Genomic DNA, 50962 nt, shown 5'->3' on the forward strand with positions numbered 1-50962 from the left:
GCCGTGAGGCGCTCGAGGGAGTGGTCGAAGTAGACCGCCTCCCACGTGTTGAGGGTGATCGGCCGTGGGCGCCGAGGATGGGCGGGGCGGGCGCGCCACTCGTCGTGGAACCGGTGGGCGAGCTCGCTGAGCCCGTCCCCCCAGGACCCGACGACGTCCGGCGACGTGAGAGAGGCACCCGGCGCGAGGACGACCTCCCCGGGGGCGAACAGCTCACCGCCGGCGAGAAAGGCCTCGCCCGAGACGGACCGCTCCGCGACGAGCCGGTGGTTGCCGCTCCACGCGACGTGGACGGCGTGCACGCGACCGCGCTCGAAGCCGAACCCGGGGCGGCCGGCCGCGAGCACGAGCGTGGCGTCCGCGCCGGGCCGGCCGCGGCGGCTCTCGCGCAGGTACGTCCCGTACCCGAAGGGGTGCCGCTGCGGCGAGCGCTCCCGCAGGTGACGGCCGGTGGTGTCGAGGATCTCGGTGGCGTCCCACGGGACGGGGAACGCGAGGTGCAGGTGCTGGACGGTGTAGGGGGAGTCGCCGTCGTTGCGCAGCGTGATCCGCTGATGCAGGAGACCCGCGGTGCCGACGCTCAGCTCGAGCTGAGCGCTGAGCCGGGCCTCCCGGTCGACGAGCGACAGCAGCGCGCGGTGGCTGTCGGCCTCGACGTCGACGAGCTCCAGCCGGACGCTGAACGCGGCTCCGTCGCGGTGCCCTTCCAGGCCGGGGGTGCCGAGCCAGCCGCCCGCCGGCGTCGCCACCAGCGTGGCGCGCGCGGGCTCGTCCAGGCCGCCCGAGACCCGCTGCGGGCGAGCCGCGACCGCCAGGCTGCGCAGCGTCTGCTCGCTCGAGCCGGTGAGCTCCTCGCCCCAGTGCACGACCGCCGGGTGCGGGAGGGCGTCGAGGTCGACCACGACGCTGGTGCCCCCGCGGTGCAGGTGGAGCACTCGTCCCGTAGCGGCGTCCGGGGGCTGGGGCGCGGTGTGGTGAGCGGTCACCTCGTCGTGAAAGAGCATGGTTTAGTTCTAACACGGAAGAAACAAACCGCACAAGACGCGCCAAGCGCGAGAATCCGCCGATCTCCGGCAGCGTTCATGCCATGATGGAATCAATGAACCGGTTGAGAGCATGCTGAGCGACAGCGAGCGGGCCCTCGCCCGTGCCGTGCTGATCCATGGGCCGATCTCGCGCAGCGAGCTGACGAGCCGGCTCGGGCTGTCGCCGCCGAGCCTCACGCGCCTCGCCAAGCCGTTCCTGGACCGCGGGCTCCTGGTCGAGCTCGACGACCGGTCCGACGGGTCGGTCGGCCGGCCCGTCCGGCCGCTCGACGTCCGGCCGGGCCTGGCCCACTTCGCGGGCGTCAAGATCACGGGGGAGGCCCTCCACGTCGTCGCGACGGACGTGCGTGCCGGGCTCATCGGCTACGCGGAGCACCCGCTGGAGCGCCGCGACCCGGAGGGCGTCGCCGCCGAGATCGGACGCGCGGTCCGCGCGCTGGGCGTCGACCGCCTCGCGGGCGTCGGGGTGGCGCTCGGGGGCGCCGTGCGGGACGGCCGGGTGGAGTTCGCGCCGTTCCTCGACTGGACGGACGTGCCGTTCGCCCACCTCGTCGAGGCCGAGCTGGGAGTCCCCGCGTCGATCGAGAACGACCTCGTCGCCCTCGCGGAGGCCGAGCGCTGGTTCGGCCTCGGGGCGGGCATCCCCGGCTTCGTCGTCATCACCATCGGTGCGGGCATCGGGTACGCGCTCGTGGTGAACGGCCAGGTCGTGCACTCGCGCGAGGCGGGCGTCGGTCTCGGCGGGCACATCCCCCTCGGCACCACCGGGCCGGTCTGCCACGCGGGTCACCGCGGGTGCGCGGAGGCCATGCTGACCTCGGGCTCGATCGCGGCCCAGGTGTCTGCGGCGCTGCAGCGCCCGGTCGACTACGACGAGGTGCTGCGTCTCGCGGCGGCGGGCGACCCGGCCGCGACGACCGTCGTCGACGAGGCCGCGGCCGMGCTCGGACGGCTCGTCGCGATGGCGGTCAACCTGACGCTGCAGCCTGCGGCGGTGCTCGCGGGCGAGGGCATCGGGCTGTTCTCGCTCGCGGAGGAGCGGGTGCGGGCGGCCATCGCCGCGGACCGCGACCCCCGCGCGGAGCCCGTCCGGCTCTTCGTCGACGAGTCCGGCTTCTCCGCCTGGGCCCGCGGAGCCGCGACCGTCGCGATCCAGGATGCAGTCGACCGGATCGACCTCCATGGTGAGGAGCAGGAGCTGCTGCCCACGAGAGAGGCCCTCGCATGACCTGGACGCCGCAGGACGCCCCCTGGTGGACCCGGGCCGTCGTGTACCAGGTGTACCCGCGCTCGTTCGCGGACTCTGACGGCGACGGCATCGGTGACCTGCGGGGCATCCTCGGGCGGCTGGACCACCTGGCCGAGCTGGGGGTCGACGTGGTCTGGCTGTCGCCGATCTACGCCTCCCCGCAGGACGACAACGGGTACGACATCAGCGACTACCAGGCGGTCGACCCGGTGTTCGGCACGCTCGAGGACCTCGACGAGCTGGTCGCGGCCCTGCACGCGCGGGGCATGAAGCTGGTCATGGACCTCGTGGTCAACCACACGTCCGACGAGCACCCGTGGTTCGTCGAGTCGCGGGACCCGTCGAGCCCGAAGCGGGACTGGTACTGGTGGCGGCCACCGCGCGACGGGATGGCGGCGGGCGCCCCCGGGGCGGAGCCGACCAACTGGGGCTCGTTCTTCGGAGGCTCCGTCTGGGAGCACGACGAGCKCTCCGGTGAGTACTTCCTGCACCTGTTCAGCCGCAAGCAGCCGGACCTGAACTGGGAGAACCCGCAGGTCCGCGAGGCCGTCTACGCGATGATGCGCTGGTGGCTGGACCGTGGCGTCGACGGCTTCCGGATGGACGTCATCAACCTCGTCTCCAAGGACACGACGCTCCCCGACGGGGTGGTCACGGGCGGCCTGCTCGCCGACGGCTCCGCGTCCTACGTCTGCGGCCCGCGCATCCACGAGTTCCTCGCGGAGATGCACCGTTCCGTCTTCGCCGGCCGACCGGAGCGGATCCTGACGGTGGGGGAGATGCCGGGTGTCACGGTCGAGCAGGCGCGTGACTTCACCGACCCGGAGCGTGCCGAGGTGGACATGGTGTTCCAGTTCGAGCACGTCGGCCTCGACCACGGCCCGGGCGGCAAGTTCGACGTCCGCCCGCTACGGCTGCTCGACCTGAAGGCGTCGTTCGGCCGCTGGCAGGCGGGCCTGGCCGACGTGGGCTGGAACAGCCTCTACTGGGACAACCACGACCAGCCGCGGATCGTGTCGCGGTTCGGGGACGACGGTGTGTTCCGACGCGAGTCGGCGACGATGCTGGCCACGGTGCTGCACCTGCACCGCGGCACGCCGTACGTCTACCAGGGCGAGGAGCTCGGGATGACGAACGCGCACTTCACGCGGTTCGACCAGTACCGGGACATCGAGACGCTCAACCACGTGGCCGTCGCGAAGACGGTCGGGACCGGGTCCGACGAGGACCTGCTGGCCGGCATCGCCGCGATGGGCCGGGACAACGCCCGGACCCCGATGCAGTGGGACGACACCGCCCACGCCGGGTTCACCACGGGCACCCCGTGGCTCGARGTGAACGCGAACTATCCCTCGGTGAACGCCGCGGCGGAGCGGGCGGACCCCGGGTCGGTCTTCCACTACTACCGCGCGCTCATCGCCCTCCGGCACGAGGAGCCGGTGGTCGCCCTGGGCGACTTCACGATGCTCCTGCCCGACCACGAGCACGTGTACGCGTTCACGCGACGGCTCGACGGCGTCACGCTCACCGTCCTGGGCAACTTCTCGGGCGACGAGCAGGAGGTCCGGCTCGAACACGACCCCGGCGAGCTGGTTCTCGGCAACTACGCGCAGCCGGCCGGCCCGGTCCTGCGCCCGTGGGAGGCCCGCATCCACCGGTCCTGACGGTGGGGTCTGCCCCCGTGCGCATCCGGGGGTGGACAGGACAGACCGGGAGGAATCGGACTGGCTACCGTCGCGATCATGACGATCACGACGGCGCCGCCGACCGAAGCTCTCCCCGTCCCGGCGCGCCGCCGGCGGGTGGGCTGGACCGCGGTGGCGCTCACGTCGCTGGCCATCGTCGCGTACTCCGTGACGCCCTACCTGACCTCGTCCCTGGGTGAGCTCTCGGACGAGAGCTTCGGCCTGGCATCCGCCTACGCGGACCAGCCGGCGGCCGTGCGGGCGGCGTTCTACGTGCACATCGTCGGCGGCGGTCTCGCCCTGCTGCTGGGTCCCTGGCAGTTCTGGGCGGGACTGCGCCGTCGTCGCCCGCGCGTGCACCGCTGGATCGGCCGCGGGTACCTGACGGCCGTCGGCATCGGCGGGCTGGCGGGGCTGGTGATGGCGCCGTTCAACAGTGCGGGCTTCGTCGGGTTCTTCGGCTTCGGCACGCTCGGCGTGCTCTGGCTCTGGACGGGCTGGCGGGGCTACCGGGCGATCCGGTCCGGGGACGTGCGCACGCACCAGGCGTGGATGATCCGCAACTTCGCGTGCACGTTCGCGGCGGTGACGCTGCGGGCGTGGACCGGGCTGCTGGTCGCGGTCCAGATCCCGTCCATCACCAGCGAGGCGGCCTTCGACGCGGCGTTCGCCAACGCCTACGCGGTGGTGCCGTTCCTCTGCTGGATCCCGAACCTGGTGGTCGCCGAGTTCATGGTCCGCCGCCGCGGCCTGCCCGCGCTGCGCATGGTGGATCCCGCGCCCTGAGGCCACCACGTGGACCGTCCGGGAGGCAGCGGGCGGGCGTCACTAGGGTCGGCGGAGGCGTCTGCACGAGGAGAGACCACATGGGCAAGGTGCACGAGAAGATCGACGGCCGGCTGCGTGCGTTCGTCGAGGCGCAGCCGATGTTCTTCGTCGCGACGGCCCCGAGCGGCCCCGACGGGCACGTGAACGTGTCTCCCAAGGGCATCGCGGGGTCGTTCGTGGTGCTCGACGAGCACACGGTCGCCTACCTCGACCTGACCGCCAGCGGCGCCGAGACGATCGCTCACCTGCGCGACAACGGCCGGATCACGCTCATGTTCTGCGCGTTCGACGGGCCGCCCAACATCGTCCGCCTGTACGGCCGCGGCCGGTTCGTGACGCTGTACGACGAGGGTTTCGACGAGCTGGCCGCGCTGTTCCCCGAGACGCGGGGCGCGCGGGCGGTCATCGTCGTCGAGGTGGACCGCGTCTCCGACTCGTGCGGCTACGGCGTCCCGCTCATGTCGCTGGAGGGGGAGCGGGACCTGCTGCCGCCGTACATGGAGCGCAAGGGCGTCGAGGGGCAGGCGGACTACCGGCGGCTCAAGAACCGGACGAGCATCGACGGGCTGCCCGCGTTCGACATGGACCCGGCACCCTCTGCGGTGTCCACTGACTGATCCCGTGAACCACGATGTGAGACGACCGGGTGGTGGCGTGACACATCGGAAACCTGGGCGTAGTGTCCAACGGGTGCAGACGACCATGCTTCTCGTAGTACTTCCTGAGCGCGCCGGCTAGAGGCCTCCCGCACAGGCCCCGTCAGCGCGCTCGCCCCTCGTCCAGCCCGTACGTGGCTCGAGGGGTTTTTTCATGCTCAGGCACCCATGCAGGACACGTTGCACGACCCAGGGAGACATCGATGGTCCAGGGCCCTCACCCGGCACCGCCGCGAACGCCCACGCCCACGGCCGCCACGCCGCGCATCCCCGCCCCGGCGGCGGTCAGCACGGTCGCCCCCGAGAAGGTCACCGGCGCGCAGTCGATCGTCCGCTCGCTCGAGGAGGCCGGCGTCGAGGTCGTCTTCGGCATCCCCGGCGGTGCGATCCTGCCCCTCTACGACCCGCTGATGGACTCCACGCGCGTGCGCCACGTCCTGGTCCGGCACGAGCAGGGCGGCGGCCACGCGGCCGCGGGCTATGCCGCGGCGACCGGCCGCGTCGGTGTGTGCATGGCGACCTCGGGCCCGGGCGCGACGAACCTCGTGACCCCCATCGCCGACGCCCACATGGACTCCGTTCCCCTGGTCGCCATCACCGGGCAGGTCGTCGCGTCGCTGATCGGGACCGACGGGTTCCAGGAGGCGGACATCGTCGGCATCACCCTGCCGGTGACCAAGCACAACTACCTGGTCACCGACGCGGACGACATCCCGCGCGTGATCGCCGAGGCGTTCCACATCGCGTCCACCGGCCGTCCGGGCCCGGTGCTCGTCGACATCTCGAAGTCCGCCATGCAGGCCAGCACCACCTTCTCCTGGCCGCAGGACCTGAACCTGCCGGGCTACCACCCGGTCACCAAGCCGCACGCCAAGCAGATCCGTGAGGCCGCTCGCCTGATCGCGACGTCCCGCAAGCCGGTCTTCTACGTGGGCGGCGGCGTGATCCGGGCCCGGGCCGCGGCCGAGCTCAAGGCGCTGACCGAGGCGGCGGGCGCGCCCGTCGTGACGACCCTGATGGCCCGCGGTGCGCTGCCCGACTCGCACCCCCAGAACCTGGGCATGCCCGGCATGCACGGCACGGTCGCCGCCGTCGCGGCGCTGCAGAAGGCGGACCTGATCGTGGCGCTCGGCGCGCGGTTCGACGACCGCGTGACCGGTCAGCTGTCGAGCTTCGCGCCCAACGCGACGATCGTGCACGCCGACATCGACCCGGCCGAGATCGGCAAGAACCGCACCGTGGACGTGCCGATCGTCGGTGACCTCAAGGAGGTCATGGCCGACCTGCTGCCCGAGCTCGCCCGTGAGCACGTCCAGCACGGCAAGCCGGACCTCGAGGGCTGGTGGCGTCAGCTGGACGACTGGCGCGCGACGTTCCCGCTCGGCTACGACGAGCCGCTCGACGGTCACCTCTCGCCGCAGTACGTCATCTCGCGGATCGGTGAGCTGTCCGGGCCGGAGTCGATCTTCGCCGCGGGCGTCGGTCAGCACCAGATGTGGGCCGCGCAGTTCATCAAGTACCAGCGGCCCAACTCCTGGCTGAACTCCGGGGGGCTGGGCACGATGGGCTACGCGGTGCCGGCGGCGATGGGTGCCAAGGTCGGCGACCCGTCGCGCACCGTCTGGGCCATCGACGGTGACGGCTGCTTCCAGATGACCAACCAGGAGCTGGCCACCTGCACGATCAACGACATCCCGATCAAGGTCGCGATCATCAACAACTCGTCGCTGGGCATGGTCCGCCAGTGGCAGACGCTGTTCTACGAGTCCCGCTACTCGAACACCGACCTGAACACCGGGCACGGCACCGTGCGCATCCCGGACTTCGTGAAGATGGCCGACGCCTACGGGTGCGCCGGCCTGCGCTGCGAGACGGCGGCCGACGTCGACGCCACCATCAAGCGCGCACTCGAGATCAACGACCAGCCCGTGGTCGTCGACTTCACCGTGTCGCGTGACGCGATGGTGTGGCCGATGGTCGCCGCCGGGGTCAGCAACGACGACATCCAGTACGCGCGCGGGATCAGCCCCGCGTGGGACCGGGAGGACTGAGCCATGTCCCGTCACACCTTGTCGGTCCTCGTCGAGAACAAGCCCGGCGTGCTCACGCGCGTCGCCGGCCTGTTCGCGCGGCGGTCGTTCAACATCCACTCGCTCGCGGTCGGTCCCACCGAGCACGACGAGATCTCCCGCATCACGGTCGTCGTCGACGTCGACGCCCTGCCGCTGGAGCAGGTGACCAAGCAGCTGAACAAGCTGATCAACGTCATCAAGATCGTCGAGCTGGAGGACTCCGCGTCCGTCCAGCGCGAGCTGCTGCTGGTGAAGGTCAAGGCCGACGCCACGCAGCGCACCGGTGTCCTCGAGGTCGTCCAGCTGTTCCGGGCGCACGTCGTCGACGTCGTGCCGGACACCGTCGTCATCGAGGCGACCGGCGGACCGGGCAAGCTCGACGCCCTGCTCGCCGCCCTGGAGCCGTTCGGCATCCGGGAGATCGTGCAGTCCGGCACCGTGGCCATCGGCCGCGGGTCGCGCTCGATCACCGACCGCGCCCTGGAGCGCGTCAACCGCAGCGCCTGAACGTCCCCTTCCTGAACCAGAAGCAGAACCACACACCGAGGAGAACCCATCGTGGCCGAGCTGTTCTACGACGACGACGCCGACCTGTCGATCATCGCCAACAAGAAGGTCGCCGTCATCGGCTACGGCAGCCAGGGGCACGCGCACAGCCTCAACCTGCGCGACTCCGGCGTCGACGTGACCGTCGGCCTGCGTGAGGGCTCCGCGTCCCGCGCGAAGGCCGAGAACCAGGGCCTCAAGGTCGCCTCGGTGGCCGACGCGGTCCGCGAGGCCGACGTCGTCGTCATCCTGGCCCCCGACCAGGTGCAGCGCATCGTCTACCGCGACGAGATCGAGCCCAACCTGAAGGACGGCGCCGCGCTCGTCTTCGGCCACGGCTTCAACATCCGCTTCGGCTACATCAAGCCGGCCGCCGGTCACGACGTGCTCATGGTCGCCCCCAAGGGTCCGGGTCACCTGGTCCGTCGCGAGTACGTCGACGGGCGCGGCGTGCCCGTCATCGTCGCCGTCGAGCAGGACGCCTCGGGTGCCGCCTGGGACCTCGCGCTGTCCTACGCCAAGGCGATCGGCGGCCTGCGCGCCGCCGGCATCAAGACGACGTTCACCGAGGAGACCGAGACCGACCTGTTCGGTGAGCAGGCCGTCCTGTGCGGTGGCGTCTCGCAGCTCATCCAGTACGGCTTCGAGACCCTGACCGAGGCCGGCTACCAGCCCGAGGTCGCGTACTTCGAGGTCCTGCACGAGCTCAAGCTGATCGTCGACCTCATCTTCGAGGGCGGCATCACCAAGCAGCGCTGGTCCGTGTCCGACACGGCCGAGTACGGCGACTACGTGTCCGGCCCCCGCGTCATCACGCCCGACGTGAAGTCGAACATGCAGGCCGTCCTCGCGGACATCCAGAACGGTGCCTTCGCGGAGCGCTTCATCAACGACCAGGACGCCGGCGCACCGGAGTTCAAGGAGCTGCGCGAGAAGGGCCAGAACCACCCGATCGAGCCCGTCGGCCGCGAGCTGCGCAAGCTGTTCGCCTGGGTCAAGCCCTCGGAGACCGACTACGTCGAGGGCAGCGCGGCGCGCTGACCCACCCTCACCACGGAACGGCATCCCGGCCACCGGCCGGGATGCCGTTCGTGTCTCCGCAAGGCTCGAGCAGGCCCGGGGTGACGTGGGCGCTCGCCGTGGCGTCACCCAGGGCTCGTTCGCGGAACGCGCGATGTGCCGCCCACCTGGTCGTACGCAAGGATGGGGCGACGACGACGGAGGGACGACGATGACCGACCAGCAGGTGGAACCACCGGAGCACGGCGTCGAGGGCGCGGTCGAGGACGAGCGGATCGCGGCGTTCTGGCAGGCGGCCCGCGGGCACGTCGGGATGGGCAAGCTCGACAGCGTGGTCGGCGGGACGCCCGAGGACGTGGTTCCCCCGCCGTCGTGGTCCTACGGCGACGACGCCGAGGCGCAGGAGCTGCTGGCCCGGGTGCTCGACGGCCGCAAGACGGCCACGGCGCTCGCGGTCGCCGAGCTGGAGCAGGTGGGGCTCGAGATCCCACGCGTGGGGGACCTGTCGATCGTCGTGGACGGTGTGGGGGACCCGCGCGCGCTGCTGCGCACCACCGAGGTCGAGGTGGTCCCGTTCGACCAGGTGACGGCGGAGCACGCGACGGCGGAGGCTGAGGGCGACGGCACGCTGGAGTCGTGGCGGGCGCTGCACGAGGAGTCGTGGCGGCGGGTGCTGGGCGAGGCGTTCTCCCCGTCGCTCGACGTCATGCTGGAGCGGTTCGAGCTGATCTACCCGACGACCGGCCCGACGCCCGCGGTGGACTGAGCGCAATATTCCGCAGGATGAGACACCCGTCCCGAGCGGTGGGACAGGGTCTAGGCTCGCTCCATGGTCGACACCACCGCTGCCCGGGACATCCGCCTTGCCGTCGTCGCTGGTGACGGCATCGGCACGGAGGTCGTCGAGCAGGGCCTGTTGGCATTGAACACGGTGCTGGACGCCACTRTGGGCGGCGCGGTCACGGTGTCGACGACGGACTTCGACCTGGGCGCCCGCCGCTGGCACGCGACCGGCGAGACCCTCACGGACACCGACCTCGACGCGATCCGCGCGCACGACGCCATCCTGCTGGGCGCCATCGGCGACCCGAGCGTGCCGTCCGGCGTGCTGGAGCGCGGGCTGCTGCTCAAGCTGCGCTTCGCGCTGGACCACTACGTCAACCTGCGCCCCAGCCGCCTGTACCCGGGCGTCGCGTCCCCGCTGGGCAACCCCGGCGAGATCGACTTCGTGGTGGTCCGCGAGGGCACCGAGGGCCCGTACGTGGGCAACGGCGGCGCCATCCGCGTGGGCACCCCGCACGAGGTGGCCAACGAGGTCAGCGTGAACACCGCGTTCGGCGTGGAGCGCGTGGTCCGCGACGCCTTCGCGCGTGCCGCGGCCCGTCCGCGCAAGAAGCTCACGCTCGTGCACAAGCACAACGTCCTCGTGCACGCCGGCCACCTGTGGCGCCGCACGGTCGAGGCCGTGAACGCCGAGTTCCCCGACGTGACGGTCGACTACCTGCACGTGGACGCGGCGACCATCTTCCTGGTCACCAACCCCGCGCGGTTCGACGTCATCGTCACCGACAACCTGTTCGGCGACATCCTCACGGACCTCGCCGCGGCGATCACTGGTGGCATCGGGCTGGCGGCGTCCGCGAACATCAACCCGGACCGCACGGCACCGAGCATGTTCGAGCCGGTGCACGGCTCCGCGCCGGACATCGCCGGCCAGGGCAAGGCCGACCCGACCGCCACCGTGCTGTCCGTCGCCCTGCTGCTGGAGCACCTGGGCCTGACCGCCGAGGCTGCGCGCGTCGAGAAGGCCGTCGCCGACGACATCGCGGACCGCAAGGGCGCTGAGCGAGTACGGTCGACGGCCGAGGTGGGCAAGGACCTCGCCGCGCGCATCGCCGGCTGATCCCACTCCTCGGGGCCCTCGGCCCCGCCCGGATACCACCCGGCCGTCCTCACCGGTACCGTCAAACCTGACTCTGGTGAAAGGCCCCCGCACATGAGCACCACGACCCACCCCACGTCTGCAGACACGTTCGAGATCACGCGTACCGACACTCCGGTCCCCGACGCACAGCGCGAGGCAGCGCTGGCGTCGCCGAAGTTCGGCACCGTGTTCACCGAGCACATGGCCCGCATCACGTACTCGAACGAGGACGGCTGGACCGGCCGTCGCGTCGAGAAGTACGGCCCCCTGCTGCTGGACCCGGCGACCGCCGTCCTGCACTACGGGCAGGAGATCTTCGAGGGCATGAAGGCGTACCGTCACGCCGACGGCTCGGTGTGGACGTTCCGGCCGCGGGACAACGCCGCACGGTTCACGCGCTCGGCCCGTCGCCTGGCGCTGCCGGAGCTGTCCGAGGCGGACTTCCTGGGCGCCATCGAGGCACTCGTCGCGACCGACGTCAGCTGGGTGCCGTCCGGCGAGGAGACGAGCCTCTACCTGCGCCCGTTCATGTACGCCTCGGAGACGTTCCTCGGGGTGCGGCCCTCGCTGGAGGCGGAGTTCCTGGTCATCGCGTCGCCGGTCGGGCCGTACTTCGCCGGGGGCGTGCGACCGGTGTCCATCTGGGTGGACCAGGAGTACCACCGCGCGGGTGCCGGTGGTACGGGTGCCGCCAAGTGCGGCGGCAACTACGCCGCGAGCCTCCTGCCGCAGCAGCTGGCCTACGCCAAGGGCTTCGAGCAGGTGTGCTTCCTCGACGCGTCGACCAACACCCAGCTCGAGGAGCTGGGCGGGATGAACGTGTTCATCGTGCACGCCGACGGCAGCGTCGCCACGCCGCCGGTGTCCGGCTCGATCCTCGAGGGCGTCACGCGCTCGTCCATCCTGCGGCTCCTGACGGACGCGGGCCACGAGGTGTCCGAGCGCCAGATCCCGCTGACGGAGCTGCGCCAGGGACTTGCCGACGGGTCGGTGCGCGAGGTGTTCGCGTGCGGCACGGCCGCTGTCATGACGCCCATCGGCCGGCTGGCCAGCGACGACTTCGACCTCACGGTCGGCGACGGCGAGGCCGGTCCGGTGACCACCCGCATCCGCGCGGAGCTCACCGACATCCAGTACGGCCGCGCGACCGACCGGCACGGCTGGCTCCACCGGCTCGTCTGATGGACGGCGCCGCCGGGGCAGGTCACGAACGCCGCTGACCTGGTGGCACGACCCCGCGGACGGGCTCACGGTGACCGTCCGCGGGGGCGCCCTCCGAAGGCGCGTGGCCACGGGCGAGGCTGGTCGACCGACCCGGGTCAGTCGATCGGCGCCGTCCCTGGACGCAGCGTGCGGCTCAGCACGCCGATCAGGAGCGACCAGATCGCGATGCCGATGAGCGCGTTCACGAGACCCGCGGCGATCGACGACTCGAGCACGTCGGTCCAGGTGAGCGGCAGGAGCGCGGCCGTCAGGGTGCCCAGGAACATGATCCAGCCGAAGAAGGCCTTGGGCTTGGGGGTGGTCAGCACGAGCAGGTGCAGCAGCCCGCCGGCCAGCACCGCGATCGCGGCGGCACCGACCACGTAGGCCGCCCCGGTCGAGTCCGTGCCGAAGATGTCCTGCACGACCAGCTCGATGCCCAGGATCTGGTCGACGATCACGACCCCGACCAGGCCGACGAGCGCCGCCACCAGAGCGGTCGCCACGACCCCGGCCCAGAAGCGTCCGGCGTCCACCGAGGGGTCCGCGGGACGCGCGGGTGCCACGGGAACAGCCGCTGCCACGGGCACCGGGACGGGCTGGACGGGAGCGGGCTGCAGGGCAGCCGGGTAGACCATCGTGGGATCCGCCGGGGGCGGCGGGGCGGGCGACGGGGCCGGCGTCTGGTGCGGGTAGGCGGACTGGCGCTCCGGCGGGGGAGTGGGGATGGACATTGCTGCCTCCTGGAGGTCGACCGACCTGCGCGTCGCCGGTGACGACACGGGGCAACGCTAGCGAATCGGACATCGGGCCGCGCGGACGCGCGCGACCCGGCCGTCCAAGGGATGGAACGCGTGACCGCGGGACGTGACGTGTGCCACCATGCACGGGTGACCCGCTCCTCCCTCATTATCGAGTAGCGCGTCGGCCCACCAGCTGACGCGCAGACCTCCCGTACCCCGGGGGGTCTTTTTGTTGGTCGGAGCACCACCCCCGCCCCGACTACCGTCGACTGCACCGGCACACCCCGCCGGAACGACTGAGGTCGCAGTACGACGCAGTTCGAGAAAGTCGCCCCAGCACCGAAGAGAGCTCATCGTGTCCGTCCCCGTCAGCACGCCGTTCCAGGTCTACGACACGACCCTGCGCGACGGCGCCCAGCAGGAGGGGATGAACCTCTCCGTCGCCGACAAGCTGGCGATCGCGCCGCTGCTCGACGAGCTCGGCGTCGGCTTCATCGAGGGGGGCTGGCCGGGCGCGGTGCCCAAGGACACCGAGTTCTTCAAGCGGGCCGCCAAGGAGCTGGACTTCCGCAACGCCGAGCTGGCCGCCTTTGGCAGCACGCGCAAGGCCGGGACACGCGCGGTMGACGACCCGCAGGTCCGGGCCCTCGTCGACTCGGAGGCCCCCGTCGTCGCGCTCGTCGCCAAGCACGACCTGCGGCACGCGGAGCGCGCTCTGCGGACCACGGGCGAGGAGAACATCGCGATGATCGCGGACACCGTCGCGTTCCTGGTGCGCGAGGGTCGCCGGGTCGTGGTGGACGCCGAGCACTTCTTCGACGGCTACCGGTTCGACCCCGCGTACTCCCGCGCCGCGGTGCTCGCCGGGTTCGAGGCGGGTGCCGAGGTGGTCGCCCTGTGCGACACCAACGGGGGCATGGTCCCCACCTGGGTCGCGGACATCGTGCACGAGATCCGGGGAGCCGTCGGCCCCGACGCCGTGCTCGGCATCCACGCGCACAACGACTCCGGCTGCGCCGTGGCCAACACGCTCGCCGCGGTCGAGGCCGGGTGCACGCACGTCCAGGGCACGGTGAACGGGTACGGCGAGCGCACGGGGAACGCCGACCTGCTGTCCGTCGTCGCCAACCTGCAGCTCAAGTACGGCCTGCCGGTGCTCAAGGTGTCGGACGGCCTGCCCGGCGGGCTGCCGGAGCTGACCCGGATCGCCCACGCGATCAGCGAGATCACGAACATCTCGCCCTTCGCCAGGTCGCCGTACGTGGGTGCCAGCGCGTTCGCGCACAAGGCCGGCATCCACGCGTCCGCCATCAAGGTGGACCCCGACCTCTACCAGCACATCGACCCGGYCGGCGTCGGCAACGACATGCGGATGCTGATCTCCGACATGGCCGGCCGCGCGTCGATCGAGCTGAAGGGCCGCGAGCTGGGCTTCGACCTGGGTGGCCGCCCCGAGCTGCTGGGCCGGGTCACGGACCGCGTCAAGGACGCCGAGGCCAACGGGTACACCTACGAGGCGGCGGACGCGTCCTTCGAGCTCCTCCTGCTCGAGGAGATCGACGGGAGCCGCCCGCAGTACTTCCGGGTCGAGTCGTGGCGGACCATCGTCGAGCGCAGCGGCGGGCGGGGCACGCCCGCGACGGCCGAGGCGACGGTCAAGCTGCACGCCGGCGGCGAGCGCGTGGTCAGCACGGGGGAGGGCAACGGCCCGGTCAACGCGCTCGACCACGCCCTGCGGCAGGCGCTGGTCCGGGTCTACCCCGAGCTCGAGGAGTTCGAGCTCATCGACTTCAAGGTGCGCATCCTCGACTCGATGCACGGCACCGACGCGATCACGCGCGTGCTGATCGAGATGACCGACGGCCAGACCTCCTGGAGCACCGTCGGCGTGGGCCCCAACCTGCTGGAGGCGTCGTGGGAGGCGCTGACGGACTCCGCGATCTGGGGACTCCGCCACAGCGGTGTGACGCCTCGCTGAACTTCATCCCTGCGCGGGGGACCGTCGCGGCTTAGCCTCGGGGGACCGGCCGCTGCAGCGCGGCCGCCGACGTGCGGAAGGAGCGGTCGTGTCCGGCAGTGCACCGTCCCCCGGCCCGGGGCGATCGCGTGCCGGCTGGTGGTGGCTGCTCGTCGCATTCGTCGCGATCGCCCTGGTCACGGCCCTCGTCGCGCAGCCCTGGGCGCCGGTGGAGACCGAGCCGACGCCGACGGTCACCGTCACCGTGCCCGAGCCCGAGCCGACGGTCGCACCCACCACGCAGTCGCCGTCGGTCCCGCCGCCGGGGTCGGACGCGCTGTTCGACGCGACGACGGCCCCCGCGCTGTTCGTCACGTCGGCGGAGCTGCTCGACGACGTCCCGGCGGCCGAGCCCGAGGTGCCGCAGCTGATCACGTCGGGCCAGCTGCCGTGGGGCCTGCCGCTGGGCTCGACGGTCGACCCGCCGGAGTGCACGGTCGCCGTCACCGTCGTCGCCACCCCGCCGTCGTGGTTCGACGCCTTGATGTGGGGCAACGACGCGATGTCGTTCGAGCAGGAGATCGTCCTGCTGCCGGACCCGGCCGCGGCGCGCGAGGCGTTCCGTGCCCTGGTGACCGCCGTCGACGCCTGCCCCGAGTACAGCCAGGTCAACCCGGACATCGACGGCGCCACCTGGACGGTCGAGCCCGCGATCGAGGGGCAGGGCATCTACCCGTCGATCGTGCAGGAGATCACGCACTCCGCCGAGGGGAGCGAGATCCCGGGGTACCGGGGACACATGCTCGTGGGCAACACCATCGTCACGTGGACGGCCGAGGCGCTCACCGACGGCGGCCGGGAGGCCGCGCTGGCCACCCTGGGCGACGCGGCCAGCCTGTCCGCGATGGTCCAGGACCGYGCGCAGTCGGCCGTGCGGGCGCTCGGCTGACGCAGCCGCCTACGCTGGGCGGCGTGCACGGTGAGTACAAGGTCCCCGGCGGCAAGCTCGTCGCGGTCGACCTCGACGTGGTGGACGGGCTGCTGTCCGGGGTGAGCGTCAGCGGCGACTTCTTCCTCGAACCGGACGAGGCGCTGCCGGTGCTGTCGTCGGCCCTCGACGGGCTGCCCGCCGACACCCCGGTGTCCCGGCTCGCCGAGGCCGTGACCGCAGCGCTGGCCGGGCACGAGCACGACGTCACGATGGTCGGGTTCGACGCGCACGCGGTGGCGGTCGCGGTGCGCCGGGCGCTCGGGTACTCCACCGGCTGGGGCGACCACACGTTCGAGGTCCTGCACCCCGGGCCGCTGCCGCCGGCCCTGCACACCGCGCTCGACCAGGTGCTCACCGAGGAGCTGGCGGCCGGGCGCCGCGGACCCACCCTGCGGTTCTGGGAGTGGGTCGAGCCCGCGGTGATCATCGGCTCGTTCCAGTCGCTGCGCAACGAGGTGGACCTCGAGGCGGCGCAGCGGCACGGCATCACGGTGGTCCGGCGGATCTCCGGCGGCGGCGCGATGTTCATGGAGGCCGGCAACTGCATCACGTTCTCGCTGGTGGTGCCGGCCTCGCTGGTGGACGGGATGACGTTCGAGGACTCCTACGCGTTCCTCAACCAGTGGGTGCTCGGTGCGCTCGCGGACGTCGGGGTGCAGGCGTTCACCAGCGGGCTGAACGACATCGCGTCGCAGGCCGGGAAGCTGGCCGGCTCGGCGCAGAAGCGGATGGTGGGTGGTGCGGTCCTGCACCACGTGACCATGGCCTACGACATCGACGCGGACAAGATGCTCGACGTGCTCCGGATCGGGCGCGAGAAGCTCTCGGACAAGGGGACGCCGAGCGCGAACAAGCGCGTCGACCCGGTGCGCTCGCAGACCCACCTGCCCCGCGACGAGGTCATCGCCGCGTTCGCCGCGCACTTCCGCGGCCGGTACCCGACGGTCGACGGCGAGCTGCGACCCGAGGAGCTGGCCCGCGCGACCGAGCTGATGGGGTCCAAGTTCACCGACCCGGCCTGGACCGCGCGCGTGCCCTGACCTCAGGCGCCACGCAGCACCACGAAGGCGACGGCGGCCACGCCGATCGCCACGACCCCCGCGGTGCTGACCGCCACGAGCCGCCCGCCCGGGGGCAGCGCACCGTCGACCAGGTGCCGCCGGTGGGAGACGGTGGCCAGTGCGACCGAGACGACGAACGCGACGGCGGCGAGGCTCCAGGACGCGGCACCGACGAACTCTTCCAGCAGGTGCGCGGCCGCCAGGCCGCCCCCGGTGAGCCCGATCGCGGTGCGTCGCCACGCGAGGTGGGTGCGCTCGGCGGCGAGCGTCGGAGGCGGTCCTGACGTCGGTGCCGTCACGCCACGGCCATCCCCACGAGGACCAGGAGACCGGCGACGCCGACGCCGAAGACGAGCAGGCCGAACGCCGACGGCGCCGGGAGCGAGGTGCCCTGCCGGACGGCACGCTCGGCGCGGGCCCAGCTCATCCACGCCAGCACGGGTGCCAGGACGCCGAGCGCGACCAGGACGATCGCGGCGGCGAACCGCAGGTCCGGCTGCACCGGCAGTGCGAGGGCCTCGAGGGCCACGCCGCCGGCGAGCAGGGCGAGCGAGGTGCGGATCCACGCCAGGAACGTCCGCTCGTTGGCCAACGAGAACCGCGCGTCCGGGTCGGTGCCCGTGCCGTAGACCCACCGGGGGAACCGGCGCTCGTCGCTCATGGGGCCATCCTGCCGTGAGACGGCGTGCGACACCCGGAGAGGCCTCAGGTTCGCCGCGAGAGCAGGACGAACGCTCCGACGAGCACGGCGATGAGGAGGGCCTCGATGGCGCCGATGACGGTCGACCCGTCGGCACCGAGCGCCACGGCGGCGAGGCCGATCGCGTTGGCCAGGAACGCGGTGAGGCCGACCCAGGCCAGCGAGGCGGTCAGGATCGTCCGGTCGCGCTCGTCGGCGGTGCCCAGGAGCACGCGACTGAACCCGCCGTCGGCGGACGGCCCCCGGCGCTTGGCACGCCAGCGGACGACGACCGCGAGGCCGGTCACCGCGAGCCCACCGACCAGGGCCCCTGCGGCGGTGTCGGGCTGGCCCGCCAGGGTGAACGCGAGCCACAGGAGGCCGACGGCGACCAGACCGCAGCCGAGGGCGACCAGGAAGCGACCGTCGGACAGGGAACGCTGGCGCTCAGGCGTCGACATGGAAGATCTCCTCGATCGTCGTGCGGAAGTAGTGGGCCACCGCGAACGCGAGCGGCAGCGAGGGGTCGTAGCGACCGTTCTCCAGGGAGTTGACGGTCTGCCGGGAGACGCCGAGCGCCTCGGCCAGGGCGCCCTGGGAGAGCCCCGCCTCCTCGCGCAGGCGACGGATGTCGTTCCTCATCGGGCGTCGGCGGGTGCGAGCACGGCGGCCTTCGCCGGGCGGTGCAGCACGGGTCGCAGGTCGATGAGGACGTGCAGCACCATCGGGAGCAGCAGGCTTCCGGTGGACAGGTACAGCTGGGTGAGGAGCGCGCCGAGCACGCCGGTCGCGAGCATGCCGAGCCGCCCCTGGTACCAGTGCGCGACCCCGAACAGGAGCGCGGCGAGGGCGACGACCGCGCCGTGCGGCAGGTCGGGGACGGCGAGCAGCAGAGCGAGGACGAGCAGGCCGCGGTAGGAGATCTCCTCGGTCACACCCGCGGAGAGCGACAGCCCCGCCCAGCCACGCCGGGCGGCGGGGGTCGCGGGCCAGAGGGCGTCCGCCGCGGCGCTCCGGGGCGGCTGGGAGACCGCGGGCAGCCGGCGCCGGGCGAGCGCGAGCGCTCCCGCGGCGAGCGCGATCCCGACGACCGCGCCGACAGCCATCCCGGTCGCGTCGTCCCGGTCGGCGCCCGGCGCCAGGAGGCTCAGGTCGGGGAGGCGCAGACCGAGCTCCGCGAGCCCGATGCCCGGCAGCAGCAGCACGGCGGCGACGACGACCGCGGCGGTCAGCCAGCCCTGCCGGATCCAGGTCCGGTAGAAGCGCCGGCGGACCGCGTCCTGTGCCCGGTCGTCGTCGGCCGCGGCGAGGTCGTCGACCAGGCGCGCGTACTGGCGGCGGCCGAGGACCGGGTCGAGGGCGACGAGTGCCGCGGTGCCTGCGACGACGACGAGCGTGGTGACGGTGGGGACGTCGAGGTCCCGCAGAGCGTCGAGGGTGTCCACAGGAAACCTCCGGAGTGACAAGCGTGCTTGACAGGACAAGCGTGCTTGACAGGTGCGGAGGTGTCAAGCCCCCTTGTCATGGACGCGCGTATCAGATCGCGCGGACGGCGCTCATGATCGGCATGGACCTCGACCGAGAGCTTCGTCGGCTCACCGTGCTGCACGCCCGCGAGCTGGCCGTCGTGCGCCGCCGCGCACCCGGCGCCGCCACCCGCACCGCGCAGCTGGTGCTGCTGCGCGGCGGCTACGTGGGGCGGGCGCCGAAGACCGCGCTGCCGACGCGCACGAGCGTCGCGCCCTCCGCGACGGCCAGCTCCAGGTCCCCGCTCATCCCCATGGACAGCTCCGTCGCGGTCTGAGTGCCCGCCGCGACGATCTCGTCCCGCAGCGACCTCAGCAGCGCGTAGCCGGACCGCACCACGGCGGCGTCGTCGGAACGCGCGCCCACCGTCATGAGGCCGGCCACCCGCACCCCGGGCAGTGCGGCGACAGCCCGGGCGAGGGCGACCGCCCCGTCAGGGGCAACCCCGTGCTTGGACCCCTCGCCCGACACGTTGACCTGCACGTAGACGTCCACCGGATCGGTCGCGCGTGCCGAGAGCCGCTCCGCGAGGTCCAGCGACTCCACCGACTCGATGCACGACGCCCAGCGCAGGGCCGCGTTGACCTTGTTGGACTGCAACGGCCCGATCAGGTGGACGGTCGCCAGCCCGGCGAGCCCGGGTCCCTTCGCGACGAGCTCCTGCACGCGGTTCTCGCCGACGAGCACCGCGGTCAGGGTCGGGTCCTCGGCCCTGGCCCGTGCGTCGGCCCCGAGTGCCTCGCGGACCAGCTCCACCGGCTGCGTCTTGGTCGCCAGGAGCAGGCGCACGTCGGCGGGGTCGCGACCGGCCTCGGTCGCGGCCTGCGCGACGCGGCGCCGGACCTCCGCGAGACGGTCGGCGATCACGGGTCGGACCGGGCGATGTCCGCGACGGTCGCCGAGGTGAGCCGGACCAGGTCGTCGGGGGAGAGCTCCACGTCGAGCCCGCGTCGGCCGCCGGAGACCAGCACCGTGTCGAACAGCCACGCCGTCTCGTCGACCACGGTCGGGTGCGGCGACCGCTGCCCGAGCGGTGAGATGCCGCCGACGACGTAGCCGGTGGCGCGCTCGGCGTCGGGCTTGGCTGCCATCGACGCGCGCTTGCCCCCGGCGGCGTGCGCGAGCGCCTTGAGGTCGAGCTGCCCGGTCACCGGCACGACCGCCACCGTGAGCGTGCCGTCCACGACCGTCATCAGCGTCTTGAACACCTGCTCCGGTGGGACGCCGAGCGCCGCCGCGGCCTCCAGGCCGTAGCCGAGGGTGCTCGCCGGGTCGTGCGCGTACGCGTGCGCCGTGTGCGGGACGCCCGCGGCCGTCAGCGCGACGAGCGCGGGGGTGCCGGCAGGCGCGTGCTCCTTCTTCACCACGGAGCCACGATAGGGCGGGATCAGGGTCCTCCCGGATACCGTCCGCGGCCGGCGGGGGTGCAGGCTGGCCTGGTGAAGACCCTGCTCAACATCATCTGGCTCGTCCTGGCCGGCTTCTGGCTCGCGCTGGGCTACGTGCTCGCCGGGATCATCTGCTGCATCCTCATCGTCACGATCCCCTTCGGCATCGCGTCGTTCCGGATGGCCAGCTACGCGCTGTGGCCGTTCGGTCGCACGGTCGTCGACAAGCCGACGTCCGGGGCGTGGTCCGTGATCGGGAACGTCATCTGGGTGATCGTCGCCGGCTGGTGGCTGGCGCTGGCCCACATCATCACCGGCATCGCGGAGGCCATCACGATCATCGGGATCCCGCTGGCCCTGGCCAACTGGAAGATGGTGCCCATCTCGCTGTTCCCGCTGGGCAAGCAGATCGTCCCGGCCGACCGCATGATGGCGGCCTACGGGCAGTAGCTACTGGCCGGTGATCAGGACGATCAGCAGGTAGACCAGGGTGCCCGCCGCGGTGCCGGTGCTGGCTGCGAACCAGGTGGCCGGGTCCTTGCCCCGGGCCTGTCGCACCATCGCGACGACGACCAGGGCCACCGCCGCGACGATGACGAGGATGCCGAGCACCCAGATCGCGGACACGAGCGCGGCGACCAGGCAGATCAGGAAGATGAACCGCGGGGACCTGGTGCGGCGCACGGGGGCATCTGCGGGCGGGGTGCTCATGGGCGAACGGTAACGCGGCGAGCCCTTGTCAGGACGGCCCGTCCGGATGGCTCGCCAGCCAGGCCGTGGCGACGCGCTTCGGCGCCTGCGTCAGCCACGCCTCGACCACCAGGTCCCGCAGCTCGTCGGTGTCGATCGCGTCGAGCCGCACGAGGATCGCCGGGTAGCCGTCGAAGTGCGGTGTCACGAAGTAGACGTCCGGCAGACGCGCGAGGAGCTCCTCCTTGGCGTCGAGGTCCGGCACGCGCGCGCCGAGGATCGGTCCGTCGGGGGCCGACGAGCCCAGCGCCTGGTGGTCGACCGCACGCAGCGGCCGGTCCCAGACGAGCGGCTTCCTCGACCCGACCCGCCAGCTGCGCCCGGGCTCCTCGAACGTCTCGGGCAGCGCCGCCACGGCCTCCCGCACGTCGTCCCACGTGGCCATGGGGGCCAACCTACGTGAGGTCGCCCAGGGGGCCCACGGCGACGATCCGCAGCTGGACCTCGCCCGTCTCGTCGGAGCCCGCCAGGTCGACGGCCGCGTCGATCCGCCAGTCGTGGTCGCCCTCGGGGTCGTCGATCAGCTGCCGGACCTGCCACGTCCCGCGGCCGGGAGTCACCTGGAAGAGCGCCGGGCCGCGTGCGGGTGCGCCGGTGAGGATCTCGTCGTGGTCGTCGTAGAACGGGTCCAGGGCGGTCCGCCAGCGGTCGGCGTCCCAGGGCTCGCCGTCGGCGTCCAGGTCTCCCAGCTGCGCGAGCCCGCCGTAGAACTCGCGCGCGGCCAGCTCGACCCGGCGGAAGAGCGCGCCGCGGACCAGGGCCCGGAACACGCGCGGGTTGGCCGTGATCGGCTCGGGCACGTCCTCGTCGATTCCCCCGGGAGCGTCGGCACCGTGCTCGTCGAGCGGGTTGCTCAGGCGCTCCCACTCGTCCAGGAGGCTGGAGTCGGTGCGGCGGACGAGGTCGCCCAGCCACTCGATGATCTCCCACAGCTCCTCGGTGCGGGCCTCCTCGGGGACCGTCTGCCGCAGGGCGCGGTAGGCGTCGGCGAGGTAGCGCAGCAGGACGCCCTCGGTCCGGTCCAGCTGGTAGTAGGCGACGTACTCCGCGAAGCTCATCGCCCGCTCGTGCATGTCCCGGACCACGGACTTGGGGGACAGGGCGAGGTCGGCGACCCACGGGTTGGTCTGCCGGTAGGTGACGAACATGGCCTCCAGCAGCTCCGCGAGCGGCTTGGGGTAGCCGACGTCCTCGAGCAGGGCCATGCGCTGGTCGTACTCGAGCCCGTCGGACTTCATCTGGGCGACGGCCTCGCCGCGGGCCTTGTTCTCCTGCGCGGACAGCACCTGGCGCGGGTTGTCGAGCGTCGCCTCGATGACCGACACGACGTCGTGCGCGTAGCCCGGGTCGTCGCGGTCCAGCAGGTCGAGCGCCGCGTAGGCGAAGGGGGACAGGGCCTGGTTGAGCGCGAAGTTCGGAGCGAGCTCGACGTTGAGCTGCACCGCGCGACGGCGGCCGTGCGGTGCCGTCGGGTCCTCGACCCACGGGCGCTCGATCACGCCGGCGGCACGCAGCGACCGGTAGACCGCGATCGCGCGCCGGACGTGCTTGCCCTGCGCGCCGACCGGCTCGTGGTTGTCCGTGAGCAGCTTCGTCATCGCGGCGACGGGATCGCCGTCGCGGGCCAGCACGTGCAGCACCATCGCGTGCGACACCGCGAAGCTGCTGGTCAGCGGCTCGGGCGGGGCGTCGCGCAGGCGCTCGAACGTCTTGTCGGTCCAGTTGACGTGCCCCTCCGGAGCCTTCTTCCGGATGATCTTCTTGAGCTTGCGAGGGTCGTCGCCGGCCTTCTCCAGCAGCTTGCGGTTCTCGATCACGTGCTCCGGCGCCAGGATGATGACCTCGCCCACGGTGTCGAACCCCGCCCGCCCGGCGCGCCCCGAGATCTGGTGGAACTCGCGCGCGGACAGGTGCCGCATGCGGACGCCGTCGTACTTGACCAGGCTGGTCAGCAGCACGGTGCGGATGGGCACGTTGATGCCGACGCCGAGCGTGTCCGTGCCGCAGACCACCGGCAGCAGGCCGCGCTGCGTGAGGCGCTCGACCACCCGGCGGTACTTGGGCAGCATCCCCGCGTGGTGCACGCCGACCCCGTGCCGCAGCAGCCGGTTGAGGGTGCGCCCGAAGCCCGGACCGAAGCGGAACCCCGCGATCTCGTCGGCGATCCGGTCCCGCTGCTCGCGGCTGGCCAGGGGCGTCGACATGAGCGACTGCGCGCGCTCGACGGCCTCCTTCTGCGTGAAGTGCACGACGTAGACGGGGGCGCGACGGGTCTTCACCAGCTCGTCCAGCAGCTCGTGCAGCGGCTCGATCGCATAGGAGAACGTCAGCGGGACGGGCCGCTCGGCGTTGGCGATGACGGCGACGGGCTGGTGGGTCCGGCGCGTCAGGTCCTCGGCGAAGAACCCGACGTCGCCGAGGGTCGCGGACATGAGCACGAACTGGACCTTCGTGAGCTCCAGCAGCGGCACCTGCCACGCCCAGCCGCGCTGCGGGTCGGCGTAGAAGTGGAACTCGTCCATGACCACCTGGCCGACGTCGGCGTCGTCGCCGTCACGCAGGGCCACGTTGGCGAGGATCTCGGCCGTGCAGCAGATGATCGGGGCGCCCGGGTTCACCGCCGAGTCGCCCGTCATCATCCCGACGTTCGCGGACCCGAACGCCTCGACGAGCGCGAAGAACTTCTCGCTGACCAGCGCCTTGAGCGGGGCCGTGTAGTACGTCCGCCGGCCCTGGGCCAGCGCGACGAAGTGGGCGGCGACCGCGACGAGCGACTTCCCGGACCCCGTGGGCGTCGACAGGATCACGTGCGCACCCGTGACCAGCTCCAGCAGTGCCTCGTCCTGGTGCGGGTACAGCGCGAGCCCCTGGTCCGACGCCCAGTCGGTGAACGCCTCGTACAGCGCGTCGGGGTCGGTGGGGTCGGCGGGGATGCGATCGGCGAGGCTGGTCATGTTGCGTCGATGGTCCCATGCGCACCGCGTCTAGGGTGTGGGCCGTGAGCGAGCGACCGACCGTGGAGATGTGGACCGACGGGGCCTGCAAGGGCAACCCGGGCGTCGGGGGCTGGGGCGCGTGGATGCGGTACGGCGCGCACGAGCGCGAGCTGTTCGGCGGCGAGGTCCTCACCACGAACAACCGCATGGAGCTCACCGCCGTGATCGAGGGCCTGCGCGCCCTGACCAAGCCGTGCGACGTCACGCTGCACGTCGACTCGACGTAYGTGATGAACGGCGTCACCAAGTGGATCGCCGGCTGGAAGCGCAACGGCTGGCGCACGGGGGACAAGAAGCCCRTGAAGAACCAGGAGCTCTGGGAGGCCCTCGACGCGGAGGTCGCCCGGCACACCGTGACGTGGGTCTGGGTGAAGGGTCACGCGGGCGACCCGGGCAACGAGCGCGCCGACCAGCTGGCCAACCGCGGCGTCGAGCAGGTGCGGGCCCGGGCCTGACGGCCGCAGGATGGGCAGGTGAACCCTGTCTCGTCGGCCCGCGACCGCGCCGGCACCTCCCTGTTCCTGCGCGTCGCGGGACCCGACGGGCTGGCCAGCCGCGAACGGATCCACGGGACGCCGGGGCCGCGCTGGTACCCGCCGGGCTCGCCCATCCGGACCGTGCACGGCGACGCCTCGATGTTCGTCGGCGGCATGCGCGCCCTGCTGCTGCAGTCCCTGCACCCGGCGGCGATGGCGGCGGTCGCGGCGCACTCGGGCTACCGCGGTGACCCGTGGGGGCGCCTGGCGCGGACCAGCACGTTCATCGCGACGACGACGTTCGCCACGATCGACGACGCCAACGCCATGATCGGCCGCGTCCGCCGCGTGCACGACCGCATCCGCGGTGTCACGCCGGAGGGGATCGAGTACTTCGCGGGCGACCCGACGCTCCTGCGCTGGGTGCACGTCGCCGAGGTGGACAGCTTCCTGCGGGCGCACCGCGTGTACGGGCAGCGGCCCCTCGATGCCGCCGGCGCTGACGAGTACGTCGCGCAGGCAGCCCGCGTGGCCGTCGCGCTCGGGGCGGAGCGGGTGCCGGAGTCGACGGCCGAGCTGGCGAAGGCCCTGGAGGAGTTCCGGCCGGTGCTCGGCCCGTCGACGGCCGCACGTGACGCCGCCGACTTCCTCCTGCACGAGCCGCCGGTGCCGCGCTCGCTGCGGCCCGGCTACACCCTGCTCGCCCGCGCGGCCGTCGCGTCGATGCCGGCCTGGACGTTCGACATGCTCGGCCTCGAGCGACCCGGCCCCGTCGGTCTGAGCGCGGCCCGCACCGCGGGCGCGGTCGCCACCCGGTCCATCCGGTGGATGCTCGGGCCCGACGACGCCAGCCGGGTCGCGGGCGTCGGATGAGCCGCTTCCTGCTGCTCAGCTCGCGCGCGGAGGAGATCGCGGCCGACGGGGAGTACGCGGCCTTCCTGAGGTTCAGCGGACTGCGCGCCGACGAGCTGGTGCGGGTCCGCATGGAGCAGGCGTCGTTCCTGCCCGTCCCGCTCGACAGCTACGACGGCGTGCTCGTCGGCGGCAGCCCGTACGACGCGAGCACCCCCGAGGCCGACAAGTCCCCTGCCCAGCGCCGGGTCGAGGCCGAGATGTCGACCCTCCTCGACGAGATCGTCGACCGGGACCGGCCGTTCCTCGGCGCCTGCTACGGCGTCGGCACGCTGGGTGTGCACCAGGGTGGTGTCATCGACCGTCGGTACCCGGAGCCGATCAGCGCCGTCACCATCACCCTCACGGACGCCGGGCGGCTCGACCCGCTGCTCGCGGACCTGCCGGAGTCGTTCGACGCGTTCGTCGGGCACAAGGAGGCCTGCAGCGTGCTCCCGCCGGACGCAGTCCTGCTCGCGTCGTCGCCGACGTGCCCCGTGCAGATGTTCCGGGTGCGCGAGAACCTCTACGCCACGCAGTTCCACCCCGAGCTCGACCTGCCGGGCATCATCACGCGCATCGGCGTGTACCGGGACTACGGCTACTTCCAGCCGAAGGAGCACGACGAGGTGGTGGCAGGGGTCCGCAGCGCCGACGTGTGGGCGCCACCGCGCATCCTGAGGGCCTTCGTGCGCCGCTACGGCCGGGATGGCACGCCCGACTGAGCGCGGGCGCGCGTCATCGCGGGGCTGCGGCGTCCGCGCGCCGTACCGTGCTGCCGACGACACGAGGAGAGCTCATGACCGCCCGGTACCGACACCTCCCGACCCTGGTCGCCGTGGCCGGCGTCACGCTGCTGCTCGCGTCGTGCGCCGACGAGGCTCCCGCGACGCCGTCGCCCACCCCGTCCACGAGCACCACCGGCCCCACCCCGTCGGCGAGCCCCACTGCGACACCCATCGCCACGCCGACCGCTACGGACGAGCCGGTCCCGTTCCCGGCGGACGTCACCCAGGACGAGCAGGCCGCCTCGGCGGACGCCGCGCTGACGCTGACCGACGTGACGACCGGTCAGCACCCGGGCTACGACCGGGTCGTCCTGCGGTTCGACGGGACAGGAACGCCCGGCTGGATGGTCCGGTACGTCGACGCCGCGACCGACGACCCCGCCGACACCACCCTGGACCTCGCGGGCGACGGCACGCTCCAGCTCGTCGTGCTGGGGGTGCGGCTCCCGTTCGAGACCGGGATCGACGAGTGGGCCGGGCCGAACCCGGTCCGCACACCCGACTACGCGGTCCTGCGCGAGGTGAACGTGCGCGGCCAGTTCGAGGGGCAGGAGCTCGCGTTCCTGGGCGTCGCGACGCCCGACCACCCGTTCCGGGTCTTCGCACTGACGGACCCGACCCGGGTGGTCGTGGACGTCCGGCACGACGGCTGAGAACCGTCAGCGGAGCAGCGCCTCGCACACCAGGACGAGTCGCTCGCGCAGCACGTTCCCGCGGGTGGCGAACCCGCGCTGTCGCGCGACGTACTCGGCCTTGCCCTCGGGGGTCTCGATCGCGACCGGGTCGAGGCCGTACGTCGACACGTCGTACGGGGACGCCTGCATGTCGAGCGTCCGGATGTCGCGGGCGAGCTCGAAGCAGTCGAGCAGGAGGGTCCCCGGCACGGCCGGGCCCAGCTTGGTCGCCCACTTGTAGACGTCCATCCCGGCGTGCAGGCAGCCGGGCTGCTCCATCGCCGTCATCGACCCGCGGGTCGGTCGCAGCGTGTTGAGCTCGACCGCGTCGGAGGTGAAGAACCGGTAGGCGTCGAAGTGGGTGCAGCGGATCCGGTGCGTCTCGACGACGGCATCGGTGCCCGCCGGACCGAGGCGCAGGGGGAGCGGGTGCCGGTGCTCGTCGGTCTCGCGGTAGACCATCGCCCACTCGTGCAGACCGAAGCAGCCGGTCAGGGCCGGCCGGCCGAGGGTCGCGCTGAGCAGGCCATGGATGAACCGCACGGCGTCACCGCGGTCGGCCAGGAACGCCTCGGCGTCGAGCGTGACCACGTCCCCGTCGGTCCGGTACCACCGCCACCCGGCGTGCGGCGCAGGTTCCTGCAGCGCGACGCCGACGCCCGGGTGCCAGCGCCGCAGGACCGCGGGCGTGACCGGGTAGTACTCGAACAGGAAGTCCTCGATCGCGTGCTTCTGCTGGCGCGACCGTCGCTCGCGCCGGCCGGCGGTGAAGGCGTCGGCCCGCTCGGCGTGCGCGACCGCGAGCGACTGCCACGTCGTCGCGTCGAGCACGGGTGCAGCGGTCACGGGCATGTCACCAGGGTAAGCGGGCCTGACAGACTGGTCCCGTGGTCATCCTCGCGTCGGTCTTCGCCGTCCTCGCCGCCCTGCTGCACGTCCTCTTCTTCGTGTACGAGTCGGTGATCTTCGACCGCCCCGAGGTGCACGCGCGGTTCCGGACCCGCACCGAGGACGTGCCCGCGGTCAAGCCGTGGGCCTACAACCAGGGCTTCTACAACCTGTTCCTCGCCATCGGGGCGCTCGTCGGTGTCGTGCTCGCGCTCTCCGGCCAGGAGACGGTCGGTCTCGCGCTCGTCGTGTTCGCGTGCGGGTCCATGCTCGCCGCCGCCCTGGTACTCGTCGCGACGAACCGCGCCATGGCGCGTGCCGCCGCGACCCAGGGCACCTTCCCGCTGCTCGCCGTCGTGGCCGCGGTCGTCGCTCTCGTCGCGTAGCCACCTCAACCCCAACGCCGCAGCGGTCGACAGGCGTTATGGGTGTGACGGTGTCGTAGCGAGGGGCGTGGCGTGAGCAGACGGTGGGAGGACCTGCTGGAGCAGGTCGCGCGTGAGCGTTATCAGCGCTTGGTCGCGCACGCGACTCTCGTGTCGGCGTCGCCCTCGGATGCCCAGGACCTGGTGCAGGAGTCGTTGATCGCGGCGTTCTCGGGCCGGGCACGGTTCGGGTCGGTAGAGCAGGCCGAGGCGTACGTGCGTCGGGCGATCGCGTCGCGGGCGATCGACGCGGGTCGGCGCAAGACGCGTGAGGCGCGGTTGCTGGCCCGCGCGGCGGCGCAGACCCCTCCTGTCGTGCTCGACACCGACCGGTTGCCGGGTGCGGACGTCGTGCGGGCGCTGGCGGCATTGAGTCCGCGGGAGCGTGCGTGCGTGGTGCTGCGGCAGATGGAGGACCTGTCGGTCATCGAGACGGCGGCTGCGCTCGGGTTGTCCGAAGGGGCCGTGAAGCGCTACACGTCCGACGGGCTGACCCGCTTGAACGCCGCGTTGGGCAGCACGAGCGATGCCGGTGAGCGGGTCCCGGTGCAGACATTGACCCCCACGGAGGTGCGTCATGAGCGCTGACCTGCACGCCTTGCTGGCCCGGGCGTCGGACGAGATCGAGGGTGGAGCGCCGGCGCTGGACGGCGGTCGCCTGGGGGTGGTCCGGTCGGCGGCTCGTCGTCGCCGGATCGTGCGGCACACCGCGGAGTCCTTCGCGGGTGTCGGAGTGGTCGGGGTGCTGGGGGTCGGCCTGTGGTTCGGGCTGGGCCAGCAGGCCCCCGAGCCGGTGGTGCCGATCGAGACGCCGACGGTCAGCCCGTCCCCGTCCCCGTCCGACACGCCGACGCCCACGCCCACGCCGACGTCGACCCCGACGCCGACCGGGCCGCCGACCCGTGCCGAGGAGATCGACGACGCCACCGTGATCGAGCGGCTCAGCGCTCCGCGGACCGGCGAGGTCTGGCACACCCCGGAGCGGACGCCCGAGATGGACGAGGTCCTGGCTCTGGCGGATGGCTACTTCACGCCGACGATCTACCGCGTCGGCAGCCGCGCCGACGCCGTGATCTACATGTCTGTGGCGGAGGGCGGGATGCCCTGGTCCACGCTGGAGTTCGGCGCTCTCTACGAGATCGACGAGGCCGGCGCTCGCCTGATCGCGTGCCCCAGTGCCCGGACCGGCGACGAGTGCGCCGGCTCTGCCGAGCAGACTGGCGGTGTCGTGCGCGACGACGAGACCTTCTACGACAGCCTCACCATGCCGGAGTCGATCGACATCGACGGGTACGTGGTCACGACGAGCCACGCGCGCTCGGACGAGTTCGCGTCACTCTTCGGGGACGCACAAGCACTGACGCCGGAGCCGCTCGCCTCCCGCACGCTCCTGCAGCTCGGCGCGCTCTCCGTCGTGGAGCGCACGCAGCAGTCCGCGGTCGCGGGTCTCGTCAATATCGAGTTCGGCGTCGCCACGCCGTTCGGCACGTTCCTCGAGCTGAGCCGCGAGGACCTGCCTGCCGGCGAGTTCGAGGCGATCCGGTGGGACGACGGCGTCCGTCGCGGCGCGTCCCACGGCCCTGACGGTGACGACAGCTACGTGGGGTCGGACCCTGCCGACTACACGGCGGTCACCCTTGCACCGGGGTCGTCCAACTGCACGTCCTGGCACTTCAGCCGCGCGAGCACCCACGATCCGGCGCAGTGGCGAGCGGCAGGGACCACGCCGGGCGGCTACCGCGTGTATCTGCCGCTCCCCGGAGGGAGCTCCCTTACGCAGGCCGTGCGAGCCTGGCAGGAGGAGAGCTCGTGGTTGCCGTCAGAGATGACCGACGACCCGGCGGCGGACGAGTACGGGACGCTGCACGGCGCAGCGGCCGGCTACGAGTACACGACCGACCAGGCGTTCCTCGACGCGAACGCGCTGTTCGCGGTCCAGGGGCCTGCAGGCGAGTGGATGCTCGGCATGCGATCTGATGCCGTGAACGTCGTCTACGAGTGCTCCTGACCGCTCTGCTCCGTCTCGCTGCGCGACGGTGAGGGCGGCAGCACGTCCGGCGCGATGTCGGCCGCCCGCGTCGACACCCGGTGCAGCACCCACTCGAACGGCCCGCGCCCGACGGAGACCGCCCACAGCCAGCACAGCCCGATCGTGGTGAGGATGAACGCGAGCCAGACCTCGAGGGTCGCCTGGTAGACGACGCCCTGCCCGAGGGCGGCGATCACCACGATGTGCACGGTGTACGCGGTGAGCGCGAGGGCCCCGACGGCCGCGAGCGGTGCGAGGACGCGCGGCCACCGGTCGGCGACCACGAGGCACCCGGAGATCACGAGCAGCGCGACGCCGACGTTGCCGACGACCTCGAAGGTGGTCGACGAGTGCGGCTCGGCGGTGGCCAGCGCGACGGGCCAGCCGAGCAGGTGCAGCGCGACCCACGACCCGCCGTGCCCGAGCACCACGAGGACGAGGCCGACCACGGCGCCGGCCCCGCGCAGCTGCGGGGAGCGCAGGTCGCTGCGGCCGATCGCGAGCCCGACCAGCAGGTACGCGGTCCAGACGATCGCGGGGTAGTAGTGGCCGACGGTGATCTCGGTGAGCACGGTCGGCCGAGCGTCCTCCAGCGCGTGCGCGATCCCCTGACCCAGCGGTGGGCCGACGACGGCGACGACCGCGGCGGCGGTGAGGAGCGCGGCGCGGGACCAGCGCAGGGCGATGCAGCCGAGCGCGAAGAGCAGGCCGTACGTCGGCAGGATCACGATGACCRGCGTCGCCAGGACGACGAGGAGCTCCCCGAGGGCGAACAGCAGCAGGGCCCGCACCAGGATGCGCACCCGCGCCTGGACGAGCCGGGTCCCCGTCACCGGGTCCGCGCTGCCGGAGAGGAGGGCCAGCGACAGCCCGGCCAGGACGACGAACAGGGCCGCCGGCCGGCCGTCCGCCAGCTGCGCGAAGCCGCCCGGCGGGATCGGGCCGTGGTCGTCGGGGCCGACGTGCGCGGTCATCATCCCGAGCACGGCGAGGCCCCGGGCGACGTCGATCCCCACGATGCGGCGCATGGTCGGATGCTAGCGAGCCGATCTGAGCCGCGTGATCTCGCATGTCGAAACGGTTCGTCCCGGTTATTGAACTGGAAGCCTCTCAGATGATTACAGTTCGATGTGAACTCCCCGACGCACCCCGACGTGTACACCCACGGACACCACGAGTCCGTGCTGCGCTCGCACCGCTGGCGCACCGCCGAGAACTCCGCGGCCTACCTGCTGCCGGCCCTGGTCCCGGGCACCCGGCTGCTGGACGTGGGCTGCGGCCCGGGCTCCGTGACGATCGACCTGGCGGCCCGGCTCGAGCCCGGCGAGGTCGTCGGCGTCGACACCTCGGCGGCCGTCGTGGAGATCGCGCAGAAGGCCGCCGCGGACGCGGGAGCGGACAACGTGACCTTCCAGGTGGCCGACGCCTACGAGCTCCCGTTCCCCGACGACGCCTTCGACGTCGTGCACGCCCACCAGGTGCTCCAGCACCTGACGGACCCCATCGCGGCCCTGCGCGAGATGCGCCGGGTCACGCGACCGGGCGGCGTGGTCGCGGTGCGCGACGCCGACTACTCGGGCATGACCTGGTACCCGCAGTCGGACGGCCTGGACGAGTGGCTGGCGCTCTACCACGAGGTCACGCAGGCCAACGAGGCCGACGCGAACGCCGGCCGCAAGCTGCTGTCGTGGGTGCGCGAGGCCGGGTTCGACCCGGAGGGCGTCGTGCCCAGCGCCGGCGTCTGGTGCTACGCCACCCCCGAGGACCGCACCTGGTGGGCGGGGCTCTGGGCGGACCGTTCCGTGGCCTCGAACTTCGCCGCGCAGGCGATCGCGCACGGCCTCGCCGACGAGGTCGGGCTCGAGCTGCTCGCCGACGCGTGGCGCGAGTGGGGCAAGCAGCCCGACGGCTGGTTCGCGGTGCTGCACGGCGAGGTGCTGGCTCGCGCCTGAACTAGGCTCTCGACCGTGCGCATCGCGAGGTTCACCACCGGGGGAGACCCCCGCTACGCCCTGGTCGACGGAGCTCCTGGTTCCGAGGAGCTGGTGGTCATCACCGGCGACCCGCTCTACACGCCCGTGCAGCCCACGGGCGAGCAGATCCGGCTCGACGACGACAGCGTCCGCCTGCTGGCACCGGTGATCCCGCGCTCCAAGATCATCGGCGTCGGTCGCAACTACGCCGACCACGCGGCCGAGATGGGCAACGAGCTCCCGCCCGCCCCGCTGCTGTTCCTCAAGCCGAACACGTCGATCATCGGCCCGGACGACCCGATCGTCCTGCCCGACTGGACCGAGCACGTCGAGCACGAGGCCGAGCTGGCCATCGTCATCGGCAAGGTCACCAAGGACGTCCCGCCGGACCGCGCCCTGGACTACGTCTTCGGGTACACCGTCGCCAACGACGTCACCGCTCGCGACGCCCAGCGGGCCGACGCCCAGTGGACCCGTGCCAAGGGTTTCGACGGCTCGTGCCCGGTCGGCCCGTGGATCGTCCCGGGTCTCGACGTCGACGACCTGTACGTCCGCGCCCGCGTCAACGGCGAGACGAAGCAGGACGGCCGCACGTCGCAGATGATCTTCGACGCGGCCTACCTCGTCTCCTACGTCTCCGAGGTGTTCACGCTGCTTCCAGGCGACCTCATTCTCACCGGCACCCCCGCGGGCGTGAGCCCGATCGTGGACCGGGACGTGGTGGAGGTCGAGGTCGAGGAGATCGGCGTCCTGCGCAACCCGGTCCTTCGCCGGCACTGAGCCCGTGAGCATCGACGACGTCTCCGTGGAGACCACGCCCATCGACGGCCTGCTCGTGTTCCGCCTGAAGCAGGTGGAGGACCCGCGGGGGACCGTGCGGGAGTTCTACCGCGCCTCGGTGTGGCAGCACGACGAGCTCACGTCCCGGGTCGACGGTCCGTGGGCGCAGGTCAACGTGACGGAGAGCCGCCGCGGTGCGGTCCGCGGCCTGCACGGCGAGGCCATGAACAAGCTGGTCGGCATCGTCTCCGGGCAGGCGCTGGGTGCCTATCTCGACGCGCGGGAGGGCTCGCCCACCTACGGCGCCGTCCACACGGTTCCGCTGGAGAAGGGCACCCAAGTGTTCGTGCCGAAGGGCGTCTGCAACGGGTTCCAGTCGGTGTCCGACGTGACGCAGTACCTCTACTGCTTCGACACCGAGTGGCGTCCGGGCATGCCCGGCACCGCGTACAACCCGCTGAGCCCGGACCTGGGCATCGCGTGGCCGGTCCCGGTGGACGTCGACGACCCGGCGCAGCTGTCGGCCAAGGACCGCAGCGCCACGGTGTGGACCGCGCCGGAGCGCTGACGGAGCGCCAGTAACCTGGAGCCCGTGACCTCCTCCGCTGTCCGTGTTCGCTTCTGCCCGTCGCCCACCGGTACGCCGCACGTCGGCCTGATCCGGACCGCCCTGTTCAACTGGGCGTACGCCCGCCACACCGGGGGCACGTTCGTCTTCCGCATCGAGGACACGGACGCGGCGCGCGACTCGCAGGAGTCCTACCTGCAGCTCCTCGACGGGCTGCGCTGGCTCGGCCTGGACTGGGACGAGGGTGTCGAGGTGGGCGGCCCGCACGAGCCGTACCGGCAGTCGCAGCGGATGGACCTGTACGCGGACGTGGTCCGTCGGCTGGTCGAGGGCGGGCACGCGTACGAGTCCTTCTCCACCCCGGAGGAGATCGAGGCGCGCCACAAGGCGGCCGGCCGGGACCCGAAGCTGGGCTACGACGGCGTCGACCGGAACCTGACCGACGAGCAGAAGGCGGCGTTCCGCGCCGAGGGCCGTGAGCCGGTCCTGCGCCTGCGGATGCCCGACGACGACCTCACGTTCGTGGACCTGGTGCGCGGCGAGGTGACGTTCAAGGCCGGCTCGGTGCCGGACTTCGTCATCGTGCGTGCCAACGGCCAGCCGCTCTACACGCTGGTCAACCCGGTGGACGACGCCCTCATGGGCATCACCCACGTGCTGCGCGGCGAGGACCTGCTGTCGTCGACACCTCGCCAGATCGCCCTGTACCGGGCGCTCTCCGAAATCGGCGTCGGCTCGGGCGAGCCGGTATTCGGGCACCTGCCGTCGGTCCTCGGTGACGGCAACAAGAAGCTCTCCAAGCGGGACCCCGAGTCCAACCTCTTCCTGCACCGGGACAACGGGTTCACGCCCGAGGGCCTGCTCAACTACCTCGCCCTGCTGGGCTGGTCGATCGGCCCGGACCGCGACATCTTCTCGATGGCGGAGATGACGGCCGCGTTCGACGCGGCGGACGTCAACCCGAACCCGGCGCGCTTCGACGTGAAGAAGGCCGAGGCCATCAACTCGGCCCACATCCGGCTGCTGGCACCGGACGACTTCCGCGACCGGCTGGTCCCGTACCTGCACCGCGCGGGACTGGTCCCCACGGACTCCTACGCGGACCTCTCCGTCGAGCACCGCGCGCTGCTCGACGCGGGCGCGCCGCTGATCCAGGAGCGCATCACGCTGCTGGGCGAGGCGGTCGGCATGCTCGGCTTCCTGTTCGTCGCGGACGACGCCCTCGAGATCGCCGACGACGCGCGCGGTGCGCTGCGCGACGAGTCCGGCTCGGTGCTCGACGCCGCGGCCGCCGCCCTGGAAGGGCTCGCCGACTTCACGACGGCTGCGACGCAGGAGGCGCTGCAGGCTGCGCTCGTCGAGGGTCTCGGCATCAAGCCGCGGTTCGCGTTCACGCCGCTGCGGGTGGCGCTGAGCGGCCGACGCATCTCGCCGCCGCTCTTCGAGTCGATGGAGATCCTGGGCAAGCAGTCCACGCTCGCGCGGATCGCCGCCCTGCGCGCGACGCTCTGATGCGCGTCGACGGCGTCCTCTTCGACATCGACGACACCCTCGTCGACACCCGCGGAGCGTTCGGCCACGCCCTGTCCGACGTCGCCCGCCGGTACCTGCCGGACCTCCCGCCCGAGCGCCACCCGGAGCTGGTGACGGTGTGGCGGGCCGACGTCGGAGGTCACTACGCGGCGTACACGCGCGGCGAGGTCGGGTTCGTCGAGCAGCGGATGACGCGCGCCAACGAGCTGCACGAGCAGTTCGGTGGCCCGGTCCTGGACGACGCCGCGTTCGCGGTGTGGGACGAGTCGTTCCAGGAGGCGTTCGCGGACGCGTGGGTGGCCCACCCCGACGTCGACGCGGTGGTCGACAAGCTCCTCGCGGCCGGTGTCGCGGTCGGCGCGCTGTCCAACGCGTCGGTCGCGCTGCAGACCACCAAGCTGGAGCGGGTGTCCTTGCTCGACCGCGTGCCGATGCTGGTCGGCGTCGACACGCTCGGCGTCGGCAAGCCCGACCCGCGGGTGTTCGTCGAGGCGTGCCGACGACTCGGCACGGCTCCGGAACGCACCGCGTACGTGGGCGACGAGCTCGACGTCGACGCCGTCGCCGCCCGCGCGGCAGGGCTGCTCGGCATCTGGGTGGACCGTCCCGGTGGACGCCGGCTGCCGCTGACGGACGCCGAGATCGCGGCGGCCGGCGTGCTGACGATCGAGTCCCTCGACCAGCTTCCTGCGGAGCTCGGCCTCTAGCGCAGCCGCGCCCGGTAGCACTCGGTCCGGTACGGCACCTCGATCCACTCCCGTCCGCGCAGGTCCGGGTGGGTGGCGACGAGCTGGTCGATCTCGTCGAGCAGCGCGTCGCGCTCGGCGGGCGGCAGCAGGATCAGGTGGCTGCGGCTCGCGGCGAGGGTGCGCAGGTCGGCCGCGCGCAGCCGTTGGGCCCAGTGGAAGGTGGCGTGCTCCGGCTCGGTGAACGCGTCGGACAGCTCCGGGTCCCGGTAGCTCGTCTCCAGGGTGTCCCCGCGGTGCACGATCTCCGTCCACCGAGCCACCCAGTCGACCTCCTGGTCCCGCACGTTCCAGATCGCGGTGAGCTGACCCCCGGGGCGCAGGATGCGGGCGATCTCGGCGGAGGCCAGCGGCGGATCGACCCAGTGCCACGCCTGCGCGATCGTGACCGCGTCGACGGACGCGTCCGGCAGGCCGRTCCGCTCGGCGGTGCCGGGGAGCGCCTCGACGGTGGGCAGGACGGCGGTCAGCTCGGCCCGCATGGCGTCGGACGGCTCCACCGCGACCACGTGCCAGCCCAGCGCCACGAGGCGCTCGGTGAGCTTGCCCGTCCCCGCGGCCAGGTCGAGCACGTCGCGAGCCTGCTCCGGCACCGACCATCGGACGGCGTCGTCGGGGTAGCCCGGTCGGGTCGCCTGGTAGACGGCCGCGGCGCGGTCGAACGAGGCGGCGCGGTCGTCACGGTCGTCGGTGCTCATGGCACCGATCGTGCCGCGAACCGGACCGTCACGCCTCAGGCATCGGGTCCAGGTACTCCAGGGCCGCCTGGTGCAGCTTCCCGTTGGACACCAGCGCAGACCCGCCGAACGGACCAGGCACACCCCGGATCGACGTGAACATCCCGCCGGCCTCCGTGACGATGGGCACCAGGGCCGCCATGTCGTGCAGGGACAGCTCGGGTTCCGCGGACAGGTCGACGGCGCCCTCCGCGACGAGCACGTGCGACCAGAAGTCGCCGTACGCGCGGGTCCGCCACGTGCGCCGGGTCAGGCCGAGGAACGCGTCGAGCTGTCCGCGCTCCTCCCAGCCGCTCAGCGACGAGTACGACAGCGAGGCGTCCTCCAGGCGGTCGACCGCCGAGACGTGCAGCTGGCTGGCGGCGGCGAGCGACTTGCCCGTCCACGCGCCGGAGCCCTGCGCGGCCCACCACCGCCGGCCGAGCGCGGGGGCGCTGACCACGCCCACCACCACCTGGTCGCCGTCCAGCAGCCCGATGAGCGTGGCCCACACGGGCACGCCACGCACGAAGTTCTTGGTGCCGTCGATCGGGTCGATGATCCACCGGCGCGGCCCGTGGCCGGTGTCGCCCATCTCCTCGCCGTGCACCGCGTCGCGCGGTCGCGCCCGGGACAGCTGCCCCCGCACGATCTCCTCCGCCGTCTTGTCGGCGTCGGTCACGGGGGTCAGGTCCGGCTTGGTCTCCACGCGCAGGTCCTGCGACTTGAACCGGGACATGGTCATCCCGTCGACCTGGTCCGCGATCACGTGGGCGAGGCGCAGGTCGTCGTCGTACCCAGGGCGCAGGCTCATGCCCGACACCGTAGTGGGTCGAGTTCGCACGTCAGGGACGTGCGGGCTCCCGGTTGTCCGGTTCGCCGCTGCCGAGCCGGCTGGCCAGCAGCCGGCGGAAGGACTCGATCCGTGCCGCCCGCGCTGCCCGGGTCACGTCGTCGGGGGAGGCCTCGACCCACTCGTCGAGCGCGCAGTCCGGGGCGTCGTCGGCGTGCGTGCAGCCGCGCGGGCACTCCTCGGCCACGGCGGCGAGGTCCGCGAACGCGCCCAGCAGGTGCTGCGGGTCGACGTGCGCGAGCCCGAACGACCGGACGCCGGGGGTGTCGATGACCCACGTGGGCGCGCTGGTGCCCGGCACCCGCAGCGCCACCGCGGAGCTCGACGTGTGCCGTCCGCGGCCGGTCACGTCGTTGACGATGCCCACTGCGCGGTACGTGCCGGGCACGAGGGCGTTCACCAGCGTCGACTTGCCGACGCCGGAGTGCCCGACCAGCACCGACGTCTTGCCCTCCAGCGCGGCTCGCACGTCATCGAGTCCGTGGATGATCTTGCCGCCGACGGACGCCTGCGCGCTGGTGACCACCACCTCCACGCCGATCGGCGCGTACATCCCGACCAGCTCGGCGGGGTCGGCCAGGTCGGCCTTGGTCAGCGCCAGCAACGCGTCCATCCGGGCGTCGTAGGCGGCGGCGACGCAGCGGTCGATCATGCGCGTGCGAGGCTCGGGATCGGCCAGGGCGGTCACGATGACGAGCTGGTCCGCGTTCGCGACGATGATCCGCTCGACCGGGTCGGTGTCGTCGGCCGTCCGCCGCAGCACGGTCCGGCGCTCGCCGATCCGCACGATCCGGGACAGGGAGCCCTCGTCGCCGGACGTGTCGCCGACGATGTCCACGCGGTCGCCCGGGACCACGCGGTCGCGGCCCAGCTCGCGGGCCTTCATCGCGATCGCGACGCGCTCGTCGGGACCGTCCGGGTCCACGAGGATCGCGTAGCGACCGCGGTCCACGGCCGTGACCAGCGCGGTCTCGGCGTCGGCGTGCTCGGGGCGCTGCTTGGTGCGGGGGCGCGAGCCACGACCAGGACGGATGCGGACGTCCCGCTCGTCGTAGCGCCGTGCCTGTGGACTCATCAGGCAAGCACGGCCGATCCGGCCAGCATGCCGCCCCAGAGCCCGACGAAGTCCGGGAGCGTCTTCGCGGTCGTCGCGACGTCCTCCACCTCGACGTCCGGCACGCGGAGCCCGACGAGCGCCCCCGCGGTGGCCATCCGGTGGTCCTCGTACGTGTGCCAGGTGCCGCCGGTGAGCGGTCGCGGCGTGATGACGAGCCCGTCCGACGTCTGCTCGGCCTGGCCGCCCAGCCGCGTGATCTCGGCGGCCAGCGCGGCGAGCCGGTCGGTCTCGTGGCCGCGCAGGTGCGCGATGCCCCGCAGCCTCGTGGGGGAGTCGGCCAGGGCGGCCAGCGCGGCGATGGTCGGAGCGATCTCGCCCGCGGCGTGCAGGTCCAGGTCGACCCCGTGGATCGCGCCGGTCCCGGTCACGCTCAGCACGTCGCCGTCCAGGCGCGTGGTGCCGCCCATGCGCTCGAGGATGCCCGGCAGGAGCCCACCCGGCTGCGTCGTCGCCGTCGGCCAGCCCGGCACGCGCACGGTGCCCCCGGCGACCAGCGCCGCGCACAGGAACGGCGCCGCGTTGGACAGGTCGGGCTCGACGCGGACGTCCCGACCCACGATCGGACCGGGCGCGACCTGCCAGATCGCCGGCCGCGAGTCGTCGACCTCGACGCCCGCCTCCCGCAGCAGCGCGACGGTCATCTCGATGTGCGGCAGGCTCGGCAGCGTCCGGCCGGTGTGCCGCAGGGTCAGTCCCTGCTCGAAGCGCGCGGCGGCGAGCAGCAGGCCCGACACGAACTGGCTCGACGCCGACGCGTCCACGTCGACCTGACCGCCGCGCACGGAGCCGCGACCGTGCACCGTGAACGGCAGGTGCCCGGGCTCCCCGTGCTCCTCGACGCGCACCCCCAGCGTCCGCAGCGCCGTGATCACGGGGCCCATGGGCCGCACCAGGGCGGCGTCGTCGCCGTCGAACCGGACCGGCCCGTCGGCGATCGCGGCGACCGCCGGCAGGAACCGCATCACGGTCCCCGCCAGGCCGCACTGGACGCTCGCGGAGCCCTGCACCGCACCCGGCGTGACCACCCAGTCGGCGCCGTCCTCGTCGATCCGCGTGCCCAGGCTGGTGAGCGCTGCGGCCATCAGGAAGGTGTCACGGGAGCGCAGCGCGCCGCGCAGCCGGCCCGGCGCGTCCGCGAGTGCGGCGAGGACCAGGTACCGGTTCGTCAGGGACTTCGAGCCGGGCACGTCGACGAGCGCGTCGAGAGGTCCACGGGCGAGCGGCGCGGTCCAGAGATCCATGGCACCCAGGTTAGTGGGGTCGCCGTCCGCGGCCGCCGGACGTCTCAGCCTCGGTCAGTCCGCGGACTTCGCCGCGGCGTGCTCGGAGCGCGCCTTCTGCACCCGCCAGCTGATCCCGGGCCGACCTTCGAGGTCGACACCGGCGATCAGTGCCCCGCCGGTGAACGCGAGCGCGCGCACGAACCGCTCGCGCCGGGCCCGGCGCAGTGCCGGGTCCTCGCCCTTCGTGCGCTTGAACGGGAGGTTCAGCACGATCAGCGGAGCCGTCAGGACCGCCAGCGCCAGCGCGGCCGTGCGCGGCGCCTTGCCGACCGCGAGCAGCGCGCCGGCGCCCGCCAGGGCGACACCGTGCGCCTGGACGATGGTGGTCAGCTGACGGTCGCTGAGCTCGTAGCCCAGCGCCTCCCCGGCCGGCCCGGTGCGGACGGGCTCGGGTAGCCGGGCGCGCAGCGTGGTCAGCGCGCCACGGGCCTCGGCGGCGTGCGCGGCGGGATGCCGGACGACGTCGAGACCCTCGGTGACGAACCACGAGGCGAACAGGGGGCGGGCGAGACGACGCAGCAGCACAGCAGCTCCTCCTACAGGGCGCCGCCGGCGGCAGAGGGTGCGTCGGCGGACTCGCCACCGTCACCGATCTGCTCGCGGGCGACGTAGTTCTCGAGGTCGAACAGGTTGTCGCCCGCACGCGTGGCGACGGTGAGCAGGGTGGTCGCCGACGCGACCTCCTCGACCTGCTCCTTGAGGAACCAGAGCAGGAACTGCTCGCCCAGCGCGTCGCCCTCGGCGCGGGCCGCCGCGAAGATCGCCTCGATCTGCGTCGTGACCTGCTTCTCCTGCTGCAGCGCCAGACCGATCGGCTCGGTGACCTGGGTGAAGTCGTTGCGCACCGCGCTGCCGCCGGGGATGGCGACGGGCAGGTCCCGGTCCAGCAGGTACTGCACGATCATCAGCGCGTGGCTGCGCTCCTCGATCGCCTGCCGGTAGTAGTGCCGCGCCAGCTGGGGGAGGTCCTGGCCGTCGAACCACACGGCGATCGCCACGTACTGCTGGTGGGCGTCGAACTCGTGGCCGATCTGCTCGCGGAGCAGGCGCAGGAACGTGGACTCGTCCGTGGTGCTCGTCATGCCGCCAACCTAGTGCGGAGGCGCAGCCCTGGCGACGCATGGGCACGGCTGGGAATGGGACACGTCCCCGTGCCGTTGTGGCCACCATGAGCTGTACTACCGAGACGCGCCCGGCGCCGCCTCCCATGAGCGGGTGGGCGATCGGTATCCCCGTACACACCCTTCCGCCCGAGGCGGCCGCGCAGATGCAGGCGTCGAGGGTGGATGTGGCGTACCCCACCCCGGTCGGTGGTCCTCAGCCTGCGGGGCTAGGCTCGACCGCGATGAGCGAGGACACGAACCGCGCGCCTGAGGCCGAGGACGACGCGGCACGGACCGAGAGGTTCGAGGCGGAGGCGCTGGTCTACCTGGACCAGCTGTACGGCGCTGCCCTGCGGATGACGCGCAACCCGGCGGATGCCGAGGACCTGGTGCAGGAGACGTTCGCCAAGGCGTTCGCCGCGTTCCACCAGTACCGCCCGGGCACCAACCTCAAGGCGTGGCTGTACCGCATCCTCACCAACACGTACATCAACTCGTACCGCAAGAAGCAGCGCGAGCCCCAGCAGTCCCGGTCCGAGGAGATCGAGGACTGGCAGCTGGCCCGCGCCGAGTCGCACACGTCGAGGGGCCTGCGGTCTGCCGAGGCTGAGGCGCTCGACCACCTCCCGGACTCCGACATCAAGGACGCGTTGCAGCGTCTGCCGGAGGAGTTCCGGATCGCGGTGTACCTCGCCGACGTCGAGGGCTTCGCGTACAAGGAGATCGCCGAGATCATGGGGACGCCGATCGGGACGGTGATGTCCCGGTTGCACCGCGGCCGCGCGCAGCTGCGTGACCTGCTGTCGGACTACGCGCGGGGGCGTGGTCTGGTCGGGGTGGCCCCCACCGCACCGGAGGGCGAACGATGAGCGAGCTGCACGACGCAGACCCGTTGACCCCTGCCGCCGGCAACTGCGGCAACAACTGCGCCGACGCGCTCGACCGGTTGTGGGAGTACCTCGACGCCGAGCTGGGCGCGGTGGACGCCGCGACGGTCCGTGCGCACCTGTCGGAGTGTCAGGGCTGCCTCGAGGAGTACGACGTCGACGTGGTCGTCAAGACGCTCGTCCGTCGTGGCTGCCAGGAGGCGGCGCCGGACGGTCTGCGCCTGAAGATCCACGAGCAGCTCACGGTCATGCGGATCACCCGCGACTGAGTGACAGGACGAAGGCCCGGTGCAGCACGTGCTGCTCCGGGCCTTCTGACTGTCGCCGAACGCTCAGGCGTTGGGACGGTTGCCGTGGTTCGCGGCGCTGCCCTTGCGGGAACGGCGCTTGCGGCCTCGCTTGCTCATGGGATCTCCTCAGGTTCTGGCGCCCGTGCTGCGCGCCGGACTCGCTCCATCGTCCCACATCTCGCGCGCGCTCAAGTGCGGGGGCCTGGCGTCCGATATCCAGTGCGTGAGCCAGCCGACACAGTCCGTGATCCCGTTCCTGCACGCCCTCGCGAGCACGGGCGGCTCCGACCTGCACTGCAAGGTCGGATCTGCGCCCCGCGTGCGCGTCGACGGGCGGCTGCGCAAGCTGCAGGTGCCCGACCTCAAGCCGGCGGACACCGAGCGCATGCTCGAGGAGGTTCTGCCCGACGACCTGGTCGACAAGTTCCGTGAGCACCACGAGGCGGACTTCGCCTACTCGGTCTCCGGTGTCGGCCGGTTCCGCGTCAACGCCTACCAGGCGCGCGGCACGTACGGCATGGTCTTCCGCCGGGTCGCCGTGGGTGCGCAGGCGCTGGCCGAGCTGGCGCTGCCCGAGGTCATCGGCGAGCTGGCGCTGGAGCCGCGCGGCCTGGTCCTGGTGACCGGCCCCACCGGCTCGGGCAAGACGACGACGCTGGCCTCGATGGTCGACCTCATCAACACGCTGCGCGAGGTCAACATCGTCACCATCGAGGACCCGATCGAGATCCTGCACCAGGACAAGAAGTCGATCGTGTCCCAGCGCGAGGTCCGTCAGGACACCGCGGACTTCACCGTCGCCCTGCGTGCCGCGATGCGCCAGGACCCCGACGTGATCCTGGTCGGCGAGATGCGTGACGTCGAGACCGTGCGCGCGGCGCTCTCCGCCGCCGAGACCGGCCACCTCGTCCTGTCGACGCTGCACACGATCGACGCGGCCGAGACGATCAACCGCATCATCGACTTCTTCCCGCCGCACGAGCAGAAGCAGGTCCGCATCGCGCTGGCGCAGGCGCTGCGCGGCATCGTGTCGCAGCGGCTGGTCCGGCTGGCCGACGGCACGGGCCGGCGGCCCGCGATCGAGGTCATGATCAACACGGGCCGGACGCGCGAGGCGATCCTGGACCCCGAGGACGCCCCGCCGCTGATCGACCTGATCAAGGAAGGCGACTTCTACAAGATGCAGACGTTCGACCAGCACCTGTTCCAGCTGGTCCGCGACGACGCCATCACCTACGACGAGGCGCTCTCCGCGTCGACCAGCCCGCACGACCTCACGGTCGAGCTGCGGCAGGCCGGCCTCGTGTCCTGACGACCCTCCCGAGAAGAGCCCGTGACCCGCGTCGGTCACGGGCTCTTCTTGTGCGTCCAGACGCGATATGACGCGAGTGGTTGCGCCCTCGCGCAACGCGATATAACGTGTCTGACGGAACGAGATATATCGTGAATGGGAGAGCATCATGGCAAGCGAGTCCTGGGTCGTCGCCGGCCCGCAGATCATCGAGATCGAGGCGATCACCAGCCTGCGCGTGCAGCTGGCCGGCGGTCGCGTCGACGTCGTCGCGCACGACGGGCCCGGTGCGCGGATCGAGGTGCACGCCGTCGACGGTCGGCCCCTGGAGGTCAGCCTCTCCGGTGACGGGGAGCTCCGGGTGGGCTACCAGTTCACGCTGGGCGGCTGGGACGGGTTCCTGGAGAAGTTCCGGAACTTCAGCGGCAAGGACAAGGCCGACGTGCACCTCGCCGTGCCGCGGGAGGTGCACGCCAAGGTGGGCACCGTGTCCGCCGACGGGCTGCTGGCCGGGATCGAGCAGGACGCGTCCGTGTCCACCGTCTCGGGCACGCTCATCACCGACGGCACCCGCGGGCGGCTCAGCGCGAACACGGTGTCCGGCGAGATCGTCGTCCGCGACCACCGCGGCGACCTCAAGCTCAACACGGTCTCCGGCGAGCTCGCCGCCTCGGGGGAGCTGAGCCTGGTGCAGGCCAACTCGGTCTCGGGCTCGCTGACGTTCGACGTGACGTCGGGGACGTCGAGCGTCACCGCGACGACCGTCTCGGGCGACGTCACCGTCCGGCTCCCGGAGGGCAAGGGCGTGCAGGTGAAGGGCCAGTCGGTGTCCGGGCGCCTCGTCGTGGACGGCGAGGAGTACAAGGGGACGACGCCGGGCCACCGCAAGGTGGACCTGCGCACCGGTGACGGTGCGTGCTTCGTGTCGTCCAGCACGGTCTCCGGGCACCTCACGGTGCTGCGCGGCGCAGGGACCGGGGTCGCGTGATGATGGCACCCGTCTTCGCGCACGGACAGCTGCGCCTCTACCTGCTGTCGCTGCTGGAGGGTGGCCCCAAGCACGGCTACGAGCTCATCACGGCGCTCTCGGACCGGTTCGGCGGCACCTACCGCCCGAGTCCCGGCACGGTGTACCCGCGCCTGGCCCGGCTCGAGGAGGAGGGTCTGGTGCAGCGGGTCGACGAGGAGCGCAAGAGCACCTACGCCCTCACGGAGGCCGGCTACGCGGAGCTCGAGGCGCGCCGGGCCGAGCTCGGCCACCTCGAGGAGGGCATCGCGGAGTCCGTCCGGGAGCGTGCCGCGCAGGTGCGCGAGGACGTGCGCGGGTCCATGCGCGGGCTGCGCGCGGACCTGGCGGCGGCCGCCCAGCAGGCGCGCGCGTCGGCGGTCCCGCACGCCGCGGCGCCGACGGACGACCCGCGCCTCGCGTCGCACGTCCGCTACATGGACGCCGAGGCGATGATCCACCGGTTCCGCGACGAGATCCGGGCCGACCTGCGTCGGGCGGACGCCGGCGGGCGGGTCGAGCAGCTCACGGTCGACACGCTGCGCACCGTCCTGGACTCGGCACTGACCGCCGTGCGAGGCACCCTGCGGTGACGCGCCTGCCCGGCGGCGTCGTCAGGCGGCGTCGTCGGGCAGGCCCAGCCAGGCGTGCCAGCCGGTGTGCAGCACCAGCCAGGCCATGAGGCCGTACCCGGCCTGGCCCGGCAGGACGCCGTCACCGGCCGCGAGATCGCCCAGCCACTGGTCGTGCGCGGCGAGCGGCGTGTAGGTGTCCACGTACGGCACGCGCCGCCGGGCGGCGACGTCMGCGAACGCGGCGGACAGGTCGGCGAGCTTCTCGTTCTCGGCCGTGGCGCCCGGCGGCGGGCCGACGACGAACGCGGGGATCCGGCGCTGGTCGGCCACGTCGAGGATGTTGGCGAGGTTGAGCCGGCTGCGTGCCAGGGAGAGTCCGGCGGCCACGTCGGCGCGGCCCAGGGCCACGACGAGGCGGTTGTCGGTGTCGGGCGACCAGCGGCGCGAGGCCTCGTCGTCCCAGCGTGCGCCGAGCCCGGTGGTGGTCTCCCCGGGGACGGCGAGGGTCAGGACGGTGAGCGGGTCGGGGGTCGGCGTCCGGGCCGTCACGCGGCCCACCCAGCCGAGCCCCTTGGGGTCACCTGCTCCGGCGACGAGCTCGTCACCGACCACCGCGAGTCGCAGCGGCAGCTCTCCCACGTGCGTCACCTCTCGACGTCCGACCCCGACGAGCCACCGGGTGGCGGCCGTCGTCGCACAGTGTCTCAGGGTGCGACGACGGTCGCGGGTTCATCGAGGGGCCTGTCGTGGGTGGAACGTGTGAAGCGTCGCGGGGTGTGCGGGGCTCTGTCAGGAGTCGTCAGACGCTGCGGTACGGGTGGCTCGGCAGGTCGGACGACCAGTCGGCGTGGGACGTGGGCGGCGGGGTGCTGCCGAGACCGTCGTGGCGCAGGGTGACGACCAGGCGGGCGAGCAGCCAGGCTGCGGCGACGAGTGCGAGGACGATCCAGAACGTGGTCATGKCAGAAAGTCTGCGCTCGACGATAAGTCGCCACGAGTGGCAGAACTGACGATGACCGTTGACATTCCGCCAGGCGACGTCGGATGCTGGCGGCATGCTCCGATCCGTCGCCGTCATCGTCCTGCCGAACGTCGCGCCCTTCGAGCTGGGGGTCGCGTGCGAGGTCTTCGGCATCGACCGCCGGGACACGGGCGGACCGGCGTTCGACTTCACCATCTGCGGCATCGAGCCCGGCGTCGTGAAGACCAAGGACGCCGGGTACTTCTCGATCGTCGTCGAGCACGGCCTGGAGGCCACGCGTGACGTCGACCTGGTCATCGTGCCCGCGTACGGCAGCTCCGGCCCGGTGCCGGAGGTCGTGCTCGACGCCCTGCGCGACGCGCACGCGCGCGGGGCCTGGGTGCTGAGCATCTGCAGCGGGTCGTTCGCGCTCGGTCAGGCGGGCCTGCTCGACGGGCGGCAGTGCACCACGCACTGGATGTACACCGACGAGCTGAGCCGGACCTTCCCGGAGGCGCGCGTCAACCCGGCCGTGCTCTACGTCGACGACAACCGGGTGATCACCAGCGCGGGCACCGCGGCCGGCATCGACGCGTGCCTGCACCTCGTGCGGCGCGAGCTCGGGGCCGCCACCGCGTCGGCGATCGCCCGCCGCATGGTCGTGCCCCCGCACCGCGACGGCGGTCAGGCGCAGTACGTCGACACGCCGCTGCCCTGCGACGCCGACACCCTGGCCCCGCTGCTCGCCTGGATGGTCGAGAACCTCGAGGAGGAGCTCAGCGTGCCCGACCTGGCCGCCCGCGCGTTCGTGTCCGAGCGGACGTTCGCCCGCCGGTTCCGCGCCGAGACCGGGACCACGCCCGCCGCCTGGGTCACCCGCCAGCGCGTGGTGCGCGCCCAGGAGATGCTCGAACGGTCCGACGCCGGCATCGAGGAGATCGCGCGGCTCTGCGGCTTCGGCACGGCCGCGGTCCTGCGGCACCACTTCGCCCGCACGCTCGGCACCAGCCCGCAGGCCTACCGGCGCACCTTCGCGCCCGCGTCCGTCCCCGCGAACGTCTCCTGACGCGCCGAGAGCCGCACCCCGTCGGGATGCGGCTCTCGGTCAGCGTGTCGTCAGCGCGCGAACGCGGTCTCGACGAGGTTCGCCTGCTGGGCCTGGTGCTTCTTGGCGGACCCCGCGGCCGGCGACGCCGACTCCTTGCGGGAGACCACCCGGAGCGTGCGGTTCAGCAGCTGCGGCAGGTGCATGGACAGGAACGTCCACGGACCCTGGTTGCGCGGCTCGTCCTGCACCCACACCAGCTCGGCACCGTCGAACGGCGCCACCGCGGCACGGGCCGCCTCGGCGTCGAGCGGGTAGAGCTGCTCCAGCCGGACGATCGCCGTCTGCTCGTCGCCCGTCTTCACGCGGTGCGCGAGCAGGTCCCAGTAGACCTTGCCCGAGCAGAGCAGCACGCGGGTGACCTGGCCGGCCTTGGCGGCGGCGAGGTCGTCGCCGATGACCGTGCGGAACGTGCCCGACGTGAAGTCCTCGACGTCGGACGACGCCGACTTCAGGCGCAGCATCGACTTCGGGGTGAACACCACGAGCGGGCGACGCGGGCGGTCGTACGCCTGGCGGCGCAGCAGGTGGAAGTGCGACGCGGGCGTCGACGGCTGCGCGATCGTCATGTTGTTCTCGGCGGCCATCTGCAGGAAGCGCTCGATGCGAGCCGACGAGTGGTCCGGGCCCTGGCCCTCGTACCCGTGGGGGAGCAGGAGGACGACCGACGAACGCTGCGCCCACTTCTGCTCGGCCGACGAGATGAACTCGTCGATGATCGTCTGCGCGCCGTTCACGAAGTCACCGAACTGCGCCTCCCAGAGCACCAGGGCGTCCGGGCGCTCGACGGAGTACCCGTACTCGAAGCCCAGGGCCGCGTACTCCGACAGCGACGAGTCGTAGACCCAGAACTTCGCCTGGTCGGCGGACAGGTACAGCAGCGGCGTCCACTCGGCACCGGTGTCCCGGTCGTGCATGACCGCGTGCCGCTGCACGAAGGTGCCGCGTCGCGAGTCCTGCCCGGCGAGGCGGACCGGCGTGCCCTCGATCAGCAGCGAGCCGAACGCGAGCAGCTCGCCGTAGCCCCAGTCGATGCCGCCCTCGCGGGACATGGCCTCGCGCTTGGCCAGGAGCTGCGCCAGCTTCGGGTGGACCGTGAAGCCCTCCGGCGGGCGCACGTGGGCGCGTCCGATGCGCTGCAGGGTGCCGGCGTCGACGGCGGTCTTCCAGCCGACCATGACGCCCGCGTCCTCGAGCTGCGACTCGGGGCGCTCCAGGCCCTTGACGGCCTCGGCCTCGGGCGGGGCCGGCGCGTAGCCGTCCTCGCGCGTCTCCGTGAACACCCGCTCGAGCTGCTGCTGGTAGTCCTGCAGCGCCTGCTCGGCGTCGGCGATCGTGAGGTCGCCGCGCGCCACCAGGGTCTCGGTGTAGAGCTTGCGGACCGAGCGCTTCGCCTCGATGAGGTTGTACATGAGCGGCTGCGTCATCGACGGGTCGTCGCCCTCGTTGTGACCGCGGCGGCGGTAGCAGACCATGTCGATGATGACGTCGCGGTCGAACTGCTCGCGGTACTCGAAGGCCAGCTCGGCCACCCGCACGCACGCCTCGGGGTCGTCCCCGTTGACGTGGAAGATCGGCACCTGGAGGCCCTTGGCCACGTCCGTCGCGTACTGCGACGAGCGCGACGAGGACGGACCCGTGGTGAAGCCGACCTGGTTGTTGATGATGACGTGGATGGTGCCGCCCGTGCGGTACCCGCGCAGCTGCGCGAGGTTGAGCGTCTCGAACACCACGCCCTGGCCCGCGAAGGCCGCGTCACCGTGGATGAGGATCGGCAGCACAGAGAAGCCGTCGCCACCGAGGTCGATACGGTCCTGCTTGGCGCGCACGATGCCCTCGAGCACCGGGTCCACCGCCTCGAGGTGCGACGGGTTGGCGGCCAGGTACACCGCGGTCGTCGCGCCGGACTCCGCGGTGAACGTGCCCTCGGTGCCCAGGTGGTACTTCACGTCGCCCGAGCCCTGGACCGACTTCGGGTCCTGGTTGCCCTCGAACTCGCTGAAGATCTGCGCGTAGGACTTGCCCGCGATGTTGGCCAGGATGTTCAGCCGGCCACGGTGGGCCATGCCGATGCCGACCTCGTCGAGACCGCTGTTCGCCGCCTTCGACAGGATGGCGTCGAGCAGGGCGATGACCGACTCGCCGCCCTCGAGCGAGAACCGCTTCTGGCCGACGTACTTGGTCTGCAGGAAGGTCTCGAAGGCCTCCGCCGCGTTGAGCCGGCGCAGGATGCGCAGCTGGTCCTCGCGCGGCGTGCGGGCGTACCCGGACTCCAGGCGCTCCTGGAGCCAGCGCCGCTGCCGCGGGTCCTGCAGGTGCATGTACTCGCTGCCCACCGTGCGGCAGTACGAGTCGCGCAGCAGGCCGAGCACCTCGCGGAGCTTGGCGCGGGGCTTGCCTCCGAAGCCGCCCACGGGGAACACCCGGTCGAGGTCCCAGAGCGTCAGGCCGTGCGTCTGCACGTCCAGGTCGGGGTGCTTGCGCTGGCGGTAGGCCAGGGGGTCCGTGTCGGCCATGAGGTGGCCGCGCGACCGGTAGGAGTGGATGAGCTCCGCGATGCGGGCCGGCTTGATGGCGTCGGCGTCGGCGTCGGCCGACTCCCGCACCCACCGGACCGGCTCGTACGGGACGCGCAGCGACGCGAAGACGCGGTCGTAGAAGCCGTCCTCGCCCAGCAGCTTGCGGCTGATGATCCGCAGGAAGTCGCCGGACTGGGCGCCCTGGATGATCCGGTGGTCGTACGTCGAGGTGAGCGTCAGCACCTTGGAGACGCCCATCTTGTTCAGCGCGTCCTCGGACGTCCCGGCGAACTCCGCCGGGTAGTCCATGGCGCCGACGCCGATGATCGTGCCCTGCCCCTGCATGAGGCGCGGGACCGAGTGGACCGTCCCGATGGTGCCCGGGTTGGTCAGCGAGATCGTGGTCCCGGCGAAGTCGTCGACCGTCAGCTTGTTGCCGCGGGCGCGCCGCACCACGTCCTCGTACGCGGACCAGAAGCCGGCGAAGTCGAGCGTCTCGCACTTCTTGATCGACGGGACCAGCAGCTGGCGCGTGCCGTCCGGCTTGGCCAGGTCGATCGCGATGCCGACGTTGACGTGCGCGGGGGTCAGGACGCTCGGCTTGTCGTCGGCCAGCGTGTAGGAGGTGTTCATCGCGGGCATCTCGCCCAGCGCCTCCACCATCGCGAAGCCGATGAGGTGGGTGAAGGAGATCTTCCCGCCCCGGCCCCGAGCGAGGTGGTTGTTGATGACGATGCGGTTGTCGACCATGAGCTTCGCCGCGATGGCGCGCACCGAGGTGGCCGTCGGGACCTCGAGGGAGGACTCCATGTTGGTGACGACCCGCGCCGCCGGACCGCGCAGCTTCTGCACGTCGTCCGCAGACTCCGCCTCGTCGGCGGTGGAGGTCCGCTGGGCCACCTGGGCGTACGGGGCGGTCGCCGGCTGGGCGGTCGCGATCGGCGACGTCACCGGGGGCGGCTCGACGAACGGCGCGGCCTTGGCGGGCGCGACCGCTGCAGGAGCCGTGGGCGGCGCAGCCGGAGCCGCGTGTGCGCCGCGGGGCGCGGCGACAGGGCTGGGGATGCCGTTCGAGGGTGGTGCGGCCGGTGCCGGCGCTGACGCCGTCGCCGGGGTCGAGCCGTTCGTGGAGGCCTCCTCGGGCTTGTAGCCCTCGAAGAAGTC

Annotated in this window: 56 protein-coding genes; 32 read left to right on the plus strand and 24 right to left on the minus strand. The window is 72.2% G+C overall.

Annotation, left to right across the window (positions count from 1 at the left end):
* On the minus strand, positions 1 to 1004 hold a 1004-nt coding region (locus tag ACXJKF_RS18015), incomplete at its 3' end, for a glycoside hydrolase family 36 N-terminal domain-containing protein (RefSeq protein WP_456789095.1).
* Between the two features lie 112 nt (positions 1005 to 1116).
* Between ACXJKF_RS18015 and ACXJKF_RS18020 the strand changes: the two genes are divergently transcribed.
* The 10 genes from ACXJKF_RS18020 to ACXJKF_RS18065 all read left to right on the plus strand — a co-directional run bounded on the left by ACXJKF_RS18020 (position 1117) and on the right by ACXJKF_RS18065 (position 12208).
* Positions 1117 to 2274: an ROK family protein gene (locus ACXJKF_RS18020; protein WP_456789096.1), complete on the plus strand. Its 1158-nt coding sequence runs from the start codon at positions 1117 to 1119 to the stop codon at positions 2272 to 2274.
* Positions 2271 to 3959: a glycoside hydrolase family 13 protein gene (locus tag ACXJKF_RS18025; protein WP_456789097.1), complete on the plus strand. Its 1689-nt coding sequence runs from the start codon at positions 2271 to 2273 to the stop codon at positions 3957 to 3959. Before ACXJKF_RS18020 ends, ACXJKF_RS18025 begins: the two co-directional genes overlap by 4 nt.
* Before the next feature lie 78 nt (positions 3960 to 4037).
* The gene (locus ACXJKF_RS18030; RefSeq protein ID WP_456789098.1) at positions 4038 to 4766 is read left to right on the plus strand and encodes a DUF2306 domain-containing protein; all 729 of its coding nucleotides are present in this window, start codon (positions 4038 to 4040) and stop codon (positions 4764 to 4766) included.
* Positions 4767 to 4846: 80 nt separating this feature from the next.
* On the plus strand, positions 4847 to 5425 hold the full coding sequence (locus tag ACXJKF_RS18035; protein WP_456789099.1) for a pyridoxamine 5'-phosphate oxidase family protein: 579 nt from the start codon (positions 4847 to 4849) through the stop codon (positions 5423 to 5425).
* Positions 5426 to 5667: 242 nt separating this feature from the next.
* Entirely contained in the window at positions 5668 to 7515 is a 1848-nt protein-coding gene (locus ACXJKF_RS18040; RefSeq protein WP_456789100.1) for an acetolactate synthase large subunit, read from the plus strand.
* A 3-nt stretch (positions 7516 to 7518) separates the two neighbouring features.
* The gene (ilvN, locus tag ACXJKF_RS18045) at positions 7519 to 8043 is read left to right on the plus strand and encodes an acetolactate synthase small subunit (RefSeq protein WP_055922650.1); all 525 of its coding nucleotides are present in this window, start codon (positions 7519 to 7521) and stop codon (positions 8041 to 8043) included.
* A 51-nt stretch (positions 8044 to 8094) separates the two neighbouring features.
* Complete coding sequence (ilvC, locus tag ACXJKF_RS18050; RefSeq protein ID WP_456789101.1) at positions 8095 to 9123, plus strand: ketol-acid reductoisomerase; 1029 nt, start codon at positions 8095 to 8097, stop codon at positions 9121 to 9123.
* A 190-nt stretch (positions 9124 to 9313) separates the two neighbouring features.
* Positions 9314 to 9868, plus strand: a complete 555-nt coding sequence (locus ACXJKF_RS18055; RefSeq protein WP_456789102.1) for an ASCH domain-containing protein — start codon at positions 9314 to 9316, stop codon at positions 9866 to 9868.
* 63 nt (positions 9869 to 9931) lie between these two features.
* A complete protein-coding gene (locus ACXJKF_RS18060; protein WP_456789103.1) occupies positions 9932 to 11005 on the plus strand; it encodes a 3-isopropylmalate dehydrogenase in 1074 nt (357 codons plus the stop codon).
* Between the two features lie 93 nt (positions 11006 to 11098).
* Positions 11099 to 12208, plus strand: a complete 1110-nt coding sequence (locus ACXJKF_RS18065; protein ID WP_456789104.1) for a branched-chain amino acid aminotransferase — start codon at positions 11099 to 11101, stop codon at positions 12206 to 12208.
* Between the two features lie 137 nt (positions 12209 to 12345).
* Here the strand turns inward: ACXJKF_RS18065 and ACXJKF_RS18070 are convergent, their stop codons facing one another.
* On the minus strand, positions 12346 to 12963 hold the full coding sequence (locus ACXJKF_RS18070) for a hypothetical protein (RefSeq protein WP_456789105.1): 618 nt from the start codon (positions 12961 to 12963) through the stop codon (positions 12346 to 12348).
* Positions 12964 to 13327: 364 nt separating this feature from the next.
* Here ACXJKF_RS18070 and cimA point away from each other — a divergent pair, with 364 nt between their 5' ends.
* From cimA to ACXJKF_RS18085, 3 genes are all read left to right on the plus strand, one after another.
* Positions 13328 to 14950: a citramalate synthase gene (cimA, locus tag ACXJKF_RS18075; protein WP_456789106.1), complete on the plus strand. Its 1623-nt coding sequence runs from the start codon at positions 13328 to 13330 to the stop codon at positions 14948 to 14950.
* Between the two features lie 88 nt (positions 14951 to 15038).
* On the plus strand, positions 15039 to 15878 hold the full coding sequence (locus ACXJKF_RS18080) for a hypothetical protein (RefSeq protein ID WP_456789107.1): 840 nt from the start codon (positions 15039 to 15041) through the stop codon (positions 15876 to 15878).
* A gap of 23 nt (positions 15879 to 15901) precedes the next feature.
* A complete protein-coding gene (locus ACXJKF_RS18085) occupies positions 15902 to 16960 on the plus strand; it encodes a lipoate--protein ligase family protein (RefSeq protein WP_456789108.1) in 1059 nt (352 codons plus the stop codon).
* A 2-nt stretch (positions 16961 to 16962) separates the two neighbouring features.
* Here ACXJKF_RS18085 and ACXJKF_RS18090 read toward each other — a convergent pair whose 3' ends face one another.
* The 7 genes from ACXJKF_RS18090 to ybaK all read right to left on the minus strand — a co-directional run bounded on the left by ACXJKF_RS18090 (position 16963) and on the right by ybaK (position 20551).
* Positions 16963 to 17280, minus strand: a complete 318-nt coding sequence (locus ACXJKF_RS18090; protein ID WP_456789109.1) for a DUF202 domain-containing protein — start codon at positions 17278 to 17280, stop codon at positions 16963 to 16965.
* Entirely contained in the window at positions 17277 to 17642 is a 366-nt protein-coding gene (locus ACXJKF_RS18095; protein WP_456789110.1) for a YidH family protein, read from the minus strand. The genes ACXJKF_RS18090 and ACXJKF_RS18095 overlap by 4 nt, the downstream gene beginning before the upstream one ends.
* A gap of 44 nt (positions 17643 to 17686) precedes the next feature.
* Positions 17687 to 18121: a hypothetical protein gene (locus ACXJKF_RS18100; RefSeq protein WP_456789111.1), complete on the minus strand. Its 435-nt coding sequence runs from the start codon at positions 18119 to 18121 to the stop codon at positions 17687 to 17689.
* On the minus strand, positions 18108 to 18302 hold the full coding sequence (locus tag ACXJKF_RS18105) for a helix-turn-helix transcriptional regulator (RefSeq protein ID WP_456789112.1): 195 nt from the start codon (positions 18300 to 18302) through the stop codon (positions 18108 to 18110). Before ACXJKF_RS18105 ends, ACXJKF_RS18100 begins: the two co-directional genes overlap by 14 nt.
* Positions 18299 to 19105, minus strand: a complete 807-nt coding sequence (locus ACXJKF_RS18110) for a CPBP family intramembrane glutamic endopeptidase (protein WP_456789113.1) — start codon at positions 19103 to 19105, stop codon at positions 18299 to 18301. Before ACXJKF_RS18110 ends, ACXJKF_RS18105 begins: the two co-directional genes overlap by 4 nt.
* Positions 19106 to 19349: 244 nt before the next feature.
* On the minus strand, positions 19350 to 20054 hold the full coding sequence (locus ACXJKF_RS18115) for a YggS family pyridoxal phosphate-dependent enzyme (RefSeq protein ID WP_456789114.1): 705 nt from the start codon (positions 20052 to 20054) through the stop codon (positions 19350 to 19352).
* Positions 20051 to 20551: a Cys-tRNA(Pro) deacylase gene (gene ybaK, locus ACXJKF_RS18120; protein ID WP_456789145.1), complete on the minus strand. Its 501-nt coding sequence runs from the start codon at positions 20549 to 20551 to the stop codon at positions 20051 to 20053. Before ybaK ends, ACXJKF_RS18115 begins: the two co-directional genes overlap by 4 nt.
* A gap of 75 nt (positions 20552 to 20626) precedes the next feature.
* Here ybaK and ACXJKF_RS18125 point away from each other — a divergent pair, with 75 nt between their 5' ends.
* Entirely contained in the window at positions 20627 to 21025 is a 399-nt protein-coding gene (locus ACXJKF_RS18125) for a YccF domain-containing protein (protein ID WP_456789115.1), read from the plus strand.
* Here ACXJKF_RS18125 and ACXJKF_RS18130 read toward each other — a convergent pair whose 3' ends face one another.
* The 3 genes from ACXJKF_RS18130 to ACXJKF_RS18140 are packed head-to-tail and all read right to left on the minus strand — an operon-like array spanning position 21026 to position 24279.
* On the minus strand, positions 21026 to 21286 hold the full coding sequence (locus ACXJKF_RS18130) for a hypothetical protein (protein WP_456789116.1): 261 nt from the start codon (positions 21284 to 21286) through the stop codon (positions 21026 to 21028).
* A 28-nt stretch (positions 21287 to 21314) separates the two neighbouring features.
* Positions 21315 to 21710, minus strand: a complete 396-nt coding sequence (locus ACXJKF_RS18135) for an MmcQ/YjbR family DNA-binding protein (protein ID WP_456789117.1) — start codon at positions 21708 to 21710, stop codon at positions 21315 to 21317.
* A gap of 10 nt (positions 21711 to 21720) precedes the next feature.
* On the minus strand, positions 21721 to 24279 hold the full coding sequence (locus ACXJKF_RS18140) for a DEAD/DEAH box helicase (RefSeq protein ID WP_456789118.1): 2559 nt from the start codon (positions 24277 to 24279) through the stop codon (positions 21721 to 21723).
* 17 nt (positions 24280 to 24296) lie between these two features.
* Here ACXJKF_RS18140 and rnhA point away from each other — a divergent pair, with 17 nt between their 5' ends.
* From rnhA to ACXJKF_RS18160, 4 genes are all read left to right on the plus strand, one after another.
* The gene (rnhA, locus tag ACXJKF_RS18145; RefSeq protein ID WP_456789119.1) at positions 24297 to 24776 is read left to right on the plus strand and encodes a ribonuclease HI; all 480 of its coding nucleotides are present in this window, start codon (positions 24297 to 24299) and stop codon (positions 24774 to 24776) included.
* An 18-nt stretch (positions 24777 to 24794) separates the two neighbouring features.
* Positions 24795 to 25670: an oxygenase MpaB family protein gene (locus tag ACXJKF_RS18150; protein WP_456789120.1), complete on the plus strand. Its 876-nt coding sequence runs from the start codon at positions 24795 to 24797 to the stop codon at positions 25668 to 25670.
* A complete protein-coding gene (locus ACXJKF_RS18155) occupies positions 25667 to 26413 on the plus strand; it encodes a glutamine amidotransferase (protein ID WP_456789121.1) in 747 nt (248 codons plus the stop codon). The genes ACXJKF_RS18150 and ACXJKF_RS18155 overlap by 4 nt, the downstream gene beginning before the upstream one ends.
* Positions 26414 to 26487: 74 nt before the next feature.
* Entirely contained in the window at positions 26488 to 27129 is a 642-nt protein-coding gene (locus ACXJKF_RS18160; protein ID WP_456789122.1) for an AMIN-like domain-containing (lipo)protein, read from the plus strand.
* 6 nt (positions 27130 to 27135) lie between these two features.
* Here ACXJKF_RS18160 and ACXJKF_RS18165 read toward each other — a convergent pair whose 3' ends face one another.
* Positions 27136 to 28002: a 3-methyladenine DNA glycosylase gene (locus tag ACXJKF_RS18165; RefSeq protein ID WP_456789123.1), complete on the minus strand. Its 867-nt coding sequence runs from the start codon at positions 28000 to 28002 to the stop codon at positions 27136 to 27138.
* A 35-nt stretch (positions 28003 to 28037) separates the two neighbouring features.
* Between ACXJKF_RS18165 and ACXJKF_RS18170 the strand changes: the two genes are divergently transcribed.
* The 3 genes from ACXJKF_RS18170 (at position 28038) to ACXJKF_RS18180 (ending at position 30471) form a co-directional block, all read left to right on the plus strand.
* Positions 28038 to 28424 (plus strand): DUF1304 domain-containing protein, encoded by a 387-nt coding sequence (locus ACXJKF_RS18170; RefSeq protein WP_456789124.1) that lies wholly within the window; start codon positions 28038 to 28040, stop codon positions 28422 to 28424.
* A 72-nt stretch (positions 28425 to 28496) separates the two neighbouring features.
* Positions 28497 to 29051, plus strand: coding sequence for an RNA polymerase sigma factor (locus ACXJKF_RS18175; RefSeq protein ID WP_456789125.1), 555 nt, complete (start codon positions 28497 to 28499; stop codon positions 29049 to 29051).
* Positions 29041 to 30471 (plus strand): hypothetical protein, encoded by a 1431-nt coding sequence (locus ACXJKF_RS18180; protein WP_456789126.1) that lies wholly within the window; start codon positions 29041 to 29043, stop codon positions 30469 to 30471. Before ACXJKF_RS18175 ends, ACXJKF_RS18180 begins: the two co-directional genes overlap by 11 nt.
* Here the strand turns inward: ACXJKF_RS18180 and ACXJKF_RS18185 are convergent.
* On the minus strand, positions 30456 to 31520 hold the full coding sequence (locus ACXJKF_RS18185; RefSeq protein ID WP_456789127.1) for a heparan-alpha-glucosaminide N-acetyltransferase domain-containing protein: 1065 nt from the start codon (positions 31518 to 31520) through the stop codon (positions 30456 to 30458). The two genes, ACXJKF_RS18180 and ACXJKF_RS18185, sit on opposite strands and share 16 nt — an antisense overlap.
* A gap of 102 nt (positions 31521 to 31622) precedes the next feature.
* Between ACXJKF_RS18185 and ACXJKF_RS18190 the strand changes: the two genes are divergently transcribed.
* The 5 genes from ACXJKF_RS18190 to ACXJKF_RS18210 are packed head-to-tail and all read left to right on the plus strand — an operon-like array spanning position 31623 to position 36053.
* On the plus strand, positions 31623 to 32444 hold the full coding sequence (locus tag ACXJKF_RS18190) for a methyltransferase domain-containing protein (RefSeq protein ID WP_456789128.1): 822 nt from the start codon (positions 31623 to 31625) through the stop codon (positions 32442 to 32444).
* 15 nt (positions 32445 to 32459) lie between these two features.
* Positions 32460 to 33245, plus strand: coding sequence for a fumarylacetoacetate hydrolase family protein (locus ACXJKF_RS18195; protein ID WP_456789129.1), 786 nt, complete (start codon positions 32460 to 32462; stop codon positions 33243 to 33245).
* Positions 33246 to 33249: 4 nt separating this feature from the next.
* The gene (locus tag ACXJKF_RS18200) at positions 33250 to 33813 is read left to right on the plus strand and encodes a dTDP-4-dehydrorhamnose 3,5-epimerase family protein (protein WP_456789130.1); all 564 of its coding nucleotides are present in this window, start codon (positions 33250 to 33252) and stop codon (positions 33811 to 33813) included.
* 24 nt (positions 33814 to 33837) lie between these two features.
* Positions 33838 to 35325 (plus strand): glutamate--tRNA ligase, encoded by a 1488-nt coding sequence (gltX, locus tag ACXJKF_RS18205; RefSeq protein ID WP_456789131.1) that lies wholly within the window; start codon positions 33838 to 33840, stop codon positions 35323 to 35325.
* A complete protein-coding gene (locus ACXJKF_RS18210) occupies positions 35325 to 36053 on the plus strand; it encodes an HAD family hydrolase (protein ID WP_456789132.1) in 729 nt (242 codons plus the stop codon). The genes gltX and ACXJKF_RS18210 overlap by 1 nt, the downstream gene beginning before the upstream one ends.
* Here the strand turns inward: ACXJKF_RS18210 and ACXJKF_RS18215 are convergent.
* The 6 genes from ACXJKF_RS18215 to ACXJKF_RS18240 are packed head-to-tail and all read right to left on the minus strand — an operon-like array spanning position 36050 to position 41143.
* The gene (locus ACXJKF_RS18215; RefSeq protein ID WP_456789133.1) at positions 36050 to 36790 is read right to left on the minus strand and encodes a class I SAM-dependent methyltransferase; all 741 of its coding nucleotides are present in this window, start codon (positions 36788 to 36790) and stop codon (positions 36050 to 36052) included. The genes ACXJKF_RS18210 and ACXJKF_RS18215 overlap by 4 nt on opposite strands.
* A 28-nt stretch (positions 36791 to 36818) precedes the next feature.
* On the minus strand, positions 36819 to 37622 hold the full coding sequence (gene hisN / locus ACXJKF_RS18220; protein ID WP_456789134.1) for a histidinol-phosphatase: 804 nt from the start codon (positions 37620 to 37622) through the stop codon (positions 36819 to 36821).
* Positions 37623 to 37653: 31 nt separating this feature from the next.
* Positions 37654 to 38736, minus strand: a complete 1083-nt coding sequence (gene rsgA, locus ACXJKF_RS18225) for a ribosome small subunit-dependent GTPase A (protein ID WP_456789135.1) — start codon at positions 38734 to 38736, stop codon at positions 37654 to 37656.
* On the minus strand, positions 38736 to 40019 hold the full coding sequence (aroA, locus tag ACXJKF_RS18230) for a 3-phosphoshikimate 1-carboxyvinyltransferase (protein ID WP_456789136.1): 1284 nt from the start codon (positions 40017 to 40019) through the stop codon (positions 38736 to 38738). Before aroA ends, rsgA begins: the two co-directional genes overlap by 1 nt.
* A 54-nt stretch (positions 40020 to 40073) precedes the next feature.
* The gene (locus ACXJKF_RS18235; RefSeq protein ID WP_456789137.1) at positions 40074 to 40586 is read right to left on the minus strand and encodes a DoxX family protein; all 513 of its coding nucleotides are present in this window, start codon (positions 40584 to 40586) and stop codon (positions 40074 to 40076) included.
* An 11-nt stretch (positions 40587 to 40597) separates the two neighbouring features.
* Positions 40598 to 41143, minus strand: coding sequence for a ferritin (locus tag ACXJKF_RS18240; RefSeq protein ID WP_456789138.1), 546 nt, complete (start codon positions 41141 to 41143; stop codon positions 40598 to 40600).
* A gap of 185 nt (positions 41144 to 41328) precedes the next feature.
* On the opposite strand from ACXJKF_RS18240, the gene ACXJKF_RS18245 reads away from it, so the two are divergent.
* Together ACXJKF_RS18245 and rsrA are read left to right on the plus strand one after the other, a co-directional pair.
* On the plus strand, positions 41329 to 42033 hold the full coding sequence (locus ACXJKF_RS18245; RefSeq protein ID WP_456789146.1) for a sigma-70 family RNA polymerase sigma factor: 705 nt from the start codon (positions 41329 to 41331) through the stop codon (positions 42031 to 42033).
* On the plus strand, positions 42030 to 42320 hold the full coding sequence (rsrA, locus tag ACXJKF_RS18250; RefSeq protein WP_456789139.1) for a mycothiol system anti-sigma-R factor: 291 nt from the start codon (positions 42030 to 42032) through the stop codon (positions 42318 to 42320). Before ACXJKF_RS18245 ends, rsrA begins: the two co-directional genes overlap by 4 nt.
* A 63-nt stretch (positions 42321 to 42383) precedes the next feature.
* Here the strand turns inward: rsrA and ACXJKF_RS18255 are convergent, their stop codons facing one another.
* A complete protein-coding gene (locus ACXJKF_RS18255) occupies positions 42384 to 42458 on the minus strand; it encodes a 50S ribosomal protein bL37 (RefSeq protein ID WP_155859599.1) in 75 nt (24 codons plus the stop codon).
* A gap of 106 nt (positions 42459 to 42564) precedes the next feature.
* On the opposite strand from ACXJKF_RS18255, the gene ACXJKF_RS18260 reads away from it, so the two are divergent.
* From ACXJKF_RS18260 to ACXJKF_RS18270, 3 genes are all read left to right on the plus strand, one after another.
* Positions 42565 to 43653, plus strand: a complete 1089-nt coding sequence (locus ACXJKF_RS18260; RefSeq protein ID WP_456789140.1) for a type IV pilus twitching motility protein PilT — start codon at positions 42565 to 42567, stop codon at positions 43651 to 43653.
* A gap of 148 nt (positions 43654 to 43801) precedes the next feature.
* Positions 43802 to 44620, plus strand: coding sequence for a DUF4097 family beta strand repeat-containing protein (locus tag ACXJKF_RS18265; protein ID WP_056592475.1), 819 nt, complete (start codon positions 43802 to 43804; stop codon positions 44618 to 44620).
* 2 nt (positions 44621 to 44622) lie between these two features.
* On the plus strand, positions 44623 to 45231 hold the full coding sequence (locus ACXJKF_RS18270; RefSeq protein ID WP_456789147.1) for a PadR family transcriptional regulator: 609 nt from the start codon (positions 44623 to 44625) through the stop codon (positions 45229 to 45231).
* 21 nt (positions 45232 to 45252) lie between these two features.
* On the opposite strand, the gene ACXJKF_RS18275 is transcribed toward ACXJKF_RS18270, so the two are convergent.
* Together ACXJKF_RS18275 and ACXJKF_RS18280 are read right to left on the minus strand one after the other, a co-directional pair.
* Positions 45253 to 45852: a GDSL-type esterase/lipase family protein gene (locus ACXJKF_RS18275; RefSeq protein WP_456789141.1), complete on the minus strand. Its 600-nt coding sequence runs from the start codon at positions 45850 to 45852 to the stop codon at positions 45253 to 45255.
* Between the two features lie 160 nt (positions 45853 to 46012).
* Positions 46013 to 46174: a hypothetical protein gene (locus ACXJKF_RS18280; protein ID WP_456789142.1), complete on the minus strand. Its 162-nt coding sequence runs from the start codon at positions 46172 to 46174 to the stop codon at positions 46013 to 46015.
* Positions 46175 to 46268: 94 nt separating this feature from the next.
* Between ACXJKF_RS18280 and ACXJKF_RS18285 the strand changes: the two genes are divergently transcribed.
* Entirely contained in the window at positions 46269 to 47240 is a 972-nt protein-coding gene (locus ACXJKF_RS18285; RefSeq protein ID WP_456789143.1) for a GlxA family transcriptional regulator, read from the plus strand.
* A gap of 50 nt (positions 47241 to 47290) precedes the next feature.
* Here the strand turns inward: ACXJKF_RS18285 and ACXJKF_RS18290 are convergent.
* A partial coding sequence (locus tag ACXJKF_RS18290) for a multifunctional oxoglutarate decarboxylase/oxoglutarate dehydrogenase thiamine pyrophosphate-binding subunit/dihydrolipoyllysine-residue succinyltransferase subunit (RefSeq protein WP_456789144.1) occupies positions 47291 to 50962 on the minus strand: 3672 nt, incomplete at its 5' end.

It is taken from the genome of Cellulomonas sp. P5_C5 (assembly GCF_054049655.1).

Bases quoted from the DNA above. Each gene is read 5' to 3' on its own strand.
- ACXJKF_RS18030 (WP_456789098.1), top strand. From the start codon at position 4,038: ATGACGATCACGACGGCGCCGCCGACCGAAGCTCTCCCCGTCCCGGCG.
- ACXJKF_RS18035 (WP_456789099.1), top strand. From the start codon at position 4,847: ATGGGCAAGGTGCACGAGAAGATCGACGGCCGGCTGCGTGCGTTCGTC.
- ACXJKF_RS18040 (WP_456789100.1), top strand. From the start codon at position 5,668: ATGGTCCAGGGCCCTCACCCGGCACCGCCGCGAACGCCCACGCCCACG.
- ilvN (WP_055922650.1), top strand. From the start codon at position 7,519: ATGTCCCGTCACACCTTGTCGGTCCTCGTCGAGAACAAGCCCGGCGTG.
- ACXJKF_RS18055 (WP_456789102.1), top strand. From the start codon at position 9,314: ATGACCGACCAGCAGGTGGAACCACCGGAGCACGGCGTCGAGGGCGCG.
- ACXJKF_RS18065 (WP_456789104.1), top strand. From the start codon at position 11,099: ATGAGCACCACGACCCACCCCACGTCTGCAGACACGTTCGAGATCACG.
- ACXJKF_RS18070 (WP_456789105.1), bottom strand. From the start codon at position 12,963: ATGTCCATCCCCACTCCCCCGCCGGAGCGCCAGTCCGCCTACCCGCAC.
- ACXJKF_RS18095 (WP_456789110.1), bottom strand. From the start codon at position 17,642: ATGAGCGACGAGCGCCGGTTCCCCCGGTGGGTCTACGGCACGGGCACC.
- ACXJKF_RS18100 (WP_456789111.1), bottom strand. From the start codon at position 18,121: ATGTCGACGCCTGAGCGCCAGCGTTCCCTGTCCGACGGTCGCTTCCTG.
- ACXJKF_RS18105 (WP_456789112.1), bottom strand. From the start codon at position 18,302: ATGAGGAACGACATCCGTCGCCTGCGCGAGGAGGCGGGGCTCTCCCAG.
- ACXJKF_RS18130 (WP_456789116.1), bottom strand. From the start codon at position 21,286: ATGAGCACCCCGCCCGCAGATGCCCCCGTGCGCCGCACCAGGTCCCCG.
- ACXJKF_RS18135 (WP_456789117.1), bottom strand. From the start codon at position 21,710: ATGGCCACGTGGGACGACGTGCGGGAGGCCGTGGCGGCGCTGCCCGAG.
- ACXJKF_RS18140 (WP_456789118.1), bottom strand. From the start codon at position 24,279: ATGACCAGCCTCGCCGATCGCATCCCCGCCGACCCCACCGACCCCGAC.
- ACXJKF_RS18155 (WP_456789121.1), top strand. From the start codon at position 25,667: ATGAGCCGCTTCCTGCTGCTCAGCTCGCGCGCGGAGGAGATCGCGGCC.
- ACXJKF_RS18160 (WP_456789122.1), top strand. From the start codon at position 26,488: ATGACCGCCCGGTACCGACACCTCCCGACCCTGGTCGCCGTGGCCGGC.
- ACXJKF_RS18165 (WP_456789123.1), bottom strand. From the start codon at position 28,002: ATGCCCGTGACCGCTGCACCCGTGCTCGACGCGACGACGTGGCAGTCG.
- ACXJKF_RS18180 (WP_456789126.1), top strand. From the start codon at position 29,041: ATGAGCGCTGACCTGCACGCCTTGCTGGCCCGGGCGTCGGACGAGATC.
- ACXJKF_RS18210 (WP_456789132.1), top strand. From the start codon at position 35,325: ATGCGCGTCGACGGCGTCCTCTTCGACATCGACGACACCCTCGTCGAC.
- hisN (WP_456789134.1), bottom strand. From the start codon at position 37,622: ATGAGCCTGCGCCCTGGGTACGACGACGACCTGCGCCTCGCCCACGTG.
- rsgA (WP_456789135.1), bottom strand. From the start codon at position 38,736: ATGAGTCCACAGGCACGGCGCTACGACGAGCGGGACGTCCGCATCCGT.
- aroA (WP_456789136.1), bottom strand. From the start codon at position 40,019: ATGGATCTCTGGACCGCGCCGCTCGCCCGTGGACCTCTCGACGCGCTC.
- ACXJKF_RS18240 (WP_456789138.1), bottom strand. From the start codon at position 41,143: ATGACGAGCACCACGGACGAGTCCACGTTCCTGCGCCTGCTCCGCGAG.
- ACXJKF_RS18245 (WP_456789146.1), top strand. From the start codon at position 41,329: ATGCAGGCGTCGAGGGTGGATGTGGCGTACCCCACCCCGGTCGGTGGT.
- rsrA (WP_456789139.1), top strand. From the start codon at position 42,030: ATGAGCGAGCTGCACGACGCAGACCCGTTGACCCCTGCCGCCGGCAAC.
- ACXJKF_RS18265 (WP_056592475.1), top strand. From the start codon at position 43,802: ATGGCAAGCGAGTCCTGGGTCGTCGCCGGCCCGCAGATCATCGAGATC.
- ACXJKF_RS18270 (WP_456789147.1), top strand. From the start codon at position 44,623: ATGGCACCCGTCTTCGCGCACGGACAGCTGCGCCTCTACCTGCTGTCG.
- ACXJKF_RS18280 (WP_456789142.1), bottom strand. From the start codon at position 46,174: ATGACCACGTTCTGGATCGTCCTCGCACTCGTCGCCGCAGCCTGGCTG.
- ACXJKF_RS18285 (WP_456789143.1), top strand. From the start codon at position 46,269: ATGCTCCGATCCGTCGCCGTCATCGTCCTGCCGAACGTCGCGCCCTTC.